The 57,070-nt window shown below is 66.4% G+C and carries 53 protein-coding genes, 1 tRNA gene, 1 other RNA gene and 1 pseudogene (2 of these 56 running past the window's edge); 30 read left to right on the top strand and 26 right to left on the bottom strand.

The features are described from left to right. The 3 genes and pseudogenes from BST47_RS15175 to BST47_RS15165 all read right to left on the bottom strand — a co-directional run. Positions 1–668: pseudogene (locus tag BST47_RS15175) on the bottom strand (ATP-dependent DNA ligase) (it extends 412 nt beyond the left edge of the window). A gap of 43 nt (positions 669–711) precedes the next feature. Then, entirely contained in the window at positions 712–2,832 is a 2,121-nt protein-coding gene (locus BST47_RS15170) for a beta-glucosidase (protein WP_083126343.1), read from the bottom strand. After that, positions 2,829–3,908 carry a threonine aldolase family protein gene (locus BST47_RS15165; RefSeq protein ID WP_083126342.1) on the bottom strand — a complete coding sequence of 360 codons (1,080 nt, stop codon included), beginning with the start codon at positions 3,906–3,908 and terminating at the stop codon, positions 2,829–2,831. Before BST47_RS15165 ends, BST47_RS15170 begins: the two co-directional genes overlap by 4 nt. A gap of 52 nt (positions 3,909–3,960) precedes the next feature. Here BST47_RS15165 and BST47_RS15160 point away from each other — a divergent pair, with 52 nt between their 5' ends. From BST47_RS15160 to BST47_RS15145, 4 genes are all read left to right on the top strand, one after another. Continuing rightward, the gene (locus BST47_RS15160; protein WP_234809723.1) at positions 3,961–4,713 is read left to right on the top strand and encodes a DUF899 domain-containing protein; all 753 of its coding nucleotides are present in this window, start codon (positions 3,961–3,963) and stop codon (positions 4,711–4,713) included. A gap of 30 nt (positions 4,714–4,743) precedes the next feature. Further along, a complete protein-coding gene (locus BST47_RS15155) occupies positions 4,744–5,799 on the top strand; it encodes an ATP-dependent DNA ligase (protein WP_083126341.1) in 1,056 nt (351 codons plus the stop codon). Beyond that, positions 5,799–6,857 carry a non-homologous end-joining DNA ligase gene (gene ligD / locus BST47_RS15150; RefSeq protein WP_083126340.1) on the top strand — a complete coding sequence of 353 codons (1,059 nt, stop codon included), beginning with the start codon at positions 5,799–5,801 and terminating at the stop codon, positions 6,855–6,857. The genes BST47_RS15155 and ligD overlap by 1 nt, the downstream gene beginning before the upstream one ends. A 79-nt stretch (positions 6,858–6,936) precedes the next feature. Then, positions 6,937–7,665: a cutinase family protein gene (locus BST47_RS15145; RefSeq protein ID WP_083126339.1), complete on the top strand. Its 729-nt coding sequence runs from the start codon at positions 6,937–6,939 to the stop codon at positions 7,663–7,665. On the opposite strand, the gene BST47_RS15140 is transcribed toward BST47_RS15145, so the two are convergent. Beyond that, a complete protein-coding gene (locus BST47_RS15140; protein ID WP_083126338.1) occupies positions 7,662–9,878 on the bottom strand; it encodes a serine/threonine-protein kinase in 2,217 nt (738 codons plus the stop codon). The two genes, BST47_RS15145 and BST47_RS15140, sit on opposite strands and share 4 nt — an antisense overlap. Positions 9,879–10,404: 526 nt before the next feature. Between BST47_RS15140 and BST47_RS30280 the strand changes: the two genes are divergently transcribed. The 3 genes from BST47_RS30280 to lipL are packed head-to-tail and all read left to right on the top strand — an operon-like array spanning position 10,405 to position 14,125. Next, positions 10,405–12,279, top strand: coding sequence for a hypothetical protein (locus BST47_RS30280; RefSeq protein ID WP_234809722.1), 1,875 nt, complete (start codon positions 10,405–10,407; stop codon positions 12,277–12,279). A 58-nt stretch (positions 12,280–12,337) separates the two neighbouring features. Further along, positions 12,338–12,793: a hypothetical protein gene (locus tag BST47_RS15120; protein ID WP_083126335.1), complete on the top strand. Its 456-nt coding sequence runs from the start codon at positions 12,338–12,340 to the stop codon at positions 12,791–12,793. A 51-nt stretch (positions 12,794–12,844) separates the two neighbouring features. Next, positions 12,845–14,125 carry an esterase/beta-lactamase LipL gene (gene lipL, locus BST47_RS15115; RefSeq protein WP_083126334.1) on the top strand — a complete coding sequence of 427 codons (1,281 nt, stop codon included), beginning with the start codon at positions 12,845–12,847 and terminating at the stop codon, positions 14,123–14,125. On the opposite strand, the gene BST47_RS15110 is transcribed toward lipL, so the two are convergent. Continuing rightward, positions 14,122–15,189, bottom strand: coding sequence for an NAD(P)H-dependent amine dehydrogenase family protein (locus BST47_RS15110; protein ID WP_083126333.1), 1,068 nt, complete (start codon positions 15,187–15,189; stop codon positions 14,122–14,124). The genes lipL and BST47_RS15110 overlap by 4 nt on opposite strands. Positions 15,190–15,267: 78 nt before the next feature. Between BST47_RS15110 and BST47_RS15105 the strand changes: the two genes are divergently transcribed. Next, positions 15,268–15,936: a TetR/AcrR family transcriptional regulator C-terminal domain-containing protein gene (locus BST47_RS15105; RefSeq protein WP_083126530.1), complete on the top strand. Its 669-nt coding sequence runs from the start codon at positions 15,268–15,270 to the stop codon at positions 15,934–15,936. A gap of 9 nt (positions 15,937–15,945) precedes the next feature. Here BST47_RS15105 and BST47_RS15100 read toward each other — a convergent pair whose 3' ends face one another. From BST47_RS15100 to BST47_RS15090, 3 genes are all read right to left on the bottom strand, one after another. Further along, positions 15,946–16,971, bottom strand: coding sequence for a S1C family serine protease (locus tag BST47_RS15100; protein ID WP_083126529.1), 1,026 nt, complete (start codon positions 16,969–16,971; stop codon positions 15,946–15,948). 28 nt (positions 16,972–16,999) lie between these two features. After that, on the bottom strand, positions 17,000–17,773 hold the full coding sequence (lucA, locus tag BST47_RS15095; protein WP_083126332.1) for a lipid uptake coordinator LucA: 774 nt from the start codon (positions 17,771–17,773) through the stop codon (positions 17,000–17,002). Positions 17,774–17,846: 73 nt separating this feature from the next. Continuing rightward, positions 17,847–17,932 (bottom strand) — tRNA-Ser (locus BST47_RS15090). 68 nt (positions 17,933–18,000) lie between these two features. Here BST47_RS15090 and ffs point away from each other — a divergent pair. From ffs to BST47_RS15075, 3 genes are all read left to right on the top strand, one after another. Next, positions 18,001–18,097: signal recognition particle sRNA small type (ffs, locus tag BST47_RS15085), an RNA gene on the top strand. A gap of 37 nt (positions 18,098–18,134) precedes the next feature. Beyond that, on the top strand, positions 18,135–19,412 hold the full coding sequence (locus tag BST47_RS15080) for an aspartate aminotransferase type Ic (RefSeq protein WP_083126331.1): 1,278 nt from the start codon (positions 18,135–18,137) through the stop codon (positions 19,410–19,412). Between the two features lie 39 nt (positions 19,413–19,451). Further along, positions 19,452–21,371 (top strand): DNA polymerase III subunits gamma/tau, encoded by a 1,920-nt coding sequence (locus BST47_RS15075; RefSeq protein ID WP_083126330.1) that lies wholly within the window; start codon positions 19,452–19,454, stop codon positions 21,369–21,371. A 3-nt stretch (positions 21,372–21,374) separates the two neighbouring features. On the opposite strand, the gene BST47_RS15070 is transcribed toward BST47_RS15075, so the two are convergent. Both BST47_RS15070 and BST47_RS15065 read right to left on the bottom strand, forming a co-directional pair. Beyond that, on the bottom strand, positions 21,375–22,688 hold the full coding sequence (locus BST47_RS15070; RefSeq protein ID WP_083126329.1) for a class I SAM-dependent methyltransferase: 1,314 nt from the start codon (positions 22,686–22,688) through the stop codon (positions 21,375–21,377). Then, positions 22,685–24,076: an FAD-binding oxidoreductase gene (locus BST47_RS15065; protein ID WP_083126328.1), complete on the bottom strand. Its 1,392-nt coding sequence runs from the start codon at positions 24,074–24,076 to the stop codon at positions 22,685–22,687. Before BST47_RS15065 ends, BST47_RS15070 begins: the two co-directional genes overlap by 4 nt. 75 nt (positions 24,077–24,151) lie before the next feature. Here BST47_RS15065 and BST47_RS15060 point away from each other — a divergent pair, with 75 nt between their 5' ends. After that, entirely contained in the window at positions 24,152–24,598 is a 447-nt protein-coding gene (locus BST47_RS15060) for an SRPBCC family protein (RefSeq protein ID WP_083126327.1), read from the top strand. On the opposite strand, the gene BST47_RS15055 is transcribed toward BST47_RS15060, so the two are convergent. Next, positions 24,595–25,359 carry an Rv3717 family N-acetylmuramoyl-L-alanine amidase gene (locus BST47_RS15055; RefSeq protein WP_207568615.1) on the bottom strand — a complete coding sequence of 255 codons (765 nt, stop codon included), beginning with the start codon at positions 25,357–25,359 and terminating at the stop codon, positions 24,595–24,597. The two genes, BST47_RS15060 and BST47_RS15055, sit on opposite strands and share 4 nt — an antisense overlap. A gap of 88 nt (positions 25,360–25,447) precedes the next feature. Here BST47_RS15055 and BST47_RS15050 point away from each other — a divergent pair, with 88 nt between their 5' ends. From BST47_RS15050 to BST47_RS15040, 3 genes are all read left to right on the top strand, one after another. Then, positions 25,448–25,786: a YbaB/EbfC family nucleoid-associated protein gene (locus tag BST47_RS15050; RefSeq protein ID WP_083126326.1), complete on the top strand. Its 339-nt coding sequence runs from the start codon at positions 25,448–25,450 to the stop codon at positions 25,784–25,786. A gap of 1 nt (position 25,787) precedes the next feature. Further along, positions 25,788–26,399 carry a recombination mediator RecR gene (gene recR, locus BST47_RS15045; RefSeq protein ID WP_083126325.1) on the top strand — a complete coding sequence of 204 codons (612 nt, stop codon included), beginning with the start codon at positions 25,788–25,790 and terminating at the stop codon, positions 26,397–26,399. A 109-nt stretch (positions 26,400–26,508) separates the two neighbouring features. Beyond that, positions 26,509–27,375 carry a type IV toxin-antitoxin system AbiEi family antitoxin gene (locus tag BST47_RS15040; RefSeq protein WP_083126324.1) on the top strand — a complete coding sequence of 289 codons (867 nt, stop codon included), beginning with the start codon at positions 26,509–26,511 and terminating at the stop codon, positions 27,373–27,375. Here BST47_RS15040 and BST47_RS15035 read toward each other — a convergent pair. Both BST47_RS15035 and BST47_RS15030 read right to left on the bottom strand, forming a co-directional pair. Further along, positions 27,372–28,088, bottom strand: coding sequence for a type 1 glutamine amidotransferase (locus tag BST47_RS15035; protein WP_083126323.1), 717 nt, complete (start codon positions 28,086–28,088; stop codon positions 27,372–27,374). The two genes, BST47_RS15040 and BST47_RS15035, sit on opposite strands and share 4 nt — an antisense overlap. Continuing rightward, positions 28,081–29,316, bottom strand: a complete 1,236-nt coding sequence (locus tag BST47_RS15030; RefSeq protein WP_083126322.1) for a Mur ligase family protein — start codon at positions 29,314–29,316, stop codon at positions 28,081–28,083. Before BST47_RS15030 ends, BST47_RS15035 begins: the two co-directional genes overlap by 8 nt. 86 nt (positions 29,317–29,402) lie before the next feature. Between BST47_RS15030 and BST47_RS15025 the strand changes: the two genes are divergently transcribed. After that, positions 29,403–30,392 (top strand): DEDDh family exonuclease, encoded by a 990-nt coding sequence (locus BST47_RS15025; protein WP_083126321.1) that lies wholly within the window; start codon positions 29,403–29,405, stop codon positions 30,390–30,392. A 33-nt stretch (positions 30,393–30,425) separates the two neighbouring features. On the opposite strand, the gene leuA is transcribed toward BST47_RS15025, so the two are convergent. The 8 genes from leuA to BST47_RS14985 form a co-directional block, all read right to left on the bottom strand. Next, positions 30,426–32,267 (bottom strand): 2-isopropylmalate synthase, encoded by a 1,842-nt coding sequence (leuA, locus tag BST47_RS15020; protein ID WP_083126320.1) that lies wholly within the window; start codon positions 32,265–32,267, stop codon positions 30,426–30,428. Between the two features lie 168 nt (positions 32,268–32,435). Continuing rightward, positions 32,436–33,083 carry a helix-turn-helix domain-containing protein gene (locus BST47_RS15015; protein WP_083126319.1) on the bottom strand — a complete coding sequence of 216 codons (648 nt, stop codon included), beginning with the start codon at positions 33,081–33,083 and terminating at the stop codon, positions 32,436–32,438. A gap of 13 nt (positions 33,084–33,096) precedes the next feature. Next, on the bottom strand, positions 33,097–34,281 hold the full coding sequence (locus BST47_RS15010; RefSeq protein ID WP_083126318.1) for an NAD(P)/FAD-dependent oxidoreductase: 1,185 nt from the start codon (positions 34,279–34,281) through the stop codon (positions 33,097–33,099). Further along, entirely contained in the window at positions 34,278–35,606 is a 1,329-nt protein-coding gene (locus BST47_RS15005) for an FMN-binding glutamate synthase family protein (RefSeq protein ID WP_083126317.1), read from the bottom strand. The genes BST47_RS15010 and BST47_RS15005 overlap by 4 nt, the downstream gene beginning before the upstream one ends. Continuing rightward, a complete protein-coding gene (locus tag BST47_RS15000; RefSeq protein ID WP_083126316.1) occupies positions 35,606–36,289 on the bottom strand; it encodes a GltB/FmdC/FwdC-like GXGXG domain-containing protein in 684 nt (227 codons plus the stop codon). Before BST47_RS15000 ends, BST47_RS15005 begins: the two co-directional genes overlap by 1 nt. Then, the gene (locus tag BST47_RS14995; RefSeq protein WP_083126315.1) at positions 36,277–37,155 is read right to left on the bottom strand and encodes a class II glutamine amidotransferase domain-containing protein; all 879 of its coding nucleotides are present in this window, start codon (positions 37,153–37,155) and stop codon (positions 36,277–36,279) included. The genes BST47_RS15000 and BST47_RS14995 overlap by 13 nt, the downstream gene beginning before the upstream one ends. A gap of 15 nt (positions 37,156–37,170) precedes the next feature. Beyond that, on the bottom strand, positions 37,171–38,484 hold the full coding sequence (gene glnT / locus BST47_RS14990) for a type III glutamate--ammonia ligase (protein WP_083126314.1): 1,314 nt from the start codon (positions 38,482–38,484) through the stop codon (positions 37,171–37,173). Positions 38,485–38,570: 86 nt separating this feature from the next. Continuing rightward, the gene (locus BST47_RS14985) at positions 38,571–39,824 is read right to left on the bottom strand and encodes an ammonium transporter (RefSeq protein ID WP_083126313.1); all 1,254 of its coding nucleotides are present in this window, start codon (positions 39,822–39,824) and stop codon (positions 38,571–38,573) included. Between the two features lie 138 nt (positions 39,825–39,962). On the opposite strand from BST47_RS14985, the gene BST47_RS14980 reads away from it, so the two are divergent. The 4 genes from BST47_RS14980 to BST47_RS14965 all read left to right on the top strand — a co-directional run bounded on the left by BST47_RS14980 (position 39,963) and on the right by BST47_RS14965 (position 43,942). Beyond that, on the top strand, positions 39,963–40,418 hold the full coding sequence (locus BST47_RS14980; protein ID WP_083126312.1) for a hypothetical protein: 456 nt from the start codon (positions 39,963–39,965) through the stop codon (positions 40,416–40,418). A gap of 94 nt (positions 40,419–40,512) precedes the next feature. Beyond that, entirely contained in the window at positions 40,513–41,778 is a 1,266-nt protein-coding gene (locus BST47_RS14975; protein WP_083126311.1) for an aspartate kinase, read from the top strand. Then, positions 41,779–42,813 (top strand): aspartate-semialdehyde dehydrogenase, encoded by a 1,035-nt coding sequence (locus tag BST47_RS14970; protein WP_083126310.1) that lies wholly within the window; start codon positions 41,779–41,781, stop codon positions 42,811–42,813. Between the two features lie 16 nt (positions 42,814–42,829). Continuing rightward, entirely contained in the window at positions 42,830–43,942 is a 1,113-nt protein-coding gene (locus BST47_RS14965) for a DUF4185 domain-containing protein (RefSeq protein WP_083126527.1), read from the top strand. On the opposite strand, the gene BST47_RS14960 is transcribed toward BST47_RS14965, so the two are convergent. The 4 genes from BST47_RS14960 to BST47_RS14945 form a co-directional block, all read right to left on the bottom strand. Then, positions 43,939–44,616, bottom strand: coding sequence for a GAF and ANTAR domain-containing protein (locus BST47_RS14960; RefSeq protein WP_234809721.1), 678 nt, complete (start codon positions 44,614–44,616; stop codon positions 43,939–43,941). The two genes, BST47_RS14965 and BST47_RS14960, sit on opposite strands and share 4 nt — an antisense overlap. A gap of 70 nt (positions 44,617–44,686) precedes the next feature. Beyond that, positions 44,687–45,751 carry a M42 family metallopeptidase gene (locus BST47_RS14955; RefSeq protein WP_083126309.1) on the bottom strand — a complete coding sequence of 355 codons (1,065 nt, stop codon included), beginning with the start codon at positions 45,749–45,751 and terminating at the stop codon, positions 44,687–44,689. Then, positions 45,751–45,984 (bottom strand): DUF7218 family protein, encoded by a 234-nt coding sequence (locus BST47_RS14950; protein WP_083126308.1) that lies wholly within the window; start codon positions 45,982–45,984, stop codon positions 45,751–45,753. Before BST47_RS14950 ends, BST47_RS14955 begins: the two co-directional genes overlap by 1 nt. A 65-nt stretch (positions 45,985–46,049) precedes the next feature. Further along, positions 46,050–47,564 (bottom strand): FAD-dependent oxidoreductase, encoded by a 1,515-nt coding sequence (locus BST47_RS14945; protein WP_083126306.1) that lies wholly within the window; start codon positions 47,562–47,564, stop codon positions 46,050–46,052. 178 nt (positions 47,565–47,742) lie between these two features. Between BST47_RS14945 and BST47_RS14940 the strand changes: the two genes are divergently transcribed. The 10 genes from BST47_RS14940 to egtE all read left to right on the top strand — a co-directional run bounded on the left by BST47_RS14940 (position 47,743) and on the right by egtE (position 56,901). Next, a complete protein-coding gene (locus tag BST47_RS14940; protein ID WP_083126305.1) occupies positions 47,743–48,123 on the top strand; it encodes a hypothetical protein in 381 nt (126 codons plus the stop codon). 124 nt (positions 48,124–48,247) lie between these two features. Then, entirely contained in the window at positions 48,248–48,649 is a 402-nt protein-coding gene (locus BST47_RS14935; RefSeq protein WP_234809720.1) for a hypothetical protein, read from the top strand. A gap of 152 nt (positions 48,650–48,801) precedes the next feature. Continuing rightward, entirely contained in the window at positions 48,802–50,262 is a 1,461-nt protein-coding gene (locus BST47_RS14930) for a catalase (protein WP_083126303.1), read from the top strand. A gap of 51 nt (positions 50,263–50,313) precedes the next feature. Next, positions 50,314–50,742 carry an organic hydroperoxide resistance protein gene (locus BST47_RS14925; protein ID WP_234809719.1) on the top strand — a complete coding sequence of 143 codons (429 nt, stop codon included), beginning with the start codon at positions 50,314–50,316 and terminating at the stop codon, positions 50,740–50,742. Between the two features lie 6 nt (positions 50,743–50,748). Then, entirely contained in the window at positions 50,749–51,405 is a 657-nt protein-coding gene (locus BST47_RS14920) for a sensor domain-containing protein (protein WP_083126301.1), read from the top strand. A gap of 124 nt (positions 51,406–51,529) precedes the next feature. Further along, positions 51,530–52,816 (top strand): ergothioneine biosynthesis glutamate--cysteine ligase EgtA, encoded by a 1,287-nt coding sequence (gene egtA / locus BST47_RS14915; protein WP_083126300.1) that lies wholly within the window; start codon positions 51,530–51,532, stop codon positions 52,814–52,816. Further along, positions 52,813–54,114: an ergothioneine biosynthesis protein EgtB gene (gene egtB / locus BST47_RS14910; RefSeq protein WP_083126298.1), complete on the top strand. Its 1,302-nt coding sequence runs from the start codon at positions 52,813–52,815 to the stop codon at positions 54,112–54,114. The genes egtA and egtB overlap by 4 nt, the downstream gene beginning before the upstream one ends. Then, entirely contained in the window at positions 54,114–54,815 is a 702-nt protein-coding gene (egtC, locus tag BST47_RS14905; RefSeq protein ID WP_083126297.1) for an ergothioneine biosynthesis protein EgtC, read from the top strand. Before egtB ends, egtC begins: the two co-directional genes overlap by 1 nt. Next, positions 54,815–55,780: an L-histidine N(alpha)-methyltransferase gene (egtD, locus tag BST47_RS14900; protein WP_083126296.1), complete on the top strand. Its 966-nt coding sequence runs from the start codon at positions 54,815–54,817 to the stop codon at positions 55,778–55,780. Before egtC ends, egtD begins: the two co-directional genes overlap by 1 nt. After that, positions 55,780–56,901 carry an ergothioneine biosynthesis PLP-dependent enzyme EgtE gene (gene egtE, locus BST47_RS14895; protein ID WP_083126295.1) on the top strand — a complete coding sequence of 374 codons (1,122 nt, stop codon included), beginning with the start codon at positions 55,780–55,782 and terminating at the stop codon, positions 56,899–56,901. The genes egtD and egtE overlap by 1 nt, the downstream gene beginning before the upstream one ends. Here egtE and BST47_RS14890 read toward each other — a convergent pair. Beyond that, positions 56,898–57,070, bottom strand: the end of a protein-coding gene (locus tag BST47_RS14890; protein WP_083126294.1) for a class I SAM-dependent methyltransferase. 544 nt of this gene lie beyond the right edge of the window; 173 of the gene's 717 nt are visible here — the last part of the coding sequence; its start codon lies off the right edge, out of view — the gene reads right to left on this strand; it ends in the stop codon at positions 56,898–56,900. The two genes, egtE and BST47_RS14890, sit on opposite strands and share 4 nt — an antisense overlap.

The raw sequence follows: 57,070 nt of genomic DNA, 5'->3' as shown, positions 1-57,070 counted from the left end.
AGCAGCGAGCCGATCGCTTCGTCACTCGACTTGTGCACCCGGTAGCCGGCGACGACGCAGTCGGCGGTGCGGTCGGGCTTGATCTTGAACATGACGCGTTTGTCGGGCTGATAGGTGACGGTCAGCGGTTTGGCGATCAGGCCGTCGAGACCCGCACCCTCGAAATCGGTGAATCAGCGGCGCGCAGTCGGCAGGTCGGTGGTTGCGGGCGTGACGTGGATGGACGGGCCCGCGCCCGCCAAGGCGTCGACCAGTGCGGCGCGGCGCTCGCTGAACGGACTCGACGTGTAGTCCACGTCGTCGAGAGCCAGCAGGTCGAATGCGATGAACGACGCGGGAGTCTTCTTGGCCAGCATCAGTACACGCGACTCGGCCGGGTGGATGCGCTGCTGCAGCGCCTCGAAATCCAGGCCGTCATCGGTGGCGATGACAATTTCACCGTCGACGACGCAGCGCATCGGGAGCTCCGCGCGGACGGCGGCGACGAGCTCAGGGAAATACCTGGTCAGCGGGCGCTCGTTGCGGCTGCCGAGCTCGACGTCGAAGTCGTCGCGAAAGCAGATCGACCGGAACCCGTCCCACTTCGGCTCGTAGGAGGCGTCCGGCGGAATCGCTTTGACCGCCTTGGCCAGCATCGGTGACACCGGCGGCATCACGGGCAGTCGCATCACTCCATTGTCACAGCGATGAGGGTGCGCGCGGCAACTGGGTTTAGTGCGCCAGCGACATCCGGCCAGCGTCCGGATCGCCGCAGTAGGAGCCGGCTTCGACAGTGATGTCGCCGTCGTCGAGCACGAAGCCGTCGGCCGTCCAGCGCTGCAGGGGCCGCGTCGAGCAATGGACTGTGACGGACGTACTCGCACCGCCCGACACCGCGACCGAGCTGAAGCCGACGAGATGGCGCACCGGCCGCCCGTCGACCGGGCGCACCGCATACACCTGGACCACATGACGACCGTCGCGATCACCGGTGTTGGTCACCGTCACCCTCGCTTCGAAGCCCTCGTCATGGACGGGCTCGAGCGTCAGGCCCGTTGTGGTGAACGCGGTGTAGCCCAGGCCGAAGCCCAGCGGGTACGCCGCCTGCACGCCGTCGTGGTCGAGCTTGCGCTGACCCCACCAACGGTCGTAGGTCACCGCGCACGCCCGCCAATCCACTTGCGGCAGTTGTGATTGCTGTCTTGGGATGGTGACAGGCATCCGCCCTGTGGGCTCGGCATCTCCGAGGAGGACGTCGGCAAGCGCGCGACCGCCCTCCATGCCGGGGTACCACGCCATGAGGAGGGCGGCGACGTCGCGGTCCCACGGGTCGACGACGACGGTGCCTCCCCCGATGACGATCACCACCGTCCGCGGATTGGCGGTGGCGACGGCGCGGATCAGCGCTACGTCCTCGTCGTGCAGACGCAGATCGGACCGATCGCCACCGAAGGTCCACCAACGTTGCGAGAAGTTGAAGACCGCGCTGACGATTTTGGCGACCCGTGGCCGACTCATGATCCCGCCGAACAACTGCATCGTGTCGGGCCCGAGAGCGATCAACGCCTCGCCTTCGTCCTTCGGCGTCAGGCCGACGACGACCACCGCGACATCCGCATCGCCCGGACCTGTCGTGACGACGCGGTGACTGCCGAGCCGTTCGCGCAGTCCCTGCAGTACCGAAACGGTGTTGCGCGGCCTGACATTCGACGATCCGGTGTCACCCAGGTTGGGTCGATCGGCGAGCCGGCCCAGCACGGCGACGCGTCGAAGATGCTGTTCGTCGAGTGGTAAGAGCGGTGTGCCATCAACACTTTCGTTGCGCAGCAGGACCGTCGCGCGGTGGGCCACCTCACGGGCCAGCGCGCGATGTTCGGCGCCGGTCACCGCGGAGCGCGGGGGAGTCGGGCGGGCTCGCGCGGCGAACTCGATCTGGGTGCGCAGGATTCGGCCGCAGGCCCGCAGCACGTCGTCGCGCTTCAACTCGCCGGAACGCAGCGCCGCCGGCAGCGCATGGGCGCGCTGCTGCCGGAACGGCATTTCGACATCTTGGCCGGCAGCGACCGATTCGACCGGATGGCGCAGACCCCAGACCCAGTCGGTGTGCACGAAACCGGTGAAACCCCATTGATCGCGCAGGATTTCGGTCAGCAGGTGTCGATTCTCGCCGGCCCACTGTCCATTGACCGAGTTGTAGGCAGACATCACGGAGTCGACACCGGCCTCGACGGTGCGCCGAAAGTGCGGCAGGTATCGCTCGTGGAGGATGTCCTCGGGCACACGGACGTCGACCTGAAACCGCGCTTCCTCCATGGAGTTGAGGGCGAAATGCTTCACGCTGGTGATCACCCATGGCCGGGCGCCTTCGATTGCCGCCGAACCCATTTCGCCGAGCAGGAACGGATCTTCACCGTAGGACTCCTGGGCGCGACCCCAGCCGGGAAAGGGCGCGACGTTGATGCAGAGACCACCCCAGAAGTTGGCGCCGAGAACACGCGCCTCGGCACCGATCGCAGCGCCGACGCGTCGTTCGACGTCGATGTCCCAGGTGGCCGCGCGCGCGATGGCGACCGGAAAGCTGGTGGACGGGGCGATGCCGACACCGCGCGGGCCGTCGGTGAAACGGAGCCCGGGGATTCCGACGCGGTCGATGCGGCCCGCCGTCACCGCGAGGAAGTTCGTCCGCGTCCGCGCACCGTCGACAACGGACTCGAGCAGCGCCTTATCGCCGTCGAGCAGCCACAGCAACTCCTTGTCCGTCAGCATGGCCAACAGTTCGGCGGCAGCGACGTCGGAGGTCTTGTCGCCACGACGGACCGCGGCCACGGCGTCGGCGAAGGGGGTGCCCGTCATCGGCTTGTTTTCCGGCGTGCGAACTCTTCGGCGACGATCGAGACGAAGCGGTCGACGTCCTCGGATGTGGTGTCCCACGAGGTCATCCAGCGGACCTCGCCCCGCGCGCGGTCCCAGTCGTAAAAGCGCGCCTGCTCGCGGATCCGGTCGGCGACGTCGTTGGGCACGGTCGCAAAGACGGCGTTCGCCTGGGTGTCCTGTGTGAAAGCCAGCTCGTCCAATGTGCCGTCGGCCTCGAGCGCGGTGCGCAACCGCTGTGCCATCGCGTTGGCGTGGGCCGCGCTGCGCACGCCCAAATCGTCATCGAAGAGAGCAAGCAGCTGCGCGGACGCGAACCGCATCTTGCTCGACAGTTGCATGGTGAGCTTGCGCAGGTAGATCAGCCCGGTGGCGCGGTCCGGGTCGAGCACGATGATCGCCTCCGCGCCGAGGAGTCCGTTCTTGGTGCCGCCCAGGCTCAGGATGTCCACGCCCGCGTCGCTCGTGAACTCCCGAAACGGCACGCCGAGTGCCGCGGCGGCATTCCACAGTCGGGCGCCGTCCATATGGACCGCCATGCCGTGCTGGTGTGCGTAGTCGGCGATCGCCCGCACCTCGTCCGGCGTGTAGAGGGTGCCCAGTTCGGTGGTCTGCGTGATGCTGACGGCCAACGGCTGCGCGCGGTGTTCGTCGCCCCAGCCCCACGCCTCGCGCGCGACCAGCTCGGGTGTGAGCTTGCCGTCCGGTGTGGGGACGGTGAGCAGTTTGAGCCCGGTCATCCGCTCGGGGGCGCCGGCCTCGTCGGTGTGGATGTGCGCAGTTGTCGCTGTCACGACCGCGCCCCAGCGCGGCAACATGCTGGTGAGGGCGACGACGTTGGCGCCGGTGCCGTTGAAGACCGGGAACGTCTCGGCACGCTCACCGAAGTGGGTGCGGATCACCTCGGCCAGTCTGGCGGTGTATTTGTCTTCGCCGTAGGCGACCTGGTGACCGCCGTTGGCCGCGGCGATCGCGGCGAGAACCTCGGGATGCGCGCCTGCGTAGTTGTCGCTGGCAAAGGCGCGCCAGTCGGGATCGTGGAGCGGGGATATCGACACACGTCGATCCTGCACCCGATGACTATGACGCGGCTGGGAGGTCTGCCCATGTATGACCGACAACGCGAAGCAGGAAGGTCCCGGTATCCCGTCACCGTCGATGCAGCAGGAGCAGATCGCGCTGCCTGAGGTCGTCTCGCGTGACGAATGGCAGGCGGCCCGCGACGACCTGTTGACCGAAGAGAAGGCGTTGATGAAGGCGCGCGATGGCCTCGCGGCCAAGCGTCGTCGATTGCCGATGACCCCGGTGCGCAGCGACTACCGCTTTGTCGGCCCCGACGGTGAGGTAAACCTGCTCGACCTATTCGGCGGACGGCGCCAGCTGATTGTCTATCGCTTCTTCTATGCGCCTGATGTCGAGAACTGGCCGGATGGATCCTGCTCTGGCTGCGCGTTTTTCGCAGACACGGTGACCCATCCGGCGCACCTGGCGGCTCGCGACACGACTCTGGTGTTCGTCACGGCCGCCCCGCAGGAGAATGTCGCGAAGTTCAAAAAGCGGATGGGGTGGGAGCACCTGTCCTTCCTCACCCTGGTCGGTGACGACTTCTCCCAGGATTTCGGCGTCGAAGAGATGTTCGGTGTCATCGTCTTCATTCGCGACGGCGATCGCGTCTACCAGACATATTTCCTCAACGGGCGCGGTATCGAGGAGGTCGGCCCGGCGTGGTCGTTCCTGGATATGACTCCGTTGGGCAGGCAGGAGGAGTGGCAGGACGTCCCCGAAGGCCGACCGCAAGGCGCGCCCTATGAATGGTGGCGCCTGCACGACAACTACGGCGATGTCGTAGCGCGCGGGCGATGACATTGCCGTGTGTCGGCGGTCTACGTGAGTATGGACGTTGTGGACCTCCCCGTGCAGCCACCGCTGGAACCGATGCTCGCGAAAGCACAGGCCAAGGTGCCGACCGATGCCGGGGTGTGGTCCTACGAGCCGAAGTGGGACGGCTTTCGGGCGCTGGTGTTCCGCGACGGCGATGAGGTCGTTCTGCTGTCGCGCAGCGGCAAGGACCTGGGGCGGTACTTCCCGGAAATGGTGGCGGCACTTCGCGACGAATTGGCGCCGCGCTGTGTGCTCGACGGCGAGGTCGTCGTCCCCCGGGAGATCGACGGCCGAATGCGGCTGGACTGGGAATCGCTGTCGCAACGCATCCATCCGGCCGCCAGCCGCATCAAAATGCTGTCCGAACAGACACCCGCGCACTTCATCGGCTTCGACGCACTTGCCACCGGTGACGCATCGCTGCTCAAGGAGCCCTTCCGGGTGCGCCGCAAGGCGCTGGCCGAGGCGGTGAAGGAAAAGCGGTGGTGTCACGTCACGCGAACCACCGAGGATCCGGAGCAGGGCGCGCAGTGGCTCGAGACCTTCGAAGGTGCGGGTCTCGACGGAATCATCGCCAAACGGCTCGACGGCCCGTATCTGCCCGGGAAACGGGAGATGGTGAAGGTCAAGCACGCCCGCGACGCCGACTGCGTGGCCATCGGATACCGGGTCCACAAGAGCGGCGAAGGTCTGGGTTCGATCCTGCTCGGTCTCTACCGTGACGACGGTGAGCTCCAGATGGTCGGTGGCGCAGCGTCGTTCAGTGTCAAAGACCGGATCAAGTTGCTCGCCGACCTCGAGCCGCTACGCGAGGGCGACGAAGTGCGTGAAGGTGACCCCAGCCGCTGGAATTCCGCGGCGGACAAGCGCTGGATCCCGGTGCGGCCGGAGAAGGTCTGCGAGGTCGCCTATGACCAGATGGAGGGAAACACTGTGCACGGCAGGAGGTTTCGACATGCCGTCAAGTTCGTCCGGTGGCGGCCCGACCGCGAGCCGGCGAGCTGCACCTTCGACCAGCTCGACGTGCCGCTGAACTATGATCTCTACGACGTGTTGGAGTCGACGTAATGGCAACGCCTGCAGAAGAAATCGACGTCGACGGCGTCAAGGTCCGGTTGACCAACCGGGACAAGCCGTACTTCCCGAAGTTGGGAAAGAACGGCACCAAGGGCAAGCTCTTCGACTACTACCTGGCCGTCGCCTCGGGCCCGATGCTCGCGGCGCTGCGAGACCGGGCCACGCATCTGCAGCGCTTTCCCGACGGCATCGACGGCGAGGAGATCTATCAGAAGCGGGTGCCGCAGAAGCACCCCGATTATCTGGAAACGTGCACCGTGACCTTCCCGTCGGGGCGAACGGCCGACGCGCTCAAGGTGACTCACCCGTCGGCGATTGCATGGGCCGCACAGATGGGCACCGTCACGTTACATCCGTGGCAGGTGCGCTGCCCCGACACCGAACATCCGGACGAGTTGCGCGTCGACCTCGATCCGCAGCCGGGCACCGCGTTCAAGGAGGCCCGTGAGGTCGCGGTGGACGTGTTGAAGCCGCTGCTCGACGAACTCGGGCTGGTGGGCTACCCGAAGACCTCGGGCGGCCGCGGCGTGCACATCTTCCTGCGGATCAAACCGGACTGGGATTTCATCGCGGTGCGACGCGCGGGGATCGCGTTGGCCAGGGAGGTGGAGCGGCGGGCACCGAAGGCGGTGACGACGTCGTGGTGGAAAGAAGAACGCGGGAAGCGGATCTTCATCGACTACAACCAGAACGCCCGCGACCGCACCTTCGCGTCGGCGTACTCGGCGCGCAAGACTCCGATCGCGACGGTGTCGACGCCGCTGACGTGGGACGAACTGCGCGACGCCGACCCCGACGATTACACCATCTCGACGGTCCCCGATTTCGTTGCGGGACGGCCCGATCCGTGGGCGGACATCGATTCGAAGGCACAGTCGCTCGAGCCGCTGCTCGAGATGGTCAAGGCCGACGAGGAGGAGCGGGGGCTCGGCGACATGCCGTACCCGCCGAGCTACCCGAAGATGCCGGGCGAGCCGCCCAGGGTGCAGCCCAGCAAGAAGGTGGCGGCGAACTGGGACGAGAACGGCAACCCGGTGAAGGGTGACTGATCCGGTTCCCCGTGACGTGGCAGCGGTCGTCTAGGCCGATTTATCCGCGCGCTCTGAATTGCCTGTCTACCATCGGCAGATGGCAAACGACGCGGCACAACCGCGCAAAGTCTCTGTCCGGCTACTAGCCGCCGTGTTAGCCGTCGTCGCTATGTCGTTCGCGCCCAACGGAATTCCGGCTGCAGCGGCCCAGGGGTGTCCCGATATCGAGGTTATCTTCGCCCGCGGCACCAACGATCCGCCGGGGATCGGGCTTGTCGGCCAGGGATTCGTCGACGCACTACGTGCCAAGGTCGCGCCCAGAACCGTCGGCGTGTACGCCGTGAACTACGCCGCCACGTTCAACTTCCTGCGCGCCGCTGACGGGGCCACCGACGCGAACAACCACGCCCAGTTCATGGCCAATACCTGCCCGAACACGAAGTTGGTCCTCGGCGGTTTCTCACAGGGCGCGGCCGTCGTCGACCTCATGTTGGGCGTCGCACCGAACGTTTCGGCCATGTCCGGCATGGGTGCAATTCCTGGACTGAATGCCATACCCGGTCTGGACCTCAACGCTCTCGCGAGGCCGATGCCGCCCGACGTGGCGAACCGCGTCGCCGCTGTCGCGGTATTCGGCAACCCGCTGGGCAGGGTGATGGGCCCGCTGAACGTCCTCAGTCCCGCGTTCGGCGCCAGGACCATCGACCTGTGCAACCCCCAGGATCCGATCTGCGACACCGGCGACCTGAGCAACCGGGCCCCGCACCACCAGTACGTCCCCGGAATGACCGACCAGGCAGCGAGCTTCGTCGCCGGACTCGTCTAATCCCCGGTGCGCTCGACCCGGGAGTCGAAGTCGCTGTCGAAGGGGCACGCGCCGGTGACCGTGTAATGACCATTTCCGGTAAGCAGGGTGATCGGATCCTGCGCGGGCGTTGGCAGGGGGTACTGCAGGGTGATCTCGCGGCGGGCGGCACCACCCTTCTCACACGTTGAATCCGAGACCCTGTTTGCCAAGACGAACTGATTCTTGGCGAAGGTGAGGATCTTGGCGCTGTCCGGGTTGGCCCAGTAGCTCAGGCAGCGGTCGCCGGTCCGAAGGCAGTACGTCGTGATGTCGAAACTCACGTCGGCGCTGCGGTTGCCGTCCTTGTAGGTGTCGATCTCCTGATAGCGCCCGTACAGCGCCTCTGCGGGCGAGGCCACCCGGGCGGGCAGGGTTGCGGGATCGACGACCGAAACACCGCTCTGCGGATCTCCCGTGCGCGTGAACGTCACCGGTCGGTTGCTGGCGCAGTTGGGGTCCGTCGACCGGACGATGAACTCGCCCTCGAGCGACCCATCGGGCTGTGACTGCAGCGACATCGTCTCCCAGACCTCCGTCGACGCGGCACTGCCGCACTTGCCCTCTTTCGTGTTCACCGCCTCCCAGCGACCGTCCACCTCGTCGAGCACCAATGCCGTTGCGGCCGTGACAGATCCATCCACCTTGGTCGCGCTCGCCACGCACGTCTCACTGCCGTCTTCGCACGCCGACTTGATCACCCACGTCTCATTGCCGCCCGAAGCATTCTGAAACGGTTGACCATTGGGCTGGGTTGGCGCGCCGAACGTGGCGCCGAACGTACCGTTGGGTCCCGCGCCCGGTGGTGGTGCGCTGCTGCCGGGCGCGGATTCCTCGTCACCGCCGAGCACGACGAGGATCGTGCCGACGGCCGCGAAGATCATCACGAGGGCAATGGGAACGACGATCGCCGTGCGCTTGTACCAGGGCCACGGCGCATCGTCGTCGGCCCGCCGCCGGCCGGCATCGGACTGCGCCGGGGGAGCCTGCACCGGTTGAGCCTGGGTGGGAGCGGCCGCACTTTCGTCCTGCGGCGCCGGTGCGCCAAGGTGGGTGGGTGCCCACGCCTGGACGACATGGTCGGGCGTCCCGGCCTGGGTCGGCGCCCATCCGGGTTGGGCCGGTTGCGCTGTCGTCGGCGCCCAGGCCTTCTCGCCCTGCTCGGCCGGGCGTGCCTGGGTCGCATCCGCGGCCGGCGTCGGATCGGCCGCCGGTCGGGCCTGTGTCGCATCGGCGGCCGGTTCCACCTGTTCGGTCCGCGGGGGCTTCTCCTTGTGCCAGTGCTTCTCGGTGTCTTCGTCTTGGAACCCCTTGGTCGGAGCCAGTGGCGCTGTCCCGGGTGTCGTCTGACGCGAACCGGGCTTCGTCCGCTGGGTTCGGCCGCCGTTGGCGATCGCCGCCTGTGCCGCGCGGGCCATCTCCGTCGTCGTGGGGTAGCGGTCCTCGGGGTCCTTGGCCATCCCGGCGGCGATCACCGCGTCCAGTTCGGGTGACACGTCCTTCCGCTTGATCGACGGACGCGGTGGTGGGGATGTGAGGTGGCCGGCGATCTGCTGCTCCACGCTCTCACCAGGGAACGGCCGGCTGGACGTCAGACATTCGTAAAGCACACAGGTCAATGCGTAGATGTCGGAACGCGTATCGCTTTGCCCGGTGGTGAACCGTTCGGGTGCCATGTACGGCCACGTGCCGACCACGTTGCCGGTGGCCGTCAGCTTTGTCTCTCCGGCGGCGCGCGCGATGCCGAAATCGATCAGATAGGAGAAGTCGTCCTCGCCGACGAGGATGTTGGACGGCTTCACGTCACGGTGCACGAGCCCGATTTTGTGGGCGGCGTTGAGCGCCGACGCGATCTGCTCGATGATCTTCACCGCCCGCACGGGCTCCATCGGTCCAGCGGCGAGGACGTGCTCGAGGTCCTGGCCCTCGATCAGCCGCATGTCCACATAGAGCCGGCCCTCGATCTCACCGAAGTTGTGAATGGGAACGACGTGCGGGTTGTTCAGACCCGCCGCGGCGAAGGCCTCGTGCCGGAACCGCTCCTCGAAGACGGGGTCGGCGGCCAGCTGCGCCGGCAGCACCTTCACGGCCACGACGCGGCGGGTCGCGGTGTCAAACGCCTTCCACACCTCACCCATGCCGCCGCGGCCGATCAACTCAACGAGCCGGTACCTGCCGAAGGGCGTGCCCTCCACTACGCCTCCTGGAAACTGCGGAAAACCAGCACGTTCACACTCTTCACGATCGGGCAGTCGCCCGGTCCCGTATTAGAGATTGAAGCGGCAGCGGGTATACCGCAACCCGCTGGACGTGATCGGTTCCGCACGTGTCTATCCTCCGCCGCTGCGCGGGCCTGGTACGTAGGTGAACTATCCCTTGAGAACGCAAACCAACCACATGTGTGGGCTTGTGTCCCGGGTAAGGATGCCATCCGCCTTCAAAATTTGCTGTTTTCGCTGAATGTGTGGCGTTGCGGGCCGCCGACTGCGAGAATTCTCCGATCTGACGCTTTCGGGGGAAACGCCAGCTTGAAGGGGGTGCTCGATGATGAGGATTCGCCGGTCCAGCGCAGGGCTTTCGATGGTCGTCGCACTGCCCGCCTTTGTTGCCGATACCGCTGTCCGGCACGCTCCGCCGGCCATCTGATTGAGGAACGACTATGCAAGATCCGACTGGACTCACAGGTGTCCAAGAAAGATCCAAGAACAACGACCGAGGCTCATGCCATTCAGCAAGCCACCCGAGCAGGAGCACATCGTCATGAGCATCAAGAACTTCGCGGCCAAACCCAGAGCCGTCCGCGGCCTGGCTGTCACCCTGGCGTCTGTCGTTACCGTCTCGTCGGCGGCTTTGAGCCTGGGTGCGGTCCCCGCGCTCGCGCAGCCGACGGACGAGACCACCGTGGTGGATACCCCGGTGTACGAAGAAACCCCGTTCTACGCCCCGCCGGTTGTTGAGGCCCCGCCGGTCGTTGAGGCCCCGCCGGTTGTTGAGGCCCCGCCGGTTGTCGAAGCCCCGCCGGTTGTTGAGGCCCCGCCCGTCGTCGAAGCCCCGCCGGTTGTTGAGGCGCCCGCGGAAGACCCGGCTCCGGTCGTGACAGAGGAGGCGCCGCCGGTGGTCACGGAGGAGGCACCTCCGGTGAACACCCCGGACTCCGGGACCGAAGGGTCCACGCCCGACACTAAGACACCGCCGCCCGGCTCCACAGAGGGAACCGGTAGCACCGGTAGCACTGAGGGCACTGGTGGAACTGAGGGAACTGGTGGCACCGAGGGAACCGGTGGAACGGGTAGCACCGGAGGCACCGGTGGCACTGAGGGAACTGGTGGCACTGAGGGAACCGGTGGAACTGAGGGAACTGGTGGCACCGAAGGAACCGGTGGAACGGGTAGCACCGGAGGCACCGGTGGCACTGAGGGAACCGGTGGAACTGAGGGAACCGGTGGCACCGAGGGAACCGAAGGAACCGGTGGCCCCGAGGGAACCGAAGGAACCGGTGGCACCGAGGGAACTGGTGGCACCGAAGGAACCGGTGGAACGGGTAGCACCGGAGGCACCGGTGGCACTGAGGGAACCGGTGGAACTGAAGGAACCGAAGGAACCGGTGGCACTGAGGGAACCGGTGGCACTGAGGGAACCGACCCGGAGACCAATCCCGCAGGTGGAACGGTCGTGTCGAATGGCGAGGCGGCGGAAGCCAACACGCCTGCCGAGCCAGTGCAGACGCAAGCGTCCCCGGAGGACATCGAGGCCGCCAAGAACGCAAAGCCGGTCGACGTCGATCCTGCGCCCGCTCCGACGGCCGAGGTCGACGAGTTGCGCAACCTCGTGCTGACCGGCGAAGTGACGACTAGTGGCCCACTTAGTCCGGAGGCGACTATCAAGGTCGAGGCCAAGGTCGCGCAATGGCAGCCCGACTGGGTGCAGTACGACAAGTACTTCCGGCCGACGATCTTCAATCCCAATTCCGAGCCCCTGAAGGTGGTTTACGAAGTCGGCGGCCAGCCGCGGATCGTGATCATCGAACCGTTCGGACGGATCGTCACCGAGGTGCGTGAAGCGGGTTCGTACAACTTCACGGCAATCCGCCTGAACGCATTAGGAGTCCCCATCGAACTCGCCGTCGGCAACTTCTTCGGCGGCGGATATGTCCCCGGACCGGGACAGCCGCCACCGCCGCCGCCGCCGCCGGTGCGGACCCTCACCGACGTCCCGGTTCAGGTCCAGTACACCAACGCGACCTATGCACCGATGGTGGTCAAGCGGGTCGTCGACGTGGGTCCCGATCCGACCAACAACAACCTCCACAAGGTTCTTCTCGATGGCGTGACGCCTGCGTGGGGTGAGTGGAAGAACAACGAGGCGGGCGTGCCGCAGTTCGTGGTCAACGAGACGCAGAGCTTCCCCGGTATGGAAGCCCCTGGGGAAGGACCGCTGCCCGGAAACTACGACCTGAAACTGGTGAGCGACGAGAAGCCCACCGGGTTGGGCGGCACCGACTTCCTGCTCATCGCAGGGGCTGCCCTGGTTGCGGTCGTCGCGATCGGCGCAATTGTCATGACGGTCTTCGGCAAGCGACGACGGGCGGGGCTCTGACGCGGTGCCGGCGCGCGGCCGAGATGCCGCGCGCACACGCGCCAGGTTGAGTAGGCGCATGCAGGTTTCATCGACAGTGCGGAAGTGGTCCGCGGGGCTGGCGTTGTTCGCGATCGTCGCGAGCGGCGTCGGCCTCGCGGTCGTTTTGATCGTCGGCAGTATGTCCGCGCCCAAGCCGTCGGAGCGGGCGGTGGCACCGCGCACGACGCTTGCACCACCGCAGCCGAAGGTGCCGACTCCCGTCGAGTTCGCCCTGAGGGTGATCGTCACCGATCAGACCTGTGTGCCCGACGCCGCGTGTAGTTACAAGTACACGATCGAGCCGAAATACATTGGCCTGCATCCGTTGCCGGAGACCCCGTTCACGGTGTTCTACGAAGTTCTCGGAGGGAACGCGCCGCAGAAGGGTGAGTTCACCGTGCACAAGGACCAGGCACAGATCCGCAAGGACGTGATCCTCGAGGGGCCACCGGGCGCGCAGCTGAAGGCACACGTCATGAGCGTGGCCGGCTGAATATTGCGGTTCTGCGCCCACGGCGACGGCGACGGACGCATTGTTAGCGCTATGACTAAGGCGTCAACGCTGCGGGCCGGGGAGGGTTTGCCAAGCAGCGTCCAGGGCGCCGCAGATCCGCGCTTCGCAAACGTCATGCGGATCTTCGCCGGACTGTTCCCGGGTCGCCGCTTCGGCGGCGGTGCGCTGGCGGTCTACATCGACGGCAAGCCGGTTGTCGACGTGTGGACAGGTTGGGCGGACAGACTAGGTCAAGTGGCCTGGACGGCCGATACGGGGGCGATGGTGTTCTCCGCGACCAAAGGGGTCGCGGCGATGGTCATCCACCGTCTCGTCGATCGTGGGCTGCTGTCCTACGACGAGCCCGTTGCGAATTACTGGCCCGAATTCGGCGCTAGCGGAAAAGAAGACATCACCGTGCGCGACGTTCTACGCCACCGCGCCGGGCTGGCACACCTCAAGGGCGTGACCAAGGACGAAGTGCTCGATCACCTGCTGATGGAGGAGCGGCTCGCCGCCGCTCCGTCCGATCGACAGCGGGGCTGGCCCGCCTACCACGCGCTCACGTACGGCTGGATTCTCTCGGGTCTGGCCAGGGCGGTGACGGGTAAGGGCATGCGTGAGCTCATCCGTGTGGAAGTCGCGCAACCACTCAACACCGACGGTTTGCATCTCGGTCGCCCGCCGGCGGGCTCGCCCACCAAGGTGGCGCAGATCCTGGCGCCGCAGGGCAGCCGCGCTAATCCGCTGCTCGATTTCGTCGCGCCGAAGGTGGCCGGACTACCGCTGTCGGGCGCGCTGGGCGCGATGTATTTCCCCGGCATCAAATCCCTTGTGCAGGGCGATATCCCGTTCCTGGATTGCGAGGTTCCTGCGGCCAACGGTGTGGTGACGGCACGTGGCCTAGCCAGGATGTATGCCGCGGTCGCCAACGGCGGCAGCATCGACGGCGTCGAACTCCTGTCACCCGAGCTGACGCAGGGACTCATCGGAAACCCGAAGCCGTGGCCGGATCTGAACGTCGGCGTGCCGATGCCGTTCCATCTCGGCTATCACGAATCGCCGGTCCCCGGTCTGCTCAAGGGTTTCGGCCACTTCGGTCTCGGTGGGACGCTCGGCTGGGCCGATCCGGGGTCCGGTAGCGCGTTCGCGTTCGTCCACGATCGGCTGCTTACCCCGATGCTCTTCGATATGGGAGCGTTCGCTGGACTGGCCCGGCCCTTGCGCAACGCCATCACCGCCGCCCGGCACAACCGTCCCATGGTCGTGCCCAAATACGGTGCGCGCTATAGGGAGTCGCCTCCGCAAAAGAAAGTCGCGGGCCGCCGCTAGGTCGTCGGAACGACGCCGCGTGCCTGCGGCAGCGGCAGATCGTTGTAGGTGGCGATGCCCGGTGCTGCCGCGACGACTGCGCCGATGGCGTGGATCGGCGGCATCGCCGTCATGATGTGTCCGAGCACGAAGAAGTCCTCAAGAGTCTTCGCGTTCTCGATCATGTCGGGCGGTGGAAGGAAACCGACCTGCATATTGACCGTCGGCCGCCCGTCGATGGTGATCTTCCATCCATCGCCGTCGAGCTGCCAGTCCGGATCCAGCGTCTGCCCCTTTTTCCACCGAACGTTGATGTCGATCACGGTCTTGCCGTTGGCAATTCCCTGCCAGCTGGCGTAGACCCCGGCGACGTGCCCGGCTTTGATGGTCCACGAGGCCATCGGGAGATCCTCTGTCGTCTGGGCGTATTCGGATACACATTTGATCTCGTCCAACTCGATGCCGACGGCATCGGCGACCAACTGCGCGGCTTCGGCGAACACCGCCGTGCCCTTCTCGGCCATCGGCAGTAGATCGGGATCGTCGATCTTTTTGTCGAAGCCGACGGGCCGCTCGGTGTCAGGCGAGTCGTAGAGGGTGGTGTCGGCGGACTCGGCGATGGTGATCTTGTCCACCCGGTCGCAGGCTGTGGTGGCCACTATGGCCAGCAACTCGGCGAACCCGGGGCTGACGCCCGACCCGAACAGCGTGGATCCGCCTCGCTGGCATGCATCTTCGAGTCTGGCGCGGCCGTCGCCGAGGTTGTGGCCGGTGATGAAGGACGCGGAGGCGACGACATTCACCCCGGCCTCGAGGATGCGGACGAGTTCGTCGACGTCGATCCACATCGGGTTGTACACCACGACGTCGGGCTTCAGCGCCAGCAGCTCGTCCACGTCATTGGTGGCCTTGACCCCCAACGGTTCGATGCCGGCCAGTTCGCCGGCGTCGCGCCCCGCCTTGTCCTTCGACCACGCGTAAAGTCCGACGAGTTCGTAGTTCGGGTTCTTTGCGATCGCCTCGACCGAGCTCTTTCCGACATTTCCCGTCGTCCACTGGACGACCCGGTATGGGGTGTTTGGCACCCGCTCAGCATAGGGCCGACCGGCGCGGCGGAAAAGGCTTTTTTACCGACCGGCGAAAAATAATCTAGGGTGACCGCCATGAGCGGGCGAACCAGGGGACGTCCACCGCGGATCAGCCGGGATCAGATCGTCGCTGCGGCCCGAAGCGTCGCGGCCGGCGACCTGACCATGCAGGCGGTCGCCAATGCGCTCGGAGTGAGCCGCAAGGCGCTGCACTACTACGTCGGCGACCGTGCGGGCCTGCTGACCCTGATGGTGCTCGACCAGTTCGAGCGGGAACTCGCGTCCGTCGAGCTGCCCACAGACGACGACTGGCCGGCCACGCTGCGGACGTACGCCATGGCCTTTCGTGACGGACTCATCCGGGTGGGCATCCAGGATTCCGTGACCGACTTCGCGCAGCTCGGCGGCCTCAGCACGGCGGCGGCGCTGGCGCTGGCCGACCGCGTCCTCGACGCGCTGCTGTCGGCGGGACTGGACCCCGACAGCGCGCGGCACGGTCTCACCGCCGCGTCGAACATCGCGCAATCGGCCGCGCAGACCGTCCTCGCACAGACCGGGTCCGGCGCCCACCGTCACCGTGCGGAAACAACAGCGGCGCTGCTGCGGGAACCGCAGGACACCTACCCGGCGCTGCGTCGAGTACTCGAATCGGCACCGGCCACCGAACACGACGCGCAAACCCAGTTCGACTTCGAACTCGGCGTGGTGATCGCCGGTCTGGAGCGGATTCTGAAACGGTTGTGAGGCAACGCCTTACAGCGGAGTGAGCGCGACCTTCCCGGTACGCTGCTGGCCGCTGCCGTCGATCCACGTGAGATCGATGACGTCACCGGGGTAGTGGCGGTCCAGCACGTACGTCAACGTGGTGGCCGAGTCCAGCGGCGTGCCGTCCAGTGTCGTGAGGATGTCGCCCCCGACCAAGCCGGCCTGGTCGGCGGGGCCGCCGCGCAGAACGTCGGCGACGAGCACACCGGGTCTATCGGTCGGAGCGGTACGCACGCCGACACCGAGCAGCACCGGCGGGCCGATGTGCACCGAGTCGGACGCCGCCCCCGCGCGGATCTGGTTGGCGATGGCCATTGCGTCGTTGATGGGAATGGCGAAGCCCTTTCCGCCCGGGCCCATCCGGAAGTTCACCGACGCCGCCGTCGTGACGCCGACGACCTGGCCGGCTCCGTTCACGACGGGGCCGCCGGAATCCCCGGCGACCACCGGCGCCGCGAACTCGATCAGCCCGGTCAATTCGTCCTTGCTGCCGGTGAGTGCGTCTTCAGCGTTGACCGTGCGGCCGAATCCGGTGACGGTGCCCACTTCCTGGGTCAGCGGTGCGTTGCTGCCCTGCGCGTTGCCGAGGGCGACGACAGGCTCCCCTTCGACCAGCACACCGGAGTCGCCGATCGGTGCGACTGGCAACCCATTGGCACCCAGCAGTTGGAGGACCGCGATGTCGCGACGACGGTCGTAGCCGACGAGTTCGGCGGGAAACGCGCGGCCGGCGACGCCGACGGTGATGCGGTCGGCCCCGCCGACCACATGGAAATTGGTCAGCACCTGACCGTTCGGATCGAGCACGATGCCCGCACCGTTTCCGATCGCGCTCTGGTAGTAGATCTCGGTGTCGATTCGTGCCACCGCCGGCTCGACGACGCGCGCCGCGGCGACCGGATCCCCGGGGGCGGCCCCTGACATAGCCGGGTGCACTGGTGCCACCAGCGCCAAGACCGCGACAAGTGCGGTCAACAGGGTCGCGCAGGAGCGACGCGTACGGATTATGCGCATCAGCACATTCTGCCCGAAAACGAAATCTTTAATCTTCGACCGCGACGCCGCCACGCAGGCGCCTACGGCGACGCCGCGTCGGCTCCGTCTTCTCGGACGTGCCGTTAGCAGGGGATTTGCCATTTGCCTTCCCGGTATCCGACGCGTTCTCGTCGGCTTTGTCAGCTTCGTCTCCCGGCGACTCGGGCGCTGTTGCGGTCGACTCGGGCTCCTCGGCCTCAGCGGTGACCTCAGCAGGCTTGTCTTCGGAGTCCTCTTCGGACGTCTCAGGCGTCTCGTCTGCTGTCGCCTCGTCCGCGGGCTCCGTGTCCTCAGCGTCCTTCTTGCGGCTGCGGCGCTGCTTCGGCGTCTTGGGCTTCAGCGGTTTCGGCGGCGGTGGTGGCAGCTCGGCGACATCGGCCAGGTAGAACGAGAAAATTCCCAGCAGCGCGATCGCGGCGGCGGCACCGTAGATCCCGAACAGCCACTGACCCGCGTCGTCCAGCGAGAGCCAGATCTCGCTGATCGCCGCACCGAGGATCAGCACACCGGCCAGGACGTGCAGCACGATCGACGCCGTCCGCAGCCGCAGGGCCAGCAGCGGCGTGCGGAACTCCGGCCGTCGCGTGCGCAGCAGCGTGAAGACCACCGGCAGCGCGGCCAAGCCGATCAGCACCCCGGTGACGATGCGCATCACGGTGCCGAGCGTGTGCGACGTCGTGCCCATCAGTTCCCACCAGCGTGGCAGGACGAAGGCGAAGAAAAGGGCCGCGGCAACACACGAGAACGAGGCGTGCCACAAGACCGCGACCCAGCGCCGCATACTCCTCCTTGAGGTTGGTTGGCCCGGGGTGCGACCAGGTCGTTTCCTATGTGGTCGCACCCCGGCCAAAGCGCGGAGGATAGGGGATTTGAACCCCTGAGGGCTATTAACCCAACCCGCGTTCCAGGCGAGCGCCATAGGCCACTAGGCGAATCCTCCGCCGGTCATGGTAGCCGACCGCGCTGATGTGCCCGTCGAGTCACATGCGCGCCGGGTATTAGACTCCGTGCTGGACCCCGCGCGGCGTCCATCCTGTGAACTCCCCCAGGGCCGGAAGGCAGCAAGGGTCAATGGGCTCTGGCGGGTGCGCGGGGTCCCCCTCTTTTCCCGGGGTTCACCCGCTCCCAGTGAAAGGCGCCTCGTGTCGTTTCAGTCGCTCGGCCCTGCGGAACTTCGCGCGCAGCACGAGTTGCAAACGCGCAATTACGCCGACCTCAAGGCCAAGGGTCTCAAGTTGGATCTGACCAGGGGTAAGCCTTCGGCCGCCCAGCTCGACCTGTCCAACGGCCTGCTGGACCTTCCCGGTAAGGACGACTTCAAGGACGGCGACGGCACCGACACGCGCAACTACGGCGGCCTGCACGGGCTGCCGGAGCTGCGGGCCATCTTCGGCGAGATCCTCGGGATCGGGGTGCCGAACCTGATCGCCGGCAACAACGCGAGCCTCGAGTTCATGCACGACGTCGTGACGTTCACGATGCTGCACGGCGGCGTCGATTCGCCGCGGCCCTGGAAGGACGAGCCGCACGTCAAATTCCTCTGCCCGGCGCCCGGCTACGACCGGCACTTCGCGATCACCGAGACCCTGGGCATCGAGATGATCACCGTGCCCATGCACGAGGACGGCCCCGACGTCGACCTGATCGAGGAGCTGGTCGCTGTCGACCCGGCCATCAAGGGCATGTGGTGTGTTCCGGTGTACTCGAACCCGACCGGCGTGACCTTTTCGTGGGAGAAGGTGCGGCGGCTGGTTCAAATGCGCACCGCTGCCAACGATTTCCGGCTGATGTGGGACAACGCCTACGCGGTGCACACGTTGACTCACGATTTCGCGCAGAACATCGACGTCCTGGGGCTGGCCGAGGCGGCGGGGAATCCGAACCGGCCGCTGGTCTTCGCGTCGACGTCGAAGATCACGTTCGCCGGTGCCGGGGTGAGCTTCTTCGGGGGCTCGCTGGGCAACATCGCGTGGTATCTGCAGTACGCGGGCAAGAAGTCGATCGGGCCGGACAAGGTGAACCAGCTGCGGCATCTGCGGTTCTTCGGCGACGCCGACGGCGTGCGGCTGCAGATGCGGCGTCATCAGGAGCTGCTGGCGCCCAAGTTCGCCACCGTGCTGGAGATCCTGGCCGACCGGCTCGGCGAGTCCAAGATCGCGTCGTGGACCGAGCCGAAGGGCGGCTACTTCGTGAGCCTGGATGTGCTGCCGGGCACCGCGCGCCGCACCATCGCGCTTGCCAAGGATGCAGGTATCGCGGTCACCGAGGCCGGCGCCACCTTTCCGTACCGAAAAGATCCGGAGGACAAGAACATTCGGATCGCGCCGTCGTTCCCGCCGCTGCCCGAGTTGCGCGAGGCGATGGATGGCCTGGCGACCTGTGCGATGCTCTCGGCCACCGAAGCGTTGCTGAAGGGCTGAGGTGTTCATCCGTCGGACAGCCTCGGTAGCCTGCTGAGCGTGGCGCTCTACCGCAAGTACAGACCCGCAACCTTCGCTGACGTGGTCGGCCAGGAGCACGTCACCGAACCGCTGTCCACGGCGCTGACAGCGGGCCGCATCAACCACGCCTATCTGTTCTCCGGGCCGCGCGGGTGCGGCAAGACGTCGTCGGCGCGAATCCTGGCCCGGTCGTTGAACTGTGAGCAGGGTCCGACGGCCACACCGTGTGGGGTCTGCGCGTCCTGCGTGGCGCTCGCGCCCAACGGGGGCGGCAGCGTCGACGTCACCGAACTGGACGCCGCCAGCCACGGCGGTGTGGACGACACCCGAGAGCTACGCGATCGCGCGTTCTACGCTCCGGCGCAGTCGAGGTACCGCATCTTCATCATCGACGAAGCGCACATGGTCACCACGGCGGGCTTCAACGCGCTGCTGAAGATCGTCGAGGAGCCGCCGGAACATCTGATCTTCGTGTTCGCCACGACCGAGCCGGAGAAGGTGCTGCCGACCATCCGCTCGCGGACCCATCACTACCCGTTCCGGTTGTTGGCGCCGCGGACCATGCGGTCGCTGCTGGAGCGCATCTGCGCGCAGGAGACGGTGACGGTCGATGACGCGGTGTACCCGCTCGTCATCCGTGCCGGCGCCGGATCGCCCCGTGACACGCTCTCGGTGCTCGACCAGCTGCTGGCGGGTGCGGACGGTAACCAGGTCAGTTACCCACGGGCCCTGGCGCTGCTGGGTGCCACTGATGTGGCGCTGATCGACGATGCGATCGATGCGCTCGCGGCCGGTGATGCCGCCGCGTTGTTCGGGGCGGTCGAGGGCGTGATCGACGCCGGCCACGACCCGCGCAGGTTCGCCACCGATCTGCTCGAACGTTTCCGCGATTTGATCGTGCTGCAGGCGGTTCCCGACGCGGTTGCCCGCGGTGTGGTCGACGGGCCCGAGGATGTGCTGGAGCGGATGCGCGATCAGGCGACCCGGGTCGGCACCGCCACGCTGACACGCTACGCGGAGGTGGTGCACGCCGGGCTGGGCGAGATGCGCGGTGCGACGGCGCCCAGGCTGCTGCTCGAGGTCGTGTGCGCGCGGCTGCTGTTGCCGTCGGCCAGCGATACCGAGTCGGCGCTGTTGCAGCGCGTCGAGCGCATCGAGACCCGGCTGGACATGTCGATCCCGGCGGGGGAGCAGCCCGGTGGCGCGCCGAAGTACAGCCGCAAGAGCCAGGCCGCACCGGAATCCGCCGCCGAAGCACCCGGCGACCCCAAACCCGTCGACCCCAAGCCCGCACCTGAGCTGAAGCCGGCGCTCGAGCCGACGGTCGTCGTCGAGCCCAAGCCGATGCCGGAGCCGACCCCCGCGCCGCCCAAGGCGCCCGAGCCGGTTTCCGCTCCGAAACCGGAGCCGGCGTCGCCTCCGCCGGTGCGCCAGCCCGCCGACCCCGTCGTAGCGGCGCCGCCACCCGCGGCCGTCACCGGTGAACCGAACGCCGCTGCGGTGCGCAGCATGTGGACGACGGTGCGCGAGAAGGTCCGTCAGCGCAGCCGCACCACCGAAGTGATGCTGGCCGGCGCGATCGTCCGCTCCGTCGAGGGCGACACCCTGGTGCTCAGCCACGAGTCCGCGCCGCTGGCCAAACGGCTGACCGAACAGCGCAACTCCGATGTCATCCGCGAGGCGCTGAAGGACGCACTGGGTGTCGACTGGAAGATCCGATGCGAGGTAGGCCCGCCCGGTCCGCCGCCCGCCGCCGAGCCGGAGAAGAAGCCTGCCGCCGCGCCTGGGCCGCCGCCACCGAGCGATGTCGACGACGAGGAGAGCATGCTCGCCGAAGCGGGCAACGACACGTCCGACACACCACGGCGCGACCCGGAAGAGGTGGCGCTGGAGCTTCTTCAGAACGAACTCGGCGCCCGCCGCATCGACGGCGGCTAGGCCCTAGGGCGTCCACCACGGGCGCAACGGCAGCCCGCCGTCGTTCCCGCGCGCGTCCAGCTTGACGGCCAGAACCTGGTGCAGCTGAACGACATTCGTCTCGAAGCCCACTCGCGAACCGGCCATGTACAGGCCCCACACCTTCGCGGTGGGGAGTCCGACCTCTTCGACGGCCTCGTCCCAGTGCTCTTCGAGGTTGCGGCACCAATCGCGCAGCGTCAGCGCGTAGTGGTGGCGCAGGTTCTCCTCGTGCACCACCTCGAGGCCGACGTCCTGCGCCTCGGTGATGATGCGGCCCGAACCGGTGAGCTCCCCGTCGGGGAAGACGTAGCGGTCGATGAAACCGCCTGCGTTGGCGCCGGTTCGGTTGTCATGGCGGGTGATGCAATGGTTGAGCAGCAGCGCGCCGACACGCATCTTCGACTGGAGGAACCGGAAGTACGCCGGATAGTTCTGCACGCCGATGTGCTCGGTAAGCCCGATCGACGAAACCGCGTCAAACCCGGATTCCCGGATATCGCGGTAGTCGCCGTGGCGCACCTCGGCGAGATCCGACAGGCCCTGCTCGTCGATCGCGTTCCGTGCCCACTCCGCCTGCTCCTTGGAGAGCGTGACGCCGATCGCTTTGACGCCGTGGCGCGCGGCGTATCGGACCATGCCGCCCCATCCGCAGCCCACGTCGAGCAGTCGATCACCGGGCTGCAGCCGCAGCTTCTCGAACACCAGCCGGTACTTGTACTCCTGTGCCTCTTCCAAAGTGGCGTCGGCATCCGGGTAGCAGGCGCAGGTGTAGGTCATCGACGGACCGAGCACCCACTCGTAGAACTTGTTCGAGACGTCGTAGTGGTGATGAATGGCCTCGGCGTCGCGAGTCTTGCTGTGCCGCAACCCTTCCATGACACGACGCCAGCGCGGCAGCGCTTCCTGGGGCGGCGGGGCGATCGGTTTCAGATGCTCGATGCCGATAGTGCGGACGATGTTGGCAAGCACCCGCGGTGGCGGAAGCCTGAAATCGAGCTTGTCGGCCAGCGCCATGAGCAGGTCGTAGGGATCGGCCGGATGGACGCCGAGCGGTCTGAGGTCACCCGCTACGTATGCGCGCGCGAGCCCGAGCTCACCGGGAGCGGTCGCGAGATACGTGGTGCCGCGCGGAGTCAACAGGTCGAGGCCCAGCGTGGCGTCCTCGGGTCCGGCTGAACTGCCGTCGTAAGCGGTGAATTTCAGCGGAATCTGACCCGCGGCGAAGATCTCCAGGATCTCTGCCAGCGTGAGTCTTCCGGCTGGCGCTTGTGTCGAGTGTTCCTTGAACGTGGTCATCGTCGTTGCACCGCCTTTGCATACAGGTCGAGGAGTCTCGAGTCGGGGTCGTAGGTCTTTTTGACGGTCTTGTAGGTTTCTCCACCATAGAGTTCGTCGAACTCTTCCGGGCTGTAGTACGCATCGGAATACAGCGATTTGTGACCATCCAGCTCGCTGACCTTGCGTTCGATCAATCTATTCGTATGTCCTTCGGTCGGACCCACCGGTACCGACGACCAGAATCCGATGTTGACGTAGGTGCTTTGGGCGCGGATCGGGTACAGCGGCCAGGTGGTGTCGCCGCGGAGCCGCAACGGGCACAACCAGATCGGCTCGATCGGCACGTTGGTCAGGAACCAGTCGACGAACTCCTCTGCGCGGGACAATGGGACCTCGATGTCCTGCACGACGCGTTCCAATGGTGGTCGGCCGTTACGCTTTTCGATCCTGTCGGCGATGTTGAAACGCTGATCGTAGCCGATCAGCTTCCAGTAGACGCTGCTGCGCCGGTAGCGCCGCGGCCAGAACCGGCGGATGAGCGGATCCTGGGCGCCGAATGCCCTTGAGCACCAGAACCAGTCGGTGTCCCAGCGCCACAGGTAGTCGTGGATCGTCAGGCGGTCGTGTTTTTCGCCCTCGGGGTGCTGGATGGACCGGTAGTAGATCTGCTGGCCGGTGTAGTCGCTCACGGGCCCCGGAGTGCCGGTCTGGTATCCGAGCACCAGGTAGCTCTCGTCGGCCGAAAACACGACACCGTCGAGGTAGTCGACGGGCTTGCCGGCCGCGATGTCGGGGTGGCCTCCGGTTTCGACGATGCGGTCCATTGCCGCAAACAGGTCTGTCAACGCGTTGAACCGCAGATGGCGCAGCTCGACGAATGGCTTGACCGGCTCCAGCTCGATCTTGATGCGGACCGAATATCCCAGCGTGCCATAGGAATTCGGGAATGTCCGGAACAGATCCTGATGCTCGGTGGCCGAGGCGGTCACGAGGTCGCCAGTGCCGGTGAGGATGTCCATCTCCAGCACCGATTCGTGCGGCAGGCCGTTGCGGAACGACGTCGACTCGATACCGAGGCCGGTGACCGCCCCGCCGAGCGTGATCGTCTTGAGCTGTGGCACCACGAGGGGCGCCAGCCCGTAGGGCAGCGTTGCCGCCACCAGGTCCTCGTACGTGCACATGCCCGCGACGTCCGCGGTCCGGTTCTCGGGATCGACCGCGATGACACCGCCGAGGCCAGAGACGTCCAGACCCTTGGTCGACGTCTTGGCCCGGGCCCGGAAGAGGTTCGACGTGGGTTTGGCCAGTCGGACCGTCGCGTTCGGGGGAATCACCCGGTAGCTGGCCAGTAGCCGCTCCACCCCTGCGGAGTGAGCAGAACGCGCGTCGGTATCCACCACTGACACAGATATACGCTAGTCCGCGGTCGCAGGTGATGCGACCGCACCGACTGTGATCACCCCTACCTAGGAGTTGCACCGATGGGACAGGTCAGCGCGTCCAGCACCGTCGAGATCGCCGCCGCGCCGGAGACCGTACTGGCGGCCGTTGCCGACTATGCGACCGTGCGCCCGAAGATTCTCTCGCCGCACTACAGCGAATACCGGGTGCTCGAGGGCGGGCAGGGCGCGGGCACCGTGGCGTCGTGGAAGCTGCAGGCCACGAAATCACGGGTGCGTGACGTGAAGGCCAGCATCGACGTCGCAGGTCACACGGTGATCGAGAAAGACGCCAACTCGACGATGATCACGAATTGGACGGTCTCCCCGGCAGGGGAAGGCTCGTCGGTGACCGTCAAGACCTCGTGGAAGGGCGCCGGTGGCATCGGCGGCTTCTTCGAGAAGACGTTCGCCCCGCTGGGGCTGCGCAAAATCCAGGCTGAGGTGCTGGAGAACCTCAAGAAGCAGGTGGAGGGCTCGAAAGCTTAGGAAGAGCCGAGGAAGCCGGCGATCCCGCGCACCACGGCGTCGGCGTACTTCTGCCGACCCTCGGGTGTCTTCATCAGCGCCGAATCGGCCGGGTTCTTCATGTTGCCGAGCTCGACCAGGACCGACGGGAACTGCGCAAGGTTGAGCCCCGCGATGTCCGACCGCGGATTCAAGCCCCCGGTCCCGATGTAGGTGGACGGCACCAGGCCCGATGCCTGCAACTGGTCCTTCATGATCGTGGCCAGTCGCACCGAAGGCCCGGCCTGCACGTCGTTGAGCGGTGGGGACGAGTACAGGACGTGGAAGCCGCGACCGCTGGCCGGCCCGCCGTCGGCGTGGATGCTGATGACCGCGTCGGGGCGCATGGAGTTGGCCATTGCCGCGCGTTCGTCGACGCAGGGACCCGCGCTGGCGTCGTCGCCGCGTGACATCGCGGTGCGCACGCCGAGCGCGGTCAGTGCCTGGCGGATGCGCAGTGTGGTCTCCCACGCGAAGGCATGCTCGGCATAGCCGTCGTCGGTGGATGTACCGCTGGCCTGGCAATCCTTGGTGCCACCTCGGCCGGTCGGTACCTGGCGGCTGATGGACGAGTCGTTGACGGCGTTGTGACCGGGGTCGAGGAAGACGATCTTGCCGGCGATGTTGGCCGGCGCGGCGGATGCGGGGCTGACAAGCGTCGATGCGGCGATGAGGAGTCCGGTCGCCACCGCGGCGCAGGAGCGCAAAGTTCTGGTGGCACCGACACGCAGGCGGGGATGCACGGGCGCCACCGTAGCGCTGTCCCCGACTAGGCTGAAACCCCAACGCGACGACGCAACCGAGTCGAGACCAATACGCAAGGGGATCGTCATGCAACCCGGCAGTGGTGGCCAGCCCGATATGTCCGCTCTTCTGGCTCAGGCGCAGCAGGTGCAGCAGCAGTTGATGGAGGCGCAGGCGGCGCTGGCCGCGGCCGAGGTCAACGGTCAAGCGGGTGGCGGCCTGGTGCAGGTCACCATGAAGGGCAGTGGCGAGGTGATCGCGGTCCGGATCGACCCCAAGGTCGTGGACCCGCAGGACATCGAGACGCTGCAGGACCTCGTCGTCGGCGCGATCGCCGATGCGTCCAAACAGGTCACCATCCTGGCGCACGACCGTCTCGGTCCGCTCGCCGGCGGAATGGGCGACATGGGCCTGCCAGGACTCTGACTTGTTCGAGGGACCGGTCCAGGATCTGATCGACGAGCTCGGCAAGCTGCCGGGCATCGGGCCGAAGAGCGCGCAGCGGATCGCATTCCACCTGCTGTCCGTCGAGCCGCCGCAGATCGACCGGATGACCGCGGTCTTGAACCGTATCCGCGACGGGGTCACGTTCTGCGCGGTGTGCGGCAATGTGTCCGACGACGAGCGATGCCGGATATGTTCTGACTCGCGACGTGATGGCTCAATAGTGTGCGTCGTCGAGGAACCCAAGGATGTGCAGGCCGTCGAGCGCACCCGCGAGTTCCGCGGCCGCTATCACGTGCTCGGCGGTGCGCTTGACCCGTTGTCCGGAATCGGGCCGGAACAGCTGCGAATTCGCGAGCTGCTGAACAGGATTGGCGAACGCGTCGACGGCGTGGACATCACCGAGGTGATCATCGCGACGGATCCGAACACCGAAGGCGAGGCCACGGCGACGTATCTCGTCCGGATGTTGCGCGACATCCCGGATCTCACGGTGACGCGCATCGCCTCCGGGCTCCCCATGGGTGGTGACCTGGAGTTCGCGGATGAGCTGACGCTGGGCCGCGCGCTCGCGGGTCGCCGCGCAATGGCCTGAGTTCGCTTTCGAGGGCATCGCTTTCAACAAAATGCAGAGCTTGTCTCGCACTTTCGCTGCAAATCGTTGAAAGCGATGAGGTGTCGGTGGCTCGCGGCAGTATGCGGTCATGGCTGAGGTCTTCATTGGTAGTGAGGCGATGGCGGCAGGGCGGGTCACTCGTTACGAGTTGAGCCGTTGGTATCGAGCGGTTCATCACGGCGTCTACGCATCGAAGGATGCCGAGCTGTCGTTGCGGGACCGTGCGATTGCAGCGTGGCTGGCGTCACGTCGCAAGGGTGTGATCGCGGGAGTGGCCGCCTCGGCTCTACACGGTGCGCCGTATGTAGATCCGAATCATCCCATCGAGCTTGCTGGCATCAGGATTCGTGCACAGCGGGGAATGGTGCCGAGGGCGGAGCAGTTGGCCGACAACGAGATCACACGTGTCGCCGGTTTACCTGTGACAACCCGGGTGCGCACCGCATTCGATCTCGGTCGGCATCTGGAACGTGGCGACGCACTCGCGCGGCTTGATGCGTTGATGTGGAACCAGCGCTTTCAGATCAATGACGTGCTGGCGCTGAGTGAAAGGTACCCGCGCAGCCGTGGGACGCGGCAGCTCCGAGAGTTGCTCCCGCTCGTCGACGGCGGCGCGGCCTCGCCGCGGGAGTCGCAGGTCCGATTGTTGTTGTTGGACGCGGGCTTTCCTCGGCCCGAAACGCAAATACCCGTCGTGCGTGGCGTCACTCCGGTGGCGTGGCTCGACATGGGCTGGCGCGAATACCACGTGGCGGTCGAGTACGACGGCGATCATCACCGGAAGGACCGCCGCCAGTACGTGAAAGACATCGGGAGGCTGCGCATGCTCGAGGCTCTCGGCTGGATCGTGATCCGGGTGATCGCCGAGGACAAGCCGCAGGATGTGATCAGACGGGTCGAGGCGGCGCTCGCCGCGCGCGGCTGCTTCGTGGACACCAACGGCGTCGCCGCCTAGACCCGGCGCGGGGCCGCCAGTCGCTCCTTACGCAACTGCGCGATCTCGCCGATCTCCAGCGGCGGCAGCTCGCCGCCCACGCGCGACAGCAGATGGTCCGCGAGCTGAGGATTGCGGGCCAGGCACGGCCCGTGCAGATAGGTCGCGACGACGCTGCCCTGCACCGCGCCGTCGATGCCATCGCCGGCACGGTTGCCCGCCCCGCTGACCACCCGAGCCAACGGGCGCGCTGCGGATCCTAAAACCGTTCCGCCGCGGTGATTCTCGAACCCCGTCAACCGCTCCGTCAGTTCGGGCAGCAGGGGCTGCGACACCACCTCGCCGATCGTCCGGCTGTCCTGCGGCGACGTCGTGACGTCGAGCATCCCCACCCCGTCGACGCGCTCACCCGACGACGTCTCATACCAGTGGCCAAGCACCTGGATCGCCGCGCAGATCGCCAGCACCGGTGCGCCTCGCTCCGCGGCCTGCTGCAAACCGGGGTAACGGATCAAGTGCTTAGTAGCCAGCCGCTGCGCGTAATCCTCTGCTCCGCCGAGGGTGTACAGATCCAGCTCGGCAGGCACCGGGTCCGCGAGGGTGATCTCGACGATCTCCGCATCGAAGCCCCGTAAGCGCAGGCGTTGGCGCAACACCACCGAATTGCCGCCGTCACCATACGTTCCCATCACATCGGGCAGCACCAACCCGATCCGCACCGTCGACTCACGCACGGCCGGCCCTCCCGAACGTCCGGTTCAGCGCCAGGAACGCGGTGTAGTTGGCGACCACCTCGACATGTCCCGGTGGGCACGACGTGATCGCCTCAACAGCGTTGTGCACCAACGTGTGTTCGACGCCCGCATAGCCAAGTCGCACCGCCAGATCGGTACCGCGCTCTCCTGCGGCCACCACCGGATGGTTCACGAAATGCTCGAAGTTGACGTCCCACAGCCACGACAGGTCCTCCCCGTCGGGCACCTGACCGTTCACCGAGATCACGACTGAGCCGGCGTCGGTGTCGACCATCGACAACGCCTCCTGCCAGCCCGCGGGGTTCTTCGCCAGCAGCATGCGCACTGAATGCTGACCCAGCTGCACCGTGCTGTACCGCCCGGCGACCTCGTCGACACACGAGACCGCCGCGACGGCGGCCTCTGGATCCGCGCCCACCGTCACCGCGGCGGCGACCGCCTGAGTGGCGTTGCCGCGGTTGATGTTTCCTGGGAGTGCCAGCTGCATCGGCAACGACAAGCCGTCGGGTCCGTAGATGTGCGTGTTGTCGTACCACCACTGCGGGGACGGCCGCTTGAAATCAGTCCCCGTTGAATACCAGTGTGCGCCGTCGCGCACGATGATCTCGCCCGAGCGTGGGCAGCTCACCGAATCGTTGGCCCACCCACCGCCTGCGGCCACCCACACCACATTCGGGCTGTCGTATGCGGCCGACGTCATCAACACGTCGTCGCAATTCGCAACGACGACCGTCGACGGATGACGCGCCAGACCGGCCCGCAATGTGCGTTCGATGTGATTGATCTCACCGACGCGATCGAGCTGATCTCGCGACAGATTCAGCAGCACGATCACCGCGGGATCAAGCGCGTCGGCCACATGCGGGACGTGCATCTCGTCGACTTCGAGTGCGGCCAGCGACGCGTCCCGCGTGCCCGCGAGTGCTGCGACCAGGCCGGCGTCCATGTTCGCGCCCTCGGCGTTGGTCGCGACGGGCCCCAGCGTTCCCAGCGCAGCTGCGGTCATTCGCGTGGTCGTGGACTTGCCATTGGTGCCGGTGACGATCGTGGTGCGACGGCCCTCGCCGAGCTGGCGCAGGATTGATCTGTCCAGCGTCATCGCGACCAGGCCGCCGATCATCGCCCCTGCACCGCGGCCGGTGACGCGCGACGCCCAGCGCGCGCCGGCGCCCGCCGTCAGCGCTGCACGTCCGCGAATCGTGACCATCCCCGGCAGTCTAAGAGCCGACACGCTGAGCGAGCGGTGTGCGTGCCTAGAAGGGATTGTCACCCGTCCGTGCCATCCTCGAATTTGTGAGTCAGTGCTGGGGCCGCCCCGCGACCGACGATGGCGCGGGCTGGGCCGTCGTCGACGTGGAGACCTCGGGTTTCCATCCGGGACACGCTCGGGTCATCAGCATCGCGGCGCTGGCTCTCGGTGACGACGGCAACGTCGAACAGAGCCTCTACACGCTTCTCAATCCGAGGGTCGATCCCGGCCCGACCCATGTCCACGGCTTGACCGCCGAGATGCTCGAAGGCCAGCCGTGCTTCGGCGACATCGTCGGCGATCTGATCGAGCTGCTGCGTGGCCGCACCCTGGTGGCGCACAACGTGGGGTTCGACTACTCGTTCCTGACCGCCGAGGCCGAGATGGTCGACGCGGTACTGCCCATCGACACCGCGATGTGCACCGTCGAACTCACCCGTCGCCTCGAGTTGGGCACCGAGAACCTGCGGCTGGAAACCCTTGCCGCACACTGGGGTATCACGCAGCTGAAACCCCACGATGCGCTCGACGACGCGATGGTGCTCGCGCAGATCCTCAAGCCGGTCCTGGTGCGTGCGCGGGAACGCAAGGTGTGGCTGCCCGTTCGCCCGCTGTCGCGGCGCGAGTGGCCCAACGGCCAGGTGACACACGAGGAGCTGCGGCCGCTGAAGATGATGGCCGCACGGCTGCCATGCCCGTACGTCAATCCCGGCCGGTTCGTCGAGGGCAGGCCGCTGGTTCAGGGGATGCGGGTTGCACTGGCGGCCGAGGTCGAGCGCACCCATGAGGAGCTCGTCGAGCGGATTGTGCATGCCGGGCTGTCCTATACGGACAACGTCGACTCCGAGACCTCCCTCATCATCTGCAACGAGACCCGACCCGAGCAGGGCAAGGGCTTCCAGGCCCGTGAGCTGGGCGTTCCGTTCATCCCAGACACCGATTTCATGAACCGGCTCGACGCGGTGGTCGGCGGCAGCACCGTCGAGGAATTCACCGACGTCACGCTGGCCGGCGACCAGTTCGCGCTCTTCTAGATCGCCCCGACTAGAGCGCCCGGCACGAAGAGCTCAGCGAGTCGCGCGGTTGACCGCCGACACCACTGCGCGCAGCGACGCGGTCGTGATGGACGTCGCGATGCCGACACCCCACACGGTCTTGCCGCCGATCGAAGCCTCAACGTATGCCGCGGCCTGGGCTTCCTCACCCGCCGAGAGAGCGTGCTCGGAATAGTCCAGTACGGATACGTCGAAACCGATGGCGCCCAACGCATCCACGAACGCGGCGAGCGGACCGTTGCCCGCGCCGACGATCTCGCGTTCCACACCGTCGACCTTCACCACCGCCTCGATGGTGTCGGTGCCACCGTCGAGCTCGGAGGCGATGACCTTCTGCCGGATGCGTTCGAGCGGGTTGCGCGGGCTCAGGTATTCCTCGGCGAAGACGTCCCACATCTCCTTCGGCGAGACCTCGCCGCCCTCGCCGTCGGTGATCTTCTGAATCGCCTGGGAGAACTCGATCTGCAGTCGCCGGGGCAGGGCCAGACCGTGGTCGGCCTTCATGATGTAGGCCACGCCGCCCTTGCCGGACTGCGAATTCACCCGGATCACAGCCTCATAGGTGCGGCCGACATCGCGCGGATCGATCGGCAGATAGGGAACCTGCCACAGGATGTCATCGACATCGGCGTCCTGCTCGTCGGCCGCCACCTTCATGGCATCCAGACCCTTGTTGATCGCGTCCTGATGGCTGCCGGAGAAGGCGGTGTACACGAGATCGCCGCCATAGGGGTGGCGCTCGTGCACCGGCAGCTGGTTGCAGTACTCGACCGTGCGGCGGATCTCGTCGATGTTCGAGAAGTCGATCTGCGGGTCGATGCCACGGGAGAACAGGTTCAGGCCCAGCGTGACGAGGCAGACGTTGCCGGTGCGCTCACCGTTGCCGAACAGGCAACCCTCGATCCGGTCGGCGCCGGCTTGGTACCCCAATTCGGCTGCGGCGACGGCGGTTCCGCGGTCGTTGTGCGGGTGGAGGCTCAGGATGATGGAGTCGCGCGGGGACAGGTGCCTGTTCATCCACTCGATCGAGTCGGCGTACACGTTCGGGGTGGCCATCTCGACGGTCGCGGGCAGGTTCACGATCAGCGGCACGTCGGGGGTGGGCTTGATGATGTCGGCGACGGCGTTGCACACGTCGACGGCGTACTCCAGCTCGGTACCGGTGTAGGACTCCGGGCTGTACTCGTAACGCCAGAGAGTGCCGGGGTACTTCTTGGCCTCCTCGACGCACAGTCGTGGGCCGTCGGTCGCGATCGACTTGACCGCTTCCCGGTCGGCGCGGAACACGACGCGTCGCTGCAGGATCGACGTCGAGTTGTAGAAGTGCACGATCGCCCTGGGCGCACCCTCGCACGCCTCGAAGGTCCGCGTGATCAGCTCCGGCCGGCACTGGGTGAGGACCTGGATGGTGACGTCGTCCGGGATCGCCCCCTCAGCGATGATCTCGCGGACGAAGTCGAAGTCGGTCTGACTGGCCGACGGGAATCCGACCTCGATCTCCTTGTAGCCCATCCGCACCAGCAGGTCGAACATGCGGCGCTTGCGCTGCGGGCTCATCGGATCGATCAGGGCCTGGTTGCCGTCCCGCAGGTCGACGGCACACCACATCGGTGCGCGGTCGACGATCTTGTCGGGCCAGGTGCGATCGAACGGAACCGACGCTGTACCCCCGGTCGGGACTCCGCCGGGCACTTCTTCAGCGAAGGGGCGGTACCGGCCGACGGGCATCGACGAGCCACGCTGGGTGTTCCAGGCGGGCTGGCCGGGGTTCGGTGGGCCCGACGGCGTGGTCAGGGCACGTACGGACGCGAAGGCGTCAGGAGAATCTGGTGCGGGTCTTGAGAAAGTGGTCACGATATGGCTCCGGGTTGTCGATGGACTCACGACCGGCGCATCGCGAACACCCGCGACGGGAAGCCGGTCTGATCAGACCCCGTCGCGGCTGCCGAGAAGGAGCACCCGCTGCACGTTGGTCACCATACTCCCCACCCAGCCACGCCACAAAATGCAGGTCGCCGGCGACTAAACCTGGGAATCGGGGAACGCGATCACCGAGAGGAAACGGATCGGCAACTCGACCAGATCCACCGGGCCGTGTGCACCTTCGCCGTCGAACTGCAGCGAGTCGCCCGGGTTCAGCCGGTACACCGTGCGGCTGTGGCTGTAATCCATCACCCCTTCGAGCACGAAGATGAACTCCGTGCCGGGGTGCTGAAACAGGGGATAGGTCTGACTTTTCGCCGACAGGGTGACGTGCAGACACTCGAGGCGCTTGTGTTCACCGCGTAGCGAGCCCAACAGCTGGTACTCGTGGCCTTCCTTGGTGCCGTTGCGAACGATGCGTGCTCCCGTGCCCGCGCTGACGAATGAGGCAGGACGCTCGACGTCCGCGCCCCGGAACAGACTGGTGACGGGTATGTCGAAACCATTGGCCAGCAGCGCCAGGGTGCTCAGGCTGCACGACGTCTGGGCATTCTCGATCTTCGACATCATCGCCTTCGAAATGCCGACTTGAGTGGCCATTTCGGCCACCGTGAGGCCCTGCTGCAGGCGGAGTTGGCGGACGTTGCGCCCGATGGCGGCCTCCAGCTCGAGCTCTGCCACCGGCGCGTGCGGGTCGCGGTCGCGAGCCGTGCCGGACCTGTTGCGGAGCAGCGGGATGTCAGACATGTTCAGCCAGGAGTCAACGCATCTGTCCGGCACCGGAATACGGATACGGGCTCGTGAGTAGGTCGGCCTCGCCGAACCGGGACAGCCGGAAGTCGCTGTCGGGAATGCGGGGATCGGCGCTGCGGCCGTCAACGACGAGATCGGCGATCAACCGTCCCACCGCTGGTGCGATCTTGAACCCGTGACCGCTGAACCCTGCGGCGACGACGAGCCCTTCCACCCCCGTCTTGCTGATGACCGGGTTCCAATCCGGGGTCACGTCGTAGCAGCCGGCGTAGCTGCCGGTGATCGCCGCATCGGTGAAGCCGGGGAATCTGGTTTGAACGCGCTCGACGGTGTCCTCGACGAAGGCCTCGGTGGCGCGGTTGAGGTAGTCGTCGGGGTTCGCGTCCTCGACGTCGGACAGATCACTGTTGCCGAACAGCAGCTCACCGCCGAGTTCCGGGCGAATGTACTGCAGTGACACCAGATCGGAGAACACGGGCACGCTGCCGATCTCGACGCCGGGCGCGATGGTCACGAGCTGTTCGCGGACGACGCGAATGGGCACGTCGATGCCGTGCGGCGACAGAAGGGCCGGCGTCCAGACGCCGGTGGCCACCACGACGGCGTCCGTAGAGATCTCCGATCCGTCGGCCAACCGAACACCCGTGACTCTGTCACCGGCGGTCAGCAATCCGGTGACGTTGGCGCCTTGGAGAATCCGCACCCCGGCCGCGCGCGCCGACGCCGCGAACGCCTGCGCTGTCTGGTACGCGTCGCCGTAGCCACCGCGTGCCTCCCACGCGAATGCCCCGAACGGCGTCAGATCCGCGTGTGGCCACAGCCGGGCGACATCGGCTGCGCCGATCTCCTCGGTCTGAACGCCCACTGCTCGCTGCGCGGCAAGGCTCTTGCGCAGCGAGTCGGTGTCTGGATCGCCGACGCCGACGACGTAGCCGGTCTGCCGGAATCCGATGTCGGTGCCGAAGATCTCGTGCGACTTCTCGAAGACCTCCAGCCCGACGGAGGCCATCGCCGCCAGCGAGCTGACGCCATAGTGGCAGCGCACGATGCCGCTGGACTTGCCGGTCATCCCGGCGCCGACGGTACTGCGTTCGGCCACAACGACATTGGTGACGCCACGCTGTGACAGCGCCCAGGCCGCTGCGGCACCCTCGATGCCGCCGCCGACGATCACCACATCCGCGGTGCTCATTGGCCGGGAATCCATTCGGTACCGGCCAAGGGAACGCGGGCCATCGCCGCCGCCTCGATGGTGACGGCGACGAGGTCCTCGGGTTCGAGGTGGCAGACGTGGGACTTTCCGCACGCACGCGCAATGGTCTGGGCCTCCATGGTCAGCACGCGCAGGTAGTTGGCCAGCCGTCGGCCACCCTCGACAGGGTCGAACCTGGATGCCAGCTCTGGATCCTGCGTGCTGATACCCGCGGGGTCGGTGCCGTCCTGGAAGTCGTCGAAGAATCCCGCTGCGCTGCCGAGCTTTTCGTAATCGGCGGCGTAGCGGGGGTGGTTGTCACCGAGTGCGATCAGTGCCGCGGTGCCGATAGCGACGGCGTCGGCCCCCAGCGCAAGCGCTTTGGCCACGTCGGCGCCGGTGCGGATACCGCCAGACACGATCAACTGCACTTTGCGATGCACCCCGAGCTCCTGCAGCGCCTGCACCGCCTGCGGAACAGCCGCCAGCGTCGGGATGCCGACGTGTTCGATGAACACGTCCTGGGTCGCCGCCGTGCCGCCCTGCATACCGTCGACAACGATGACGTCGGCGCCCGCGTGCACCGCCAGCTTCACGTCGTAGTACACGCGGGTGGCGCCGACCTTCACGTAAATCGGCTTCTCCCAGTCGGTGATCTCCCGTAGCTCGTTGATTTTGATCGTCAGGTCGTCGGGACCGGTCCAGTCGGGATGGCGGCACGCCGAGCGCTGGTCGATGCCCTCGGGCAGGGTGCGCATGGCCGCGACGCGCGGCGAGATCTTCTGTCCGAGCAGCATGCCACCGCCACCAGGCTTGGCGCCCTGACCGAGAACGACCTCGATCGCATCGGCCTTGCGAAGGTCGTCGGGGTTCATGCCGTATCGGGACGGAAGATATTGGTAAACAAGGGATTTGCTCTGCGTCCGCTCCTCGGGCGTCATCCCGCCGTCGCCGGTCGTGGTGGAGGTGCCGACCTCGCTGGCACCGCGCCCGAGCGCCTCCTTCGCCGGACCGGACAGTGCTCCGAAGGACATGCCCGCGATGGTGGTCGGAATGTCGAGGTGCAGTGGGAACTTGGCGCAGCCGTCACCGAGCACAACGTCGGTGTCACACCGTTCGCGGTAGCCCTCCAGCGGGTAGCGGGACATCGACGCCCCGAGGAACAGCAGGTCGTCGAAATGCGGCAGCCGACGTTTGGCGCCCCAACCGCGGATGTCGTAGATGCCGGTCTCGGCGGCACGGTGGATGGCGGCGATCGTCGACCGGTCGAAGGTCGCGGACTCGCGCAGGCCCAGCCTGGCGCGGTCATCGGCGGTGTGGCTCATCAGTAGGCCGTGGCGTTGTCGACGTGGAAGTGGTATAGCGACCGCGCCGAACCGTAGCGCGTGTAGGCGGCGGTATCGTCTGTGAAACCTGCCGCTGACAAGAGCGATTCAAGCTCTGAATGGTGTTCGGGACCCATCTCTTTGACGACGCAATCCGCGCCCAGCGATGCGACGTCGCCGCGGACGTAGATGCGTGCCTCATAGATCGAGTCCCCGAGTGCCTCACCGGCGTCGCCGCGCACCACGAGCCTGCCCGCCTGCGCCATGAAGGCGCTCATATGCCCGACGTCGCCGCCAACCACGATGTCAACACCTTTCATCGAAATGCCGCACCGGGCAGCCGCTTTGCCCTCGATGACCAGGAGGCCACCGTGCGCAGTGGCACCGGCGGACTGGGATGCACTGCCCTTGACCCAGACGGTGCCGCTCATCATGTTCTCGGCGACGCCGGTGCCGGCGTTGCCGTCGATCGTGACGTGGGCCTGCTGGTTCATGCCCGCGGCGTAGTAGCCGACGTGACCCGCGATGGTCACCCGTATCGGCGCGTTCAAGCCGACCGCGACGTTGTGTGCGCCGTCGGGGTGGGCGATGACATAGTCACCCGACAAGCCGGGGGCGTGCAGAGCGGCGTTGACTTCGCGCAGTCCGGTGGTGGCCAGGTCATACGCGATCACCGTCTCCATGCGTAGACCACTTCCGGCTCGGGCTCCCAGATCTTCGCCGTCTCCACACCGGGAAGGCCTGCCAGAGCGCGGTATTCGCTGCCCATGGCGACCCAGTCATCGGTTTCGGCGATGACAGCGGGCTTACAGGCGATGGCGTCGCGGACCACGGCGAACGAGTCCCTGTTGGACACCAGCAGTGTGTAGAAGCCGTCGAACACCGCGCAGAGATCCTTCAACGCCCCCTCGACGTCCCGGCCGTTGGCCAGCTGATCGGCGATGAAGCGCGCACCCACCTCGGTGTCGTTGTCGCTGTCGAATGACACTCCGGCTGCACGTAACTCGCGGCGAATGGTGGCGTGGTTGGCGAATGATCCGTTGTGCACCATGCACTGTTCGGGGCCCACCGCGTACGGATGGCACCCTGCGGGCGTCACCGCCGACTCGGTCGCCATTCTGGTGTGCCCGACGCCCTGCCAGCCCTGCGCCTTGGCGAGCCCCCAGCGTTCGGTCAGTACCCGCGGATGGCCGACGCCTTTGAGCACCGCGAGGTCGGCGCCGAATCCGGCGACGAGAGCGTCGGGATACGCCGACTTGGCGGCGGCCAAGATGTCCTCCGACGAGGTCTGTGCGGTGAGGAGATACGTCTCGTCGAGCTGTGTGACCGAAACGCCGAGCGTCTCGGCGACCTCGTCCGGGCTCGCGTCGACCTCGAGCAGTGACACGCAGCCGTGACCGGGCGGAGACCACGTCGGATCTCCGTACACCGCGACGCCGGCCGAGTCGCTACCGCGATCGCCCATCTCGCACAACATGCCGGTCACCAGTTCGCCGAGTTGGGGATGCAGGTCGGGGTTGCGCAAGTGCAGGCCCACAATGCCGCACATCGGAAATCCTTTCGCTCAGAAGGCGGTGAGGTAGTGGTCGATTTCCCACGGTGTCACGGCGCTGTGGTAGGCGAAGAACTCGTCACGCTTGATGCTCGCGAAGTAGGAGGCCACCCCGTCACCGGCAGCATCGAGCACACCGGTGATCACCGGGTCGCCCTCGAGTTCGTCGACAGCGTGCAACAGCGTCGGCGGCAGCGCCGAACGACCCTGGGAGCCAACACCACCGGGATCGGTACTGCGCTTGATGCCGTCGATACCCGCACCGAGGGCGGCCGCGATGGCCAGGTATGGGTTCGCCGACCCGTCGCCACCGCGCAGCTCGACGCGCTGGTCGTCGGGCACGCGGATGTAATGCGTCCGGTCGTTGCCGCCGTAGCTGGGGGTGTTGGGTGACCACGCAGCGCCGGATGCCGTCGACGTCGCCCGGGTCCGCTTGTAAGAGTTGACTGTTGGCGCGACGACGGCCTGCAGCGCGCAGGCGTGTTCGAGGATGCCGCCGATGAACGAATAGGCGGTATCCGACAGGCCGAGCCCTCGCTCGTCGGGCAAGCCCGTACCGGCGGGGAATACCGGAGTGCCGCCGGTGGTCAGCGAAAGGTGAAGGTGTAGACCACTTCCCGTGCGGTCGGCGAATGGTTTGGGCATGAAGGTGGCCACCATGCCCCGCTCGGCGGCGATCATCGACAGCAGATAGCGCAGCGTGACGACACGGTCAGCAGTGGTCAGCGCGTCGGCGAACTGGAAGTTCTGCTCGAACTGGCCGTTGCCGTCCTCGTGGTCGTTGGCGTAGTTGAACCAGCCGAGGCTGTTCATCGCCGTCGAGATCGCGGTGAGGTGGTCGTACATCCGGGTGACGCCGCGTGCGTCGTAACAGGGTTGGGCGGCGGTGTCGTCGGTGTCGGCGGTGGACAGTGCGCCGTCGGCGCCGCGACGCAACAGGAAGTATTCGACTTCCGCGCCGACCCACGGCTCGAAGCCCGCGTCGGATGCCTGCGCGATCATCGCCTTGAGAATGACGCGCGGCGCGAAGGGCCACGGTTCGCCGTTGACATGCGGGTCGCAGTGCACGATCGCCAGTCCCGCCTTGAGGAACGGGATCGGCGTGAACGAGTCAGGATCTGGAATGGCCATCAGGTCAGGGTCTTTGGGCTCTTGGCCGATGGCGCCGACGGCATATCCGGCGAATCCGACGCCCTCGGTGGCGAGCAGATCGACCGCCTCGACCGGCACCAGCTTTGCGCACGGCTTACCTCGCAAGTCGACGAACAGCGCGAGGATGAACTTTGTCCCGGATGCCTCGGCCAGAGACGCCAGATCGTTGGACATTGTGAGGAAACCTCGTCTCTTGTCAGGAAACACGATGCCGAAAGTCAACCGGCGCGGGCGTGTGCCCGCGCCGGTCGGCTTACAGGTCAGACCGGTTGCATGTCGTACGAGGACTCGCGGTGGAACTTCGTGTCGATGCCCTCTTCTTCTTCGTCGGGCGAGATGCGAATGCCCATCGTCTTCTTGATGGCAAAAGCGATCGCGAACGCGACGGCGAAGGAGTAGACCATCACCGCTCCCGCCGCGACGGCCTGCTTCCACAGCTGGTCGAAGCCGCCGCCGTAGAACAGGCCGTTCGTCGCATTGGGCATGGACTCGCTGGCGAGCAGGCCGATCAGCAACGTGCCGATCACACCGCCGACGAGGTGCACGCCGACGACGTCGAGGCTGTCGTCGTAGCCGAACTTCGACTTCAGGCCGACGGCGTAGACACAGATGGCACCCGCGATCGCGCCGAGGATGATCGCGCCGACCGGCGTCACGGCCCCGCAAGCGGGGGTGATCGCCACGAGTCCGGTGATGGCGCCGGAGGCGGCGCCGACGCCGGTGACGTGGCCGTCCTTGAACTTCTCCACGGCGATCCAGGCCAGGGTGGACGCGCAGGTGGCGACGAATGTGGTCACCATGACGATGGCGGCCGAGTTGCCCGCGGCCAGTGCGGAGCCGCCGTTGAACGCGTACCAACCGGCCCACAGCAGGCCGGCGCCGAGCAGGGTCAGCGGGACGTTGTGCGGCTTGCGCAGCTGACCGAACATCGCGGACTTCCCGAGCACGATGGCAACTGCCAGCGCCGCCGCGCCGGCATTGATGTGGACGGCGGTACCGCCGGCGAAGTCAATCGCCTTGAGTTGGTTGGCGATCCACCCGCCGACCGAATCCTCGGTCACGACGCCGTCGAACGCGAATACCCAGTGCGCGACCGGGAAGTACACCAGCACGGCCCAGACGGACGCGAAGAGCATCCAGGCGCCGAACTTCATCCGGTCGGCCACCGCACCGGAGATCAGTGCCACGGTGATGGCAGCGAACAGCGCTTGGAACAGGGCGAACAAACTGATCGGCAGACCGGAGATGGTCGTCTGCGATTCCAGCAGGTCCTTCATTCCGGCGAACTCGGTGATGCTGCCGAGGAATCCGCCGTAGGAGGTGCCGAAAACCATCGAGAAGCCGAAGAGAACCCAGAGGACACCGACGATGGCGACCGCGCCGAAGGTCATCATCATCATGTTCGTCGAGCTCTTGACCGACACCATGCCGCCGTAGAACAGCGCCAGGCCTGGAATCATCAGCGTCAAGCCGATGATGCAACACAGCATGAATGCTGTGGTGCCCGTGTCCACTACGTCCATTTAGATCTCCTGAAGTGATGCGGCCCGCCACCGGGCCGTTCACTGCCAGTAACCGATGTTTCTGTTACGTGGATCAGCTCGTGATGTTGCCTGCGCGTTAATAGTCGGCGGGTCGCTAGAGTTTCAGCAATGAGACTCGACCGACGCTGGTGGCTCGCCATAGTCGTCGTCGTCATTGCCGCGATCGCGTTCGTGGTTTCGAATATCTTCTTCTCGGGACCGTCCGAGGAGTGCAAGCCCGTGCAGGCCTTCCTCGACTACAACAAGTCACAGGGCGAGCTGATCGCCTCGAAGGAATCCGACAGCGACCCGGCTGTACCGACGGTGGCCGAGGACGCCGCGTACCAACAGTGGGCCGACGGCCTGGCTCAGCGCGCGCAGGAGATCAACGATCCCAACCTCGCGACCACGGCCGTGCAGGTCGCCGATGCGGCCTCCAAATTCGTCGCCATGCTGCCGCGGGCGCGGGCCGAGGTGGAGAATCACGCTCCCGGCACACCCCCACCGTCCTCGTTCTTCGAGATGACGCTTCTGAACAAGCGCATCGGGGACGGACTCGGCCAACTGGCGGACGCCTGCAGCTGACCGGCGGACAAAATGGGGTGCGTCAAACCCTTATCCTTGTTGGGATTGTGCTGGACCCATGACCGCGGTCCCAACCACCTGAAAGGCATACCCAGTGGCGCTCGTCGTACAGAAGTACGGCGGATCCTCGGTATCGGACGCCGAGCGGATCCGCCGCGTCGCCGAGCGCATCGTCGAGACCAAGAAGGCAGGTCACGACGTCGTCGTCGTGGTGTCGGCGATGGGCGACACCACCGACGACCTGCTTGATCTGGCCCGTCAGGTCTCACCTGCCCCGCCGGCGCGCGAGATGGACATGCTGCTGACCTCGGGTGAGCGGATCTCGAACGCCCTGGTCGCGATGGCCATCGACTCGCTCGGTGCGCAGGCGCGGTCGTTCACCGGATCGCAGGCCGGCGTGATCACCACCGGCACTCACGGCAACGCCAAGATCATCGACGTCACCCCCGGCCGTCTCCGGGAAGCGCTCGACCAGGGTCTGATCGTCCTGGTCGCCGGATTCCAGGGGGTCAGCCAGGACAGCAAGGACGTCACCACCCTCGGCCGCGGTGGATCGGACACCACCGCCGTCGCGCTCGCCGCGGCGCTGAACGCCGACGTGTGCGAGATCTACACCGACGTCGACGGCATCTTCACCGCGGACCCACGTATCGTGCCCAACGCCAGGCACCTCGATACCGTGAGCTTCGAGGAGATGCTCGAGATGGCCGCCTGCGGCGCCAAGGTGCTGATGCTGCGATGCGTGGAATACGCGCGTCGCTACGACGTTCCGATTCACGTCCGCTCGTCGTACACGGACAAGCCGGGCACTCTCGTCAAAGGATCGATGGAGGACATCCCGATGGAAGACGCCATCCTGACCGGAGTCGCGCATGACCGCAGCGAGGCCAAGGTCACCGTCGTGGCCCTGCCCGACGTTCCCGGCTACGCCGCCAAGGTGTTCCGCGCGGTCGCCGACGCCGACGTGAACATCGACATGGTGCTGCAGAACATCTCCAAGGTGGAGGACGGTAAGACCGACATCACGTTCACCTGCTCGCGTGAGAGTGGGCCGGGGGCGGTGGAAAAGCTGACGGCCCTGCAGGACGAGATCGGGTTCTCCAAGGTGCTCTACGACGACCACATCGGCAAGGTGTCGCTCGTCGGCGCGGGCATGCGCAGCCACCCGGGCGTCACCGCGAAGTTCTGCGAGGCGCTCGCCGAGGTCGGGGTGAACATCGACCTCATCTCCACCTCCGAGATTCGAATCTCGGTGCTGGTCAAGGACACTGAGCTGGACAAGGCGGTCCTTGCGCTGCACGAGGCGTTCGGGCTCGGTGGCGACACCGAAGCCGTCGTCTACGCGGGAACGGGACGTTAGATGGTCAACGTAGGTGTAGTCGGCGCGACCGGCCAGGTCGGCCAGGTGATGCGCACGCTGCTGGAGGAGCGCGACTTTCCCGCCGCCAGCGTGCGGTTCTTCGCGTCGTCGCGTTCCCGGGGCAAGAAGCTGCCGTTCCGCGGCCAGGAGATCGAGGTCGAGGACGCCGAGACCGCAGATCCCGCCGGGCTGGACATCGCGCTGTTCTCGGCGGGCGCGACGATGTCGCGGGTGCAGGCCCCGCGGTTCGCGGAGGCGGGCGCCGTCGTCATCGACAACTCCTCGGCATGGCGCAAGGACCCCGACGTCCCGCTGGTCGTCAGCGAGGTCAACTTCAAGCGCGATGCGGGTAACCGTCCGAAGGGCATCATCGCCAACCCGAACTGCACGACGATGGCCGCGATGCCGGTGCTGAAGGTGCTGCACGACGAGGCTTCTCTGGTGCGCATGATCGCGTCGACGTACCAGGCGGTGTCGGGCAGCGGGATCGCGGGCGTGGACGAATTGCACTCGCAGGCGAGCGCGGTCGTCGCCAACAGCAGGGAGCTGGTGGCCGATGGCGGCGCGCTCGACTTCCCGGCGCCGGCGAAGTACGTCGCGCCGATCGCGTTCAACGTAGTGCCGCTGGCCGGCTCCTACGTCGACGACGGCTCCGGTGAGACCGACGAGGATCAGAAGCTGCGCAACGAGAGCCGCAAGATCCTCGGCATCCCGGACCTGTTGGTGAGCGGTACGTGTGTGCGGGTTCCGGTGTACACGGGCCATTCGCTGTCGATCAACGCCGAGTTCGCCGAGCCGCTTTCCGTCGCGCGCGCCACCGAACTGCTGGCCTCCGCCGCCGGTGTGAAGCTGGTGGATGTGCCCACCCCACTGGCGGCCGCCGGCATCGACGAGACGTTGGTCGGCCGTATCCGCCAGGATCCCGGTGTGCCGGAGGGCCGCGGGTTGGCCTTGTTCCTGTCGGGTGACAACCTGCGAAAAGGTGCGGCGCTGAACACCATTCAGATCGCCGAGCTACTGGCCGCCGAGCTCTGATTTGCGCCGAAATTGCATTCCAGCAGGCCTCCTCTCGGCATTTCTCTGCTGGAATGCCATTTCGGCGCTTCCGGCCCATGCCGATCCACCTGCACCCGTACCCGACCCCATCCTGCATCCCCTGGCGCCCGGTCAGGTGATCCGGATCGCCCCGACGGCCGGGACGGGCACGCCGACAAGGGATTACGGTATCGGCGCCACCGACCTCTGCGAGTTCATGGAGTTTCCCAGCGGCATCCTCCAGGTCTGCGGTGACAGTTTCGCCGGCCAGGCGGTCGGCTTCGGCGGGTGGTATTCGCCGATCGCACTGCACGTCGAATCCGATTCGATCGACGACCCCAACGGCGTGCGCTACGACGCGGTGAGGGGTATCGACAAGCCGCTGCTGGGCGATCCCACCGAGCCGGGGACCTCGCAGCTACCCGCCGGGGTGGTGCAGATCAACCGCGAGAACTACCTGTTGGTGACCACCGTGCGCGATCTCAACCCGCTGACTTCGCGGCTGGTGAAAGCCGATGCCGCACAGAGTAACTGGCGGACAGTTCCGGGTTCGGTCCGCGACGCCACCTATGAGAACTCGTGGCAGTCACAGATCAGCGGCTATTACGACCCGATCCCTCGGCCGGACTCCGAGAGCGGCTGGGTGTACATCGTCGCCAACAACTTCGACCGCACCGGACCGTTGGTGTTGTATCGCGCGCAACCCAAGACCTTCACCGATCGATCCAGCTGGCAGGGCTGGTCGGCGGAACTGGGCTGGGGGCATCCGCCAACTCCGTTGTGGCCGGACATGGTCGGTGAGATGAGCATCCGCCAGATCGACGGCCAGACGGTGCTGTCGTACTTCAACGCGACCACCGGGAACATGGAGGTGCGGGTCGCCCATGACCCGACCGGTTTGGGGACAGCCCCGGTGACGACGGTCGTCGTGGCCACGGAATGGCCGGATCCGGTGGAACACCTTGGGCCGCCGGAGAACAACCGACTGGCACAACCCTACGGCGGATACATTTCACCCGGTTCCACCCTGGACGAACTGAGGGTGTTCGTCAGCCAGTGGAACACCACCGCCCGCGGCGGGACGCCGTACCGGGTCATCCAATTCGCGGTGAACCCGTTCAAGCCCTAATCGAGCCGTGACAAGCCCTCCTCGTGCTCGGAGACCAGCCAGCGGGCCACGTCTGCGAGCTTCATGTTGGTCTCCTGTGAGGCGCGGGTCAGCATGGCGAAGGCCTGCACCCCGGTGAGGTTGTCGCGCTGCATGAGCAGCCCCTTGGCCTGCCCGATGATGTCGCGGCTGGCAAGTCCGGTCTGGAATTGGACCGCGGCCGCCGAGCCCGCCATCGCGACGGCGGCGTGCTGAGCCAGGATCATTCCGGTCTCCACCGAATCGTCGCCGAACACACCGGCCTCAGTGCCGTACATGTTGAGGGCGCCGAGCTTGCCGCGCCGCACGAACAGCTGAAAGGACAGCACGCTTCGCACGCCCAGTTCCACTGCCTGATCTGCGAATTGAGGCCATCGGGTATCGGATTTTGTATCTTCGATGCGCACGGTCTGCTGATCTCTCAGGGCCGTGAGGCAGGGGCCGTCGCCCAACTCCACTTGCAGATCTTCCAGCTTGGCGACGATCGGATCGGTCGGCACTTTGACGACCACGCGCTCGCCGTCGAGGAGGGAGATGCCCGCCCACCGCGCGCCCGGAACGATGTCCGCGGCCGCGTTGACAATGGTCTGCAGAGTGTCTTGGCTGTCCGCCTTGGCCTGCATCTCGACGGCCAGGTCTCCCAGCGTCTGCGCCAAGACGTGGCTGGATTCTCGGTGCATGGATTTTCTGTACCCCGGTTCGAGGCTATCCATTCCACGAAATTTGTCACACTCGCGCGACGAATTCGACCACTACGTCGACAAGTGCCGGGATGGCGTCGCGTGCGATGACTTCGTAACCGTGGGTACTCAAAGTCGGCACACACAGCAGCCCGGCTTTCGGTGACAGCCCGGTCGCCTTCGCATGAGACGCGTCGGACTCGAATGCTCCGAGCACCGCAGGCTGCGGTGAGAGTCCGAGTCCCGCAGCGATGTTCATCAGTTCGTCGGCGAGGCCCTTGTCGTAGACACACTCGGCGTCGCTGTAGGCCACAATGGGTCCACCGCTGACGGTCGTGCGGTATTCCGCTTCGGTCGGACCCACTTCGAGCGCCACGGTGACGCCACCGGGGAGCGAGTGGCTGGCATACGATCCGCCAACGCCGCCGATCTCCTCGCTCGACGTGAAGACCAGGTAGACGTCTTCGGCCGGTTGTCGGCCGTCCGCTCGAAGCGCTCGCGCCGCCTGCAACAACGCGGTGGCCGGCGCGCGATCGTCCATGAAGTACGAACCGAGATAGTCGGCGCCGACTTCTACCAACGTCCGCTTGCTGCTTTCGATGCACACCCGCGTTCCAGGTTGTACGCCCGCTGCCGACAACTCGTCGGTTGTGTGTCCTGTGAAGACGTAGACGTGAGACCAATCCAGCGCTTTGTCGCCCTGGTCGGGTTTGGTCTCCCAGATGCCTGGGCTCTCTTTTGTGGTGTGCTCAGAACCCACCGACAAGACACCACACAACGTCTGGTGATTGCCCAAGATCGCGACCGGACCGAGTCCGAAGTTGGCGGGGTACATCGTGCCCAGTTGCGACATATGCAGCGAACCATCGGGGTTAACGCGTTTCACGAGCATCGACAGCTCGTCCATATGCGCCATCACCCGCAAAGCCGAGTTGCTCTCGGCGGCGACGCTCCCGCGGATGAGGCCGACGACGTTGCCGGCCGCGTCGACCCACGACTTGTCGACACATGGAGCCAGTTCACGCAGACAAATGTCGCGTACCGCGTCCTCCTGACCCGAGGGGCCGTACGCCCACAGCAGCTCTTGTAACAGCTCCCGGTCCAGGTTCACTAGCTGGACTTCTTGCCACCTTTGCGGCCTGCAGCTTTCTTCTGTGAGTGGTTTCCGCCGCTGCCACTACCACTGCTGCGGCTGCTTTGGCTGCTCCCCGAGCTCTTGCCGCCCTTGCTCGACGCGCCCGGCGAGTTCGAGATCGCCGCCGCGCGTCCCTTGCTCATGCCCTTCTTCCGTAGGCCCTCGTACTGCTTGTCGTTCTTGACGCTGGGTCCGTGGTCCTTCGCCATGGTCGTACTCCTTTCACAGCTGGGGAACGGGTACCCCTGTTGCGACGGCGAAACACGCGACGAGCTCAGGGGTGACGGGTAAGCGACCTGGTCGCGGGGCCCTCGAGCAGGCTGCCGTCGGGAGCGAAACGTGAGCCGTGCAGCGGGCACTCCCAGGTGCAATCCGCGTCGTTCCAGCTCACGATTCCGCCGAGGTGCGGACACACCGGGGAGACAACGTGCGTCTCACCGTTGACCTTGCTCTGTGCGCGCAGGTGCCAAGGAGGTCCGGTCACCACGCCGTCGCCCTCGCTCGGCGTGGCCGTCGAGGCCACTATCGGCGTCACCCAGCCCTTGGCCAAGTTGAATCCCACCTCGAGGTTCGCCATCAGCGCGGTGGCGAGGCCGGCGGCTTCATGTGGGCTCCAACTCGCGAACGCGCGGCGCCAGTCCATCCGGCCGCCGAGCATCTGCGACGAGAGCGCCAGCGCCGCCGCGACGCCGTTGGACATGCCCCACTTGTCGAAACCTGTAGCGACGAAGAGCGTTTCGGACTTAGGTAGCAGCGGGCCGACGTACGGAAGCTCGTCAGCCGGATGGTAGTCCTGGGCGGACCAGAAGTGGCTCCGAACGGCGCCCGGATAGTGCAGGACGGCCCATTTCGTCAGCTCTTCGATACCGGCCGCTGCTGAATCGGCACGGCCGACGGTATGCCCAGCGCCTCCGACGACGAGCTTTTCTCCCCCGGCCGTCGGCGCGTAACGCACTGACCGAGTGGGCGAGTCGACGGAGATGAACATGGACCGGGTGATGTCGCCGGGTACGTCGAACGCCAGGCAGTAGGAGCGCTGGGGCTTCACCCTGGCGAAGAATCCGCCGCGGTCCAAGATCGGGATGCCGGTCGCGAGCACAACCTGCTGTGCCGTCAGAGAAACCTGCTGCTGCTCGGAGGCTTCCGGTAGCTGCACGGAAACCCGCAGCGGACCCCTGCCGGAGATCGAAGTGACCCGAACACCCTGCAGCAAGGTGCCGCCATGGGTTTCGAGCTCGGTCACCAGGCTGTCGAGGAACGGCATGGGATCGATCTGCGCCTGGTCCGGCAGTCGAACTCCGCCGCGGAATGGGAACGGAACATCCGCCTGCTCGACCCACTCGGCACTGTCGAGTCCGGCTGTCCTGGCGGCTGACAGGACTGACCTTGCGGTGTAGACGCCGTCGGCCGCCTGGGCGTAGGCGAAGTCGTCTTCGCGCTGAACATCGAGACCGTGTTCCTCGCAATACCGAAGTAGCCAGTCGCGGCCCTCGGTGTTTCCGGTGACGTAGTCCCGCAGCACCTCTTGGCCGTGCTTCTTGGCGATGCGGGAGAGTTTGGTGCCCTGCAGCAGGCTCACCTTCCCGGTGGTGTTACCGGTCGCCCCAGCCCCGACGTACTGGGCTTCGACGACGGTGACGCGTTTACCCGCCCTGGCCAGCAGCACCGCTGTGGTGAGTCCGGTGATCCCGGCGCCGACGACCACTACGTCGATCACATCCCGGAGAATCTCGTTGTCGCGGGGCGTACCGGCGGATTCGGCCCTGTCGGCCAGCCATAGCGAGGTCATGGCGCCAGAACTACCCGGCCCGGGGGCCATCAAACGTCGAGACCTTGCCTGACGGATGGCAAAACCTTCCTTCCCACAAGCGAACTCTGGCCCGTGGGCGATTACCTGTGCCCGGCATTCTCGGGACTATTTCTCCAGCGATGACGCACCCCTGACCGAACTCCCGAGAGGAACACCAATGATCAAGTCCAAGAACAACTTCAAGTACGCCGCAACTCTGCTTGGCGCCCTTGCCATCCTGTCCATTGCTCCGGCGACAGCCTTCGCCGAGGACAACGACCCGTCCGGCCCCGGCGGGTGCAACTACACGGACGCCGACGGTTACAACATCCCCATCCACAATGGTGAGGACGTCTACGTCGACGGAAAGATCGTCTCGTGCCGCAACGGTTCGGTCGTCGTCACCACGCCTCCCGCGCGTGGAAACGACGTTCGGGGCCCCCTCGCCGGCGGCGGCAACGCGCCGGTGCTGACCGAGGTGACCCCCGCGCCGCAGCCGACGAAGAATCCGAAGCTCCCGGTTCTCAACCAGCCCGTCTTGACAACCGACGCTCGCTAGAGCCACCACGACCGATCGGCCCGCCACGTACTCCCCTCGGTGGCGGGCCGATCCCTGTCGGCGCACAGCTGATTCATAGGTGATACATGACGGGCACATCAGTAGGGTGTGCATGATCGTGCCCATGAGCGAAACATCGGCGTCCCCAGAACCCGCCACCGGCCCGGTCGTCACCCCGCCCCCCGCAGAGCCCGTTGTGCGCGAGGAACCTCGGCGCTCCAAGGCGACCCTCATCGCCGCGTGGGTCGGCATCGTCGCGGGGGTCGTGTTCATCGTCGCGGTCATCTTCTTCTCCGGGTTCATCCTCGGCGCTCACAGCGGAGGCCACCGCGGCGGACACGATGGCCCACGGGGTGACGGCGGTATGGCGTTCATCCACCGCGGACCGCCTCCGCCAGGCATGTTCCCGATGATGCCGCGCGGCGAGTTCGGTCCAGGTCCGGGTTTCGGCCCCGGTGGTCCCCGTTCCGAGCCGCCGCAGCCTCCCCAGTCCCCGGGCGCGACGACGCCGCCGTCGCGCCCCTAGCTCCCAACGAAATCCGCTGTTTGCAGAGAAAGTTCGGGTAACCGTCTGCAAATAGCGGATTTCGATGTCCCGCGATGTTTGGAATCGATCCATTCAGGGGGAATCAACGCGACGAGGCACAGCCCACAGCCTCCTCGAGGAGATGACACCTGATGACAGAGAAGTTCACGACCACAGATTCCGGGGCCCCAGCCCCTAGCGTCGAACATTCACTGACCGTCGGCCCCGACGGCCCGATCCTGCTCCAGGACCACTACCTGATCGAGCAGATGGCCAACTTCAACCGGGAACGTATCCCGGAGCGGCAGCCCCATGCCAAGGGCGGCGGTGCGTTCGGTCAGTTCGAGGTCACCAACGACGTCAGCCAGTGGACCAAGGCCGCGTTCTTGCAGCCCGGCGCCAAGACCGAGATGGTCGCCAGGTTCTCTACCGTCGCCGGAGAGCGCGGGAGCCCGGACACCTGGCGTGACCCGCGCGGGTTCGCGCTGAAGTTCTACACGTCCGACGGCAACTTCGACATGGTCGGCAACAACACCCCGGTCTTCTTCGTGCGTGACCCGATGAAGTTCCAGAACTTCATCCGCTCGCAGAAGCGGATGGCCGCCAACAATCTTCGCGACCACCACATGCAGTGGGACTTCTGGACGCTATCCCCAGAGTCTGCGCACCAGGTCACCTGGCTGATGGGTGATCGTGGCATCCCCAAGACGTGGCGGCACATGAACGGCTACTCCAGCCACACCTACAGCTGGCTCAACGCCAACGATGAGCTGTTCTGGGTGAAGTACCACTTCAAGACCGACCAGGGCATCGACTTCCTGACCCAGGAGGACGCCGATCGGCTGGCCGGCGAGGACGGCGACTACCACCAGCGCGATCTGTTCAGTTCCATCGAGGACGGCAACTTCCCGAGCTGGACCTTGCACGTGCAGATCATGCCGTTCGAGGAAGCCAAGACCTACCGGTTCAATCCCTTCGACCTGACCAAGGTGTGGCCGCACGGCGACTACCCCCTGCACGAGGTCGGGAAGATGACCCTGAACCGCAACGTCGAGGACTACCACGCGCAGATAGAGCAGGCCGCCTTCGAGCCGAACAACATCGTGCCGGGCACCGGATTGAGCCCGGACAAGATGCTGTTGGCCCGCGGGTTCTCCTACTCCGATGCCCACCGCGCCCGGCTCGGCGTCAACTACAAGCAGATTCCGGTCAACGAGCCCCACACCGAGGTGCGCGCGTACTCCAAGGACGGCGCGATGCGGATCCGCAATACGACCGATCCCGTATACACGCCGAACTCGATGGGCGGCCCGGAGGTCGACCCGAAGCGCGCTGCCGAGGTGCACTGGGCGTCCGATGGGGACATGGTCCGCACGGCCTACGCGCTGCGCGCCGAGGACGACGACTGGGGACAGGCGGGCACAATGGTCCGCGAAGTCCTCGATGACGCTGCACGGGATCGATTGGCGCACAACATCATCGGGCACGTCCTTGATGGTGTGCGCGAGCCGGTGCTGTCGCGGGTGTTCCAGTACTGGACGAACGTTGACCCCGATCTCGGTAAGAAGGTCGAGGAAGGCGTGCGCGCCAAACAGAGCGGCGCCGGCGGCTAGCTGGCAGACGGCCGCCTTGCCGTCTGCAACAGGGCTGGCATGATCAGGACTATGAGCATCGAAGTTCTTTTCACGTCAGAATCCACCGCAACCGCGGGCGGCCGCGAAGGCCATGTGAAGTCCTCGACCGGCCGTATCGACCTGGACACCAACCATCCGAAGGAGATGGGTGGCAGCGGCGTGGGCACCAACCCCGAGGAGTTGTTCTCGGCCGGTTACGCCGCGTGCTTCCTCGGCGCGCTTCGTGCGGTCGCCGGCAAGGAGAAGATCGACGTCGACGATGCCAGCGCGATCACGGCGCAGGTCGGATTCGGTAGGGACCCCGACGGCGGGTTCGCCATCAACGCCCACCTGATCGGCTACCTGCCCGGCTTCGAGCAGACCGCCGCGGAGGAGCTGATGGAGAAGGCGCATCAGTTCTGCCCGTACTCCAAAGCCACTCGCGGCAACATCGACGTCAAGCTGTCGGCGAAGGTCTAGTTCGTGATGCCTCGGCGGCTCGCCGTCCTCGCCGGTGTCGGTGTTGCCGCCGGCCTGTCGTTGACGGCGCCGCCCGGGGAGGCTTCGGCGCGACCGTCCGATCCGGGCGTCGTGAATTACGCGGTGATGGCGAAAGGCTCGGTGGGCAACATCGTCGGGGCGCCGATGCGATTCGAGTGGACGTTCACGGCGCCGTTCCAGTCGTTCTATGTCGACAACGCCGCGTGCAACAACTGGGCCGACGTCGGCCTGCCCGACGTCTACGCGGATCCGGACCTGGCGTCCTTCAACGGGGCGGTGACGCAAACGGGGCCCGGCGACCAGACCCATTTCGTCAAGCAGGCCGTCGGCGTCTTCGCCACCAATGATGCCGCCGACCGGGCCTTCCGCCGCGTTGTCGACCGCACTTTGGGGTGCAACGGCCAGACCACCGCGATGCACTTGGACAACATGACCACCCAGGTGTGGACCTTCACCGGCGGGCCGGCCGGCGCCACCGACGCGGACTGGGTCAAGCAGGAGGCCGGTAGCGATCGCCGCTGCTTCAACACGACCCGTAAGCGCGAGAACGTTCTGCTACAGGCGAAAGTCTGTCAGTCCGGTAACGGAGGTCCAGCGGTGAACGTGCTGGCCGGCGCCATGCAGAACACCTTGGGTCAGTAACCGCGCGAACATCTGGGTACACCAACCAACGACGTCACAGAAAATTTCGTGGGACTTTGTCGGTGCGGTCTGGAAGATGTACTGAAGGACACGATCGTTCCCTACCCGGAAGGGGCCGGAAGACATGACCTTCGCCATGACGTCCGAGGTGGACGACGCACATCCGATCGAACCCCCGAATGGCGAACTGACCAGCGCCAACGACGCACACCGCTACGTCAGTGACCACTGTCTGAACGACGGCCCCGTCGGCCAGGTGGGCCTGGAGGTCGAGGCGCACTGCTTCGACCTGGCGGACCCCATGCGCCGGCCCGGCTGGGATGAACTCACCGAGATAATCAGTGGCATTTCGGCGTTGCCCGGGGGTAGCGCGGTGACGGTCGAACCCGGCGGTGCCGTCGAGTTGTCGGGTCCGCCGATGGTCGGTCCGCTGGCGGCCATCGCCGCGATGCAGGCCGACCGCGCCGCGCTGCGTGCGACATTCGCACAGGCAGGTCTGGGGCTGGTGCTGCTCGGCGCCGATCCGCTGCGGCCGGCCAAACGCGTCAACCCCGGGCCTCGCTACCAAGCGATGGAGACGTTCTTCAAGGCCAGCGACACCGGAGCCGCCGGCGCCGCCATGATGACGTCGACGGCCTCGATTCAAATCAACCTCGACGCGGGTCCACGCGCGGGCTGGGCCCACCGGGTGCGGCTCGCGCATGCACTCGGGCCGACCATGATCGCGATCGCCGCCAACTCACCCCTGCTGGGCGGCAAGTTCGCGGGATGGCGGTCGGCACGTCAACACGTATGGAGTCAGTTGGACTCGGCGCGCTGCGGACCCGTGCTCGGCGCCAATGGTGACGACCCGGCCCGCGACTGGGCCCGGTACGCGCTGAAGGCGCCGGTCATGCTCGTGAAGAGTCCCGAAGTGATCCCGCTGACCACGTGGGTGCCGTTCGCCGACTGGGCTGACGGCCGCGTGCAACTCGGCGACCGTAGGCCGACGCACAGCGACTTGGATTACCACTTGACCACGCTGTTCCCGCCAGTCCGGCCGCGGCGCTGGCTGGAGATCCGCTACCTCGACAGCGTTCCGGACGCGGTGTGGCCCGCCGTGGTGTTCACGCTCGTCACGCTGCTGGACGACCCGGCGGCGGCCGATATCGCTGCGGAGGCCACCGAATCCGTCGCGACGGCGTGGGACCGCGCCGCGCAGATCGGCCTCGGTGACCGCAGGCTCGCCGACGCCGCCGCGATATGTGTGCAGGCGGCCGCCGAACGTGCGCCCGCCGAACTCGAGGAATCGATGCAGCAGTTGGTGCGTTCGGTGGAACAGGGACGGTGCCCGGCCGACGATTTCTCTGACCGGGTCGTGAAGTACGGGATCGCACCGGCGGTCACTCATCTGGCGCAAGGGGAGTTGTGACGGTACGCGAGAGGCTCGCCCGCGAACTCACGACGGCCCGTGACCGGACTCTGCGGTTGGTCGACTTCGACGACGCCGAACTTCACCGCCAGTACGACCCGCTGATGAGCCCGCTGGTGTGGGACCTCGCCCACATCGGCTGGCAAGAAGAGTTGTGGCTGCTGCGGGGCAACGACCCCGGCCGGCCCGGACTTCTCGATCCTGCGGTGGAGCGGTGCTACGACGCGTTCCTCACCTCCCGCGCGAGCCGCGTCGACCTGCCGTTGCTGTCGCCGGCCGAAGCCAGGTCCTACTGCTCGACCGTGCGCAACAAGGCGCTTGACCGCCTCGACGCGTTGCCCGAAGGCCGTGCGGATTCTGAGGCCGAGTTCAATTTCGGTCTGGTTATCAGCCATGAGAACCAACACGACGAGACGATGCTGCAGGCGCTGAACCTGCGGAGCGGGCCCGCGCTGCTGGACCGAGGAACGCCGCTGCCGTCGGGCGGGGGCGGCGTCGAGGGCACGTCGGTGCTCGTCCCCGCCGGTGAGTTCGTCCTCGGCGTGGACGCGGTCACCGAACCGCACTCGCTGGACAACGAGCGTTGCGCGCACATGGTCGACCTGCCCGCCTTCCGCATCGGCACGGTGCCCGTCACCAACGGCGAGTGGCGCGACTTCGTCGACGACGGCGGCTACGACCAACGGCGATGGTGGTCCGAACGCGGTTGGGCGCACCGGCAGGACGCCGATCTGCGGGCGCCGCAGTTCTGGAACCCCGACGGCACCCGCACCCGCTTCGGACATGTCGAGGCCATCCCCGCCGACGAACCCGTCCAGCACGTCACCTTCTTCGAAGCCGAGGCATACGCCGCATGGGCGGGTGCGCGGCTACCCACCGAGCAGGAGTGGGAGAAGGCCTGTGCGTGGGATCCCACGGTGCAGGCGCGGCGCCGCTATCCGTGGGGTTCGTCGGAACCGACGGCGCATCTGGCGAACCTCGGCGGCGACGCGCTGCGGCCCGCGCCGGTTGGCGCTTATCCGGCGGGTGCGTCGGCGTACGGCGCCGAACAGATGCTGGGCGACGTGTGGGAGTGGACCACGTCGCCGCTGCGGCCGTGGCCGGGCTTCACCCCGATGCTTTACGAGCAGTACTCCGCCCCGTTCTTCGAGGGTTCTGGAGCCGGCGACTACAAGGTGCTGCGCGGCGGGTCGTGGGCGGTCGCGCCGAGCATCCTGCGGCCCAGCTTCCGCAACTGGGACCATCCGATTCGCAGACAGATCTTCGCCGGCGTGCGCCTGGCGTGGGATGCCGACTGATGTGCCGTCACCTTGGCTGGCTGGGCAAGTCGGTGTCCGTCGCGTCGCTGCTGCTCGAGCCGGCAAACGGCCTTCTGGTGCAATCGTATTCACCGCGTCGACAGAAACACGGGCTGATGAATGCCGACGGCTGGGGGGTCGGGTTCTACTCGCCTCACTCGCCGGGCGGCGACCCCTGTCGCTGGCGCAGCGCCGCGCCGCTGTGGGGAGACGCATCGTTCGCGTCGGTGGCGCCCGCGTTGTACAGCGGGTGCATCGTCGCGGCCGTACGGTCTGCGAGCGTCGGCATGCCTATCGAGCCGTCGGCGTCCGCGCCTTTCACCGACGGTCACTGGCTGCTGTCGCACAACGGCCTCGTCGACCGCGCGGTGCTGCCGTTGTCGGCGAACGCCGAATCGACCTGCGATAGCGCGGTGTTGGCTGCGCTGATCTTCGAGCGCGGGCTGGATGCGCTCGGGGACACCATCGTCGAGGTCGCCGCCGCGGACCCCAACGCCCGCCTGAACATACTGGCGGGCAACGGGTCTCGCTTGCTGGCCACCACGTGGGGTGACACCCTTTCGACGCTGCGGCGCGACGACGGCGTCGTGTTGGCCAGCGAGCCCTACGATGACAACCCCGACTGGCGGGAAGTTCCCGATCGCCACCTGGTCTCGGTTCTCGGCCGGGACATCGAACTGATCCCGCTGAAAGGATCGTGATGACGTTCGCCCTCTCGAATTACTTGTCCGCCGACTCGGCCGGACAAGCGCTGCGCCGCGATGTGCGCGACGGTTTGACGCAGACCCCGAAATCATTGCCGCCCAAGTGGTTCTATGACTCCGCGGGAAGCGATCTGTTCGACCAGATCACCCGCTTGCCCGAGTACTATCCCACGCGCACCGAGGCGCAGATCCTGCGCGAGCGGTCGGCCGAGATCGTCGCCGCCTCGGGCGCGGACACGCTGGTCGAGCTGGGCAGCGGCACATCGGAGAAGACCCGGATGTTGCTGGATGCCCTGCGCGACAACGGATCCCTGCGGCGGTTCATCCCCTTCGACGTCGACGCGTCGGTACTCAAGGCCGCCGGATCCGCCATCGAAGAGGAATACCCGGGCATCGAGATCGACGCGGTGTGCGGCGACTTCGAGGAGCATCTCGGCAAGATCCCCCGGGTTGGCCGCCGGTTGGTCGTCTTCCTCGGATCGACGATCGGAAACCTCACGCCCGGGCCGCGCGCCGAGTTCCTCACCGCCTTGGCGGAGACGCTGCAGCCCGGCGACAGTCTGCTGCTGGGTACCGACCTGGTGAAGGACGCCGATCGACTGGTGCGCGCGTACGACGACAGCGCGGGCGTCACCGCACAGTTCAACCGCAACGTGCTGGCCGTGGTCAACCGTGAGCTGGACGCGGATTTCGACCTCGACGCGTTCGAGCACGTCGCGAAGTGGAACACCGACGAGGAGCGCATCGAGATGTGGCTGCGCGCCGGTCACGCCCAGCGGGTGCAGGTGAAGGCTCTCGACCTCGCGATCGACTTCACCGACGGTGAGGAGATGCTCACCGAGGTGTCCTGCAAGTTCCGCCCCGACGGCGTCGCCGCCGAGTTGGCCGACTCAGGTCTGCGCCGGACACACTGGTGGACCGACAGCGCGGGTGACTTCGGCCTGTCCCTGTCGGAGCGGTGATGTCCGAGAGCCTCGCCGAGCAGTGGCGCGCGGCCCGGCCGCCCGTTGCCGGTGTGCATCTGGACAGTGCGGCGTGCTCGCGGCAGACGTTCGCGGTCATCGACGCCGCGGCGCAGCATGCCCGTCACGAAGCAGAGGTCGGCGGATATGTCGCCGCCGCGGCCGCCGCCCCGGTGCTGGATGCCGGTCGTGCCGCCCTGGGCGCACTGACCGGTCTCGAGGGCGCCGACATCGCCTACACCACCGGCGCCAACAACGCGCTCGACATCCTGCTGTCCAGCTGGCCAGGTGAGCGCACCCTGGCCTGTCTGCCCGGTGAGTACGGACCGAACCTGGCGATCATGGCCGCCAACGGTTTTGACGTACGTCCGTTGCCCGTGGATGGCGACGGCCGGCTCGACGTCGAGGCCGCCGCCGACACACTGAGGGCCGACCGGCCGCCGCTGGTGCACCTGACGGCCTTGGCCAGCCACCGCGGCACGGCCCAGCCGATGGCGGCGCTGGCGGACGTGTGCCGAGACCTGGACGTTCCGCTGGTGATCGACGCGGCGCAGGCGCTGGGTCATCTCCACTGCGCCGTCACGCCTTCGGCGATCTACAGTTCGTCACGCAAGTGGGTGGCCGGTCCGCGCGGTGTCGGCTTTTTGGGGGTGCGCGCGGATCTGGCGCAGCGACTCACGCCTCGGCTGCCCCCGCCGGAGTGGGGTATGTCGCTCACCGTCATGGAACGGCTCGAACACGGTGAAGCCAATGTGGCTGCCCGCGTTGGCTATTCGGTGGCGCTGGGCGAGTACCTGGCGGCCGGACCCGAACGGGTCGGTGAACGGCTAGCCGAAGTGGGTGCGATGACGCGCGAGGCGCTCGCCGATGTGGGGGGCTGGCGGGTGGTCGAGGCGGCGGACGAACCAACGGCGATCACGACACTGGAACCCGTCGACGGGGCCGACCCGCAGCAGGTGCGGGCGCAGCTGATCGCCGAGCACGGCATCGTCACCACCTACGCCGAAACGTTGCGGGCCCCCTTCGAGATGGCGGCGCCCGTGCTGCGGGCGTCACCGCACGTCGACGTCACCGCTGAAGAACTGGAGCAGTTCGCCAAGGCGCTGGCGTCTGTGACCTAGCCGGATGTCGCCGGCTGCGCGGCTCCGGCGTCGCCCTTGTGCGCGGTGAGCAGAAACGCGGGCATCTTCTGCCTGCCCTTGTCGTCGTTCTCGAAGGGCGGCAACGTGAACGGTGCGTCGGCGGGCATGGCTGAGGACATGTTGGCGTGGATGAACGCGGGCCGGATCT

Origin of the sequence: Mycolicibacterium tusciae, assembly GCF_002086795.1 — a bacterium.
GTDB classification, from domain to species: Bacteria; Actinomycetota; Actinomycetes; order Mycobacteriales; family Mycobacteriaceae; genus Mycobacterium; species Mycobacterium tusciae.
The sequence above is the reverse complement of the archived record's forward strand: the minus strand, read 5'-3'. Positions and strand labels throughout refer to the sequence as shown.

Coding starts and splice junctions, on each gene's coding strand:
- BST47_RS15170 (WP_083126343.1), bottom strand. CDS start 2,832: ATGACGGGCACCCCCTTCGCCGACGCCGTGGCCGCGGTCCGTCGTGGC.
- BST47_RS15160 (WP_234809723.1), top strand. CDS start 3,961: ATGACCGACAACGCGAAGCAGGAAGGTCCCGGTATCCCGTCACCGTCG.
- BST47_RS15155 (WP_083126341.1), top strand. CDS start 4,744: ATGGACGTTGTGGACCTCCCCGTGCAGCCACCGCTGGAACCGATGCTC.
- ligD (WP_083126340.1), top strand. CDS start 5,799: ATGGCAACGCCTGCAGAAGAAATCGACGTCGACGGCGTCAAGGTCCGG.
- BST47_RS15145 (WP_083126339.1), top strand. CDS start 6,937: ATGGCAAACGACGCGGCACAACCGCGCAAAGTCTCTGTCCGGCTACTA.
- BST47_RS30280 (WP_234809722.1), top strand. CDS start 10,405: ATGCCATTCAGCAAGCCACCCGAGCAGGAGCACATCGTCATGAGCATC.
- BST47_RS15120 (WP_083126335.1), top strand. CDS start 12,338: ATGCAGGTTTCATCGACAGTGCGGAAGTGGTCCGCGGGGCTGGCGTTG.
- lipL (WP_083126334.1), top strand. CDS start 12,845: ATGACTAAGGCGTCAACGCTGCGGGCCGGGGAGGGTTTGCCAAGCAGC.
- BST47_RS15105 (WP_083126530.1), top strand. CDS start 15,268: ATGAGCGGGCGAACCAGGGGACGTCCACCGCGGATCAGCCGGGATCAG.
- BST47_RS15100 (WP_083126529.1), bottom strand. CDS start 16,971: ATGCGCATAATCCGTACGCGTCGCTCCTGCGCGACCCTGTTGACCGCA.
- lucA (WP_083126332.1), bottom strand. CDS start 17,773: ATGCGGCGCTGGGTCGCGGTCTTGTGGCACGCCTCGTTCTCGTGTGTT.
- BST47_RS15070 (WP_083126329.1), bottom strand. CDS start 22,688: ATGACCACGTTCAAGGAACACTCGACACAAGCGCCAGCCGGAAGACTC.
- BST47_RS15060 (WP_083126327.1), top strand. CDS start 24,152: ATGGGACAGGTCAGCGCGTCCAGCACCGTCGAGATCGCCGCCGCGCCG.
- BST47_RS15050 (WP_083126326.1), top strand. CDS start 25,448: ATGCAACCCGGCAGTGGTGGCCAGCCCGATATGTCCGCTCTTCTGGCT.
- BST47_RS15040 (WP_083126324.1), top strand. CDS start 26,509: ATGGCTGAGGTCTTCATTGGTAGTGAGGCGATGGCGGCAGGGCGGGTC.
- BST47_RS15030 (WP_083126322.1), bottom strand. CDS start 29,316: ATGGTCACGATTCGCGGACGTGCAGCGCTGACGGCGGGCGCCGGCGCG.
- BST47_RS15015 (WP_083126319.1), bottom strand. CDS start 33,083: ATGTCTGACATCCCGCTGCTCCGCAACAGGTCCGGCACGGCTCGCGAC.
- BST47_RS15010 (WP_083126318.1), bottom strand. CDS start 34,281: ATGAGCACCGCGGATGTGGTGATCGTCGGCGGCGGCATCGAGGGTGCC.
- BST47_RS15005 (WP_083126317.1), bottom strand. CDS start 35,606: ATGAGCCACACCGCCGATGACCGCGCCAGGCTGGGCCTGCGCGAGTCC.
- BST47_RS15000 (WP_083126316.1), bottom strand. CDS start 36,289: ATGGAGACGGTGATCGCGTATGACCTGGCCACCACCGGACTGCGCGAA.
- BST47_RS14995 (WP_083126315.1), bottom strand. CDS start 37,155: ATGTGCGGCATTGTGGGCCTGCACTTGCGCAACCCCGACCTGCATCCC.
- glnT (WP_083126314.1), bottom strand. CDS start 38,484: ATGTCCAACGATCTGGCGTCTCTGGCCGAGGCATCCGGGACAAAGTTC.
- BST47_RS14980 (WP_083126312.1), top strand. CDS start 39,963: ATGAGACTCGACCGACGCTGGTGGCTCGCCATAGTCGTCGTCGTCATT.
- BST47_RS14970 (WP_083126310.1), top strand. CDS start 41,779: ATGGTCAACGTAGGTGTAGTCGGCGCGACCGGCCAGGTCGGCCAGGTG.
- BST47_RS14950 (WP_083126308.1), bottom strand. CDS start 45,984: ATGGCGAAGGACCACGGACCCAGCGTCAAGAACGACAAGCAGTACGAG.
- BST47_RS14945 (WP_083126306.1), bottom strand. CDS start 47,564: ATGACCTCGCTATGGCTGGCCGACAGGGCCGAATCCGCCGGTACGCCC.
- BST47_RS14940 (WP_083126305.1), top strand. CDS start 47,743: ATGATCAAGTCCAAGAACAACTTCAAGTACGCCGCAACTCTGCTTGGC.
- BST47_RS14935 (WP_234809720.1), top strand. CDS start 48,248: ATGAGCGAAACATCGGCGTCCCCAGAACCCGCCACCGGCCCGGTCGTC.
- BST47_RS14930 (WP_083126303.1), top strand. CDS start 48,802: ATGACAGAGAAGTTCACGACCACAGATTCCGGGGCCCCAGCCCCTAGC.
- BST47_RS14925 (WP_234809719.1), top strand. CDS start 50,314: ATGAGCATCGAAGTTCTTTTCACGTCAGAATCCACCGCAACCGCGGGC.
- BST47_RS14920 (WP_083126301.1), top strand. CDS start 50,749: ATGCCTCGGCGGCTCGCCGTCCTCGCCGGTGTCGGTGTTGCCGCCGGC.
- egtA (WP_083126300.1), top strand. CDS start 51,530: ATGACCTTCGCCATGACGTCCGAGGTGGACGACGCACATCCGATCGAA.
- egtC (WP_083126297.1), top strand. CDS start 54,114: ATGTGCCGTCACCTTGGCTGGCTGGGCAAGTCGGTGTCCGTCGCGTCG.
- egtD (WP_083126296.1), top strand. CDS start 54,815: ATGACGTTCGCCCTCTCGAATTACTTGTCCGCCGACTCGGCCGGACAA.
- egtE (WP_083126295.1), top strand. CDS start 55,780: ATGTCCGAGAGCCTCGCCGAGCAGTGGCGCGCGGCCCGGCCGCCCGTT.